This window comes from Gracilibacillus oryzae, from assembly GCF_009498735.1.
GTDB lineage: Bacteria > Bacillota > Bacilli > Bacillales > Amphibacillaceae > Gracilibacillus > Gracilibacillus oryzae.
Genome location: NZ_ML762425.1, coordinates 199,024 through 256,694, shown reverse-complemented (window position 1 = coordinate 256,694; position 57,671 = coordinate 199,024). Strand labels below are relative to the sequence as shown.

At 36.2% G+C, this 57,671-nt stretch carries 56 protein-coding genes and 2 pseudogenes (2 of these 58 only partly in view); all 58 read right to left on the bottom strand.

The window, feature by feature from the left end:
- A protein-coding gene (gene pgsA, locus F9U64_RS04020) for a CDP-diacylglycerol--glycerol-3-phosphate 3-phosphatidyltransferase (protein WP_153401730.1) crosses the window boundary here: on the bottom strand, positions 1 to 455 show its 5' portion. 124 nt of this gene lie to the left of the window's left edge; the window shows 455 of its 579 coding nt (coding positions 1-455); the start codon lies at positions 453 to 455; the stop codon falls past the left edge of the window.
- Positions 456 to 542: 87 nt separating this feature from the next.
- Positions 543 to 1,448, bottom strand: a complete 906-nt coding sequence (locus tag F9U64_RS04015) for a helix-turn-helix domain-containing protein (RefSeq protein WP_153401729.1) — start codon at positions 1,446 to 1,448, stop codon at positions 543 to 545.
- A 303-nt stretch (positions 1,449 to 1,751) separates the two neighbouring features.
- Positions 1,752 to 2,009 (bottom strand): DUF3243 domain-containing protein, encoded by a 258-nt coding sequence (locus F9U64_RS04010; RefSeq protein WP_153401728.1) that lies wholly within the window; start codon positions 2,007 to 2,009, stop codon positions 1,752 to 1,754.
- Positions 2,010 to 2,094: 85 nt separating this feature from the next.
- Positions 2,095 to 2,820 carry an elongation factor P 5-aminopentanone reductase gene (gene ymfI, locus F9U64_RS04005; RefSeq protein WP_153401963.1) on the bottom strand — a complete coding sequence of 242 codons (726 nt, stop codon included), beginning with the start codon at positions 2,818 to 2,820 and terminating at the stop codon, positions 2,095 to 2,097.
- A gap of 8 nt (positions 2,821 to 2,828) precedes the next feature.
- Positions 2,829 to 4,115, bottom strand: coding sequence for an EF-P 5-aminopentanol modification-associated protein YfmH (gene yfmH, locus F9U64_RS04000; RefSeq protein WP_153401727.1), 1,287 nt, complete (start codon positions 4,113 to 4,115; stop codon positions 2,829 to 2,831).
- Between the two features lie 4 nt (positions 4,116 to 4,119).
- Positions 4,120 to 5,379 carry an EF-P 5-aminopentanol modification-associated protein YfmF gene (gene yfmF / locus F9U64_RS03995; RefSeq protein ID WP_323125817.1) on the bottom strand — a complete coding sequence of 420 codons (1,260 nt, stop codon included), beginning with the start codon at positions 5,377 to 5,379 and terminating at the stop codon, positions 4,120 to 4,122.
- Positions 5,380 to 5,662: 283 nt separating this feature from the next.
- Positions 5,663 to 6,385, bottom strand: coding sequence for a GntR family transcriptional regulator (locus F9U64_RS03990; RefSeq protein WP_153401725.1), 723 nt, complete (start codon positions 6,383 to 6,385; stop codon positions 5,663 to 5,665).
- A gap of 119 nt (positions 6,386 to 6,504) precedes the next feature.
- Positions 6,505 to 8,811: a DNA translocase FtsK gene (locus F9U64_RS03985; RefSeq protein ID WP_153401724.1), complete on the bottom strand. Its 2,307-nt coding sequence runs from the start codon at positions 8,809 to 8,811 to the stop codon at positions 6,505 to 6,507.
- 343 nt (positions 8,812 to 9,154) lie between these two features.
- Positions 9,155 to 9,361, bottom strand: a complete 207-nt coding sequence (locus F9U64_RS03980; RefSeq protein ID WP_153401723.1) for a YlzJ-like family protein — start codon at positions 9,359 to 9,361, stop codon at positions 9,155 to 9,157.
- Complete coding sequence (locus tag F9U64_RS03975) at positions 9,361 to 10,080, bottom strand: ClpP family protease (RefSeq protein ID WP_153401722.1); 720 nt, start codon at positions 10,078 to 10,080, stop codon at positions 9,361 to 9,363. The genes F9U64_RS03980 and F9U64_RS03975 overlap by 1 nt, the downstream gene beginning before the upstream one ends.
- A gap of 61 nt (positions 10,081 to 10,141) precedes the next feature.
- On the bottom strand, positions 10,142 to 11,020 hold the full coding sequence (dapA, locus tag F9U64_RS03970; RefSeq protein WP_153401721.1) for a 4-hydroxy-tetrahydrodipicolinate synthase: 879 nt from the start codon (positions 11,018 to 11,020) through the stop codon (positions 10,142 to 10,144).
- Between the two features lie 57 nt (positions 11,021 to 11,077).
- Positions 11,078 to 12,295, bottom strand: coding sequence for an aspartate kinase (dapG, locus tag F9U64_RS03965; protein WP_153401720.1), 1,218 nt, complete (start codon positions 12,293 to 12,295; stop codon positions 11,078 to 11,080).
- Between the two features lie 13 nt (positions 12,296 to 12,308).
- Complete coding sequence (gene asd / locus F9U64_RS03960; RefSeq protein WP_153401719.1) at positions 12,309 to 13,358, bottom strand: aspartate-semialdehyde dehydrogenase; 1,050 nt, start codon at positions 13,356 to 13,358, stop codon at positions 12,309 to 12,311.
- A 98-nt stretch (positions 13,359 to 13,456) separates the two neighbouring features.
- A complete protein-coding gene (locus F9U64_RS03955) occupies positions 13,457 to 14,047 on the bottom strand; it encodes a dipicolinate synthase subunit B (protein WP_153401718.1) in 591 nt (196 codons plus the stop codon).
- A gap of 110 nt (positions 14,048 to 14,157) precedes the next feature.
- Positions 14,158 to 15,036, bottom strand: coding sequence for a dipicolinic acid synthetase subunit A (dpaA, locus tag F9U64_RS03950; RefSeq protein ID WP_153401717.1), 879 nt, complete (start codon positions 15,034 to 15,036; stop codon positions 14,158 to 14,160).
- Between the two features lie 137 nt (positions 15,037 to 15,173).
- On the bottom strand, positions 15,174 to 15,410 hold the full coding sequence (locus tag F9U64_RS03945) for a YlmC/YmxH family sporulation protein (RefSeq protein WP_194287288.1): 237 nt from the start codon (positions 15,408 to 15,410) through the stop codon (positions 15,174 to 15,176).
- 24 nt (positions 15,411 to 15,434) lie between these two features.
- Positions 15,435 to 16,646, bottom strand: coding sequence for a M16 family metallopeptidase (locus F9U64_RS03940; RefSeq protein ID WP_153401715.1), 1,212 nt, complete (start codon positions 16,644 to 16,646; stop codon positions 15,435 to 15,437).
- A gap of 193 nt (positions 16,647 to 16,839) precedes the next feature.
- On the bottom strand, positions 16,840 to 18,945 hold the full coding sequence (pnp, locus tag F9U64_RS03935; RefSeq protein WP_153401714.1) for a polyribonucleotide nucleotidyltransferase: 2,106 nt from the start codon (positions 18,943 to 18,945) through the stop codon (positions 16,840 to 16,842).
- Between the two features lie 194 nt (positions 18,946 to 19,139).
- Positions 19,140 to 19,409, bottom strand: a complete 270-nt coding sequence (gene rpsO / locus F9U64_RS03930) for a 30S ribosomal protein S15 (RefSeq protein WP_153401713.1) — start codon at positions 19,407 to 19,409, stop codon at positions 19,140 to 19,142.
- Positions 19,410 to 19,535: 126 nt separating this feature from the next.
- On the bottom strand, positions 19,536 to 20,474 hold the full coding sequence (gene ribF, locus F9U64_RS03925; RefSeq protein ID WP_153401712.1) for a riboflavin biosynthesis protein RibF: 939 nt from the start codon (positions 20,472 to 20,474) through the stop codon (positions 19,536 to 19,538).
- 23 nt (positions 20,475 to 20,497) lie between these two features.
- Entirely contained in the window at positions 20,498 to 21,388 is an 891-nt protein-coding gene (truB, locus tag F9U64_RS03920; RefSeq protein ID WP_153401711.1) for a tRNA pseudouridine(55) synthase TruB, read from the bottom strand.
- Positions 21,389 to 21,488: 100 nt separating this feature from the next.
- The gene (gene rbfA / locus F9U64_RS03915) at positions 21,489 to 21,842 is read right to left on the bottom strand and encodes a 30S ribosome-binding factor RbfA (RefSeq protein WP_153401710.1); all 354 of its coding nucleotides are present in this window, start codon (positions 21,840 to 21,842) and stop codon (positions 21,489 to 21,491) included.
- A 45-nt stretch (positions 21,843 to 21,887) separates the two neighbouring features.
- Positions 21,888 to 22,166: a DUF503 domain-containing protein gene (locus F9U64_RS03910; RefSeq protein WP_153401709.1), complete on the bottom strand. Its 279-nt coding sequence runs from the start codon at positions 22,164 to 22,166 to the stop codon at positions 21,888 to 21,890.
- Positions 22,163 to 24,241: a translation initiation factor IF-2 gene (gene infB / locus F9U64_RS03905; RefSeq protein WP_153401708.1), complete on the bottom strand. Its 2,079-nt coding sequence runs from the start codon at positions 24,239 to 24,241 to the stop codon at positions 22,163 to 22,165. The genes F9U64_RS03910 and infB overlap by 4 nt, the downstream gene beginning before the upstream one ends.
- A 4-nt stretch (positions 24,242 to 24,245) precedes the next feature.
- On the bottom strand, positions 24,246 to 24,566 hold the full coding sequence (locus F9U64_RS03900; protein WP_153401707.1) for a L7Ae/L30e/S12e/Gadd45 family ribosomal protein: 321 nt from the start codon (positions 24,564 to 24,566) through the stop codon (positions 24,246 to 24,248).
- Positions 24,567 to 24,836, bottom strand: a complete 270-nt coding sequence (gene rnpM / locus F9U64_RS03895) for an RNase P modulator RnpM (RefSeq protein ID WP_153401706.1) — start codon at positions 24,834 to 24,836, stop codon at positions 24,567 to 24,569.
- 12 nt (positions 24,837 to 24,848) lie between these two features.
- Positions 24,849 to 25,997, bottom strand: a pseudogene (gene nusA / locus F9U64_RS03890) (transcription termination factor NusA).
- Between the two features lie 17 nt (positions 25,998 to 26,014).
- On the bottom strand, positions 26,015 to 26,485 hold the full coding sequence (gene rimP / locus F9U64_RS03885) for a ribosome maturation factor RimP (RefSeq protein ID WP_153401705.1): 471 nt from the start codon (positions 26,483 to 26,485) through the stop codon (positions 26,015 to 26,017).
- 255 nt (positions 26,486 to 26,740) lie between these two features.
- Positions 26,741 to 31,030: a PolC-type DNA polymerase III gene (locus F9U64_RS03880; protein ID WP_153401704.1), complete on the bottom strand. Its 4,290-nt coding sequence runs from the start codon at positions 31,028 to 31,030 to the stop codon at positions 26,741 to 26,743.
- 81 nt (positions 31,031 to 31,111) lie between these two features.
- On the bottom strand, positions 31,112 to 32,812 hold the full coding sequence (locus F9U64_RS03875) for a proline--tRNA ligase (protein WP_153401703.1): 1,701 nt from the start codon (positions 32,810 to 32,812) through the stop codon (positions 31,112 to 31,114).
- A gap of 83 nt (positions 32,813 to 32,895) precedes the next feature.
- Positions 32,896 to 34,152, bottom strand: a complete 1,257-nt coding sequence (gene rseP, locus F9U64_RS03870) for an RIP metalloprotease RseP (protein ID WP_153401702.1) — start codon at positions 34,150 to 34,152, stop codon at positions 32,896 to 32,898.
- A 33-nt stretch (positions 34,153 to 34,185) separates the two neighbouring features.
- Positions 34,186 to 35,340 carry a 1-deoxy-D-xylulose-5-phosphate reductoisomerase gene (dxr, locus tag F9U64_RS03865; protein ID WP_153401701.1) on the bottom strand — a complete coding sequence of 385 codons (1,155 nt, stop codon included), beginning with the start codon at positions 35,338 to 35,340 and terminating at the stop codon, positions 34,186 to 34,188.
- Between the two features lie 25 nt (positions 35,341 to 35,365).
- Positions 35,366 to 36,148 carry a phosphatidate cytidylyltransferase gene (locus tag F9U64_RS03860; RefSeq protein WP_153401700.1) on the bottom strand — a complete coding sequence of 261 codons (783 nt, stop codon included), beginning with the start codon at positions 36,146 to 36,148 and terminating at the stop codon, positions 35,366 to 35,368.
- 14 nt (positions 36,149 to 36,162) lie between these two features.
- Positions 36,163 to 36,921, bottom strand: coding sequence for an isoprenyl transferase (locus F9U64_RS03855; RefSeq protein ID WP_153401699.1), 759 nt, complete (start codon positions 36,919 to 36,921; stop codon positions 36,163 to 36,165).
- A 174-nt stretch (positions 36,922 to 37,095) separates the two neighbouring features.
- Positions 37,096 to 37,653, bottom strand: a complete 558-nt coding sequence (gene frr / locus F9U64_RS03850; RefSeq protein ID WP_153401698.1) for a ribosome recycling factor — start codon at positions 37,651 to 37,653, stop codon at positions 37,096 to 37,098.
- Positions 37,654 to 37,655: 2 nt separating this feature from the next.
- Positions 37,656 to 38,378, bottom strand: coding sequence for a UMP kinase (gene pyrH, locus F9U64_RS03845; RefSeq protein WP_153401697.1), 723 nt, complete (start codon positions 38,376 to 38,378; stop codon positions 37,656 to 37,658).
- Positions 38,379 to 38,658: 280 nt separating this feature from the next.
- Positions 38,659 to 39,546, bottom strand: coding sequence for a translation elongation factor Ts (gene tsf / locus F9U64_RS03840; protein ID WP_153401696.1), 888 nt, complete (start codon positions 39,544 to 39,546; stop codon positions 38,659 to 38,661).
- A gap of 78 nt (positions 39,547 to 39,624) precedes the next feature.
- Positions 39,625 to 40,374 carry a 30S ribosomal protein S2 gene (gene rpsB, locus F9U64_RS03835; protein WP_153401695.1) on the bottom strand — a complete coding sequence of 250 codons (750 nt, stop codon included), beginning with the start codon at positions 40,372 to 40,374 and terminating at the stop codon, positions 39,625 to 39,627.
- 150 nt (positions 40,375 to 40,524) lie between these two features.
- A complete protein-coding gene (locus F9U64_RS03830; RefSeq protein WP_153401694.1) occupies positions 40,525 to 41,007 on the bottom strand; it encodes a DUF6115 domain-containing protein in 483 nt (160 codons plus the stop codon).
- A gap of 12 nt (positions 41,008 to 41,019) precedes the next feature.
- Positions 41,020 to 41,331, bottom strand: coding sequence for a hypothetical protein (locus tag F9U64_RS03825; protein WP_153401693.1), 312 nt, complete (start codon positions 41,329 to 41,331; stop codon positions 41,020 to 41,022).
- 25 nt (positions 41,332 to 41,356) lie between these two features.
- Positions 41,357 to 42,718 (bottom strand): DUF342 domain-containing protein, encoded by a 1,362-nt coding sequence (locus F9U64_RS03820; RefSeq protein ID WP_194287274.1) that lies wholly within the window; start codon positions 42,716 to 42,718, stop codon positions 41,357 to 41,359.
- A 31-nt stretch (positions 42,719 to 42,749) separates the two neighbouring features.
- On the bottom strand, positions 42,750 to 43,505 hold the full coding sequence (locus F9U64_RS03815; RefSeq protein ID WP_153401691.1) for a FliA/WhiG family RNA polymerase sigma factor: 756 nt from the start codon (positions 43,503 to 43,505) through the stop codon (positions 42,750 to 42,752).
- A 33-nt stretch (positions 43,506 to 43,538) separates the two neighbouring features.
- The gene (locus F9U64_RS03810; RefSeq protein WP_153401690.1) at positions 43,539 to 44,036 is read right to left on the bottom strand and encodes a chemotaxis protein CheD; all 498 of its coding nucleotides are present in this window, start codon (positions 44,034 to 44,036) and stop codon (positions 43,539 to 43,541) included.
- On the bottom strand, positions 44,033 to 44,668 hold the full coding sequence (locus F9U64_RS03805) for a chemotaxis protein CheC (protein WP_153401689.1): 636 nt from the start codon (positions 44,666 to 44,668) through the stop codon (positions 44,033 to 44,035). The genes F9U64_RS03810 and F9U64_RS03805 overlap by 4 nt, the downstream gene beginning before the upstream one ends.
- Positions 44,669 to 45,136, bottom strand: a complete 468-nt coding sequence (locus F9U64_RS03800) for a chemotaxis protein CheW (RefSeq protein WP_153401688.1) — start codon at positions 45,134 to 45,136, stop codon at positions 44,669 to 44,671.
- An 11-nt stretch (positions 45,137 to 45,147) separates the two neighbouring features.
- A complete protein-coding gene (locus F9U64_RS03795) occupies positions 45,148 to 47,196 on the bottom strand; it encodes a chemotaxis protein CheA (protein WP_153401687.1) in 2,049 nt (682 codons plus the stop codon).
- A gap of 18 nt (positions 47,197 to 47,214) precedes the next feature.
- A complete protein-coding gene (locus tag F9U64_RS03790; RefSeq protein ID WP_153401686.1) occupies positions 47,215 to 48,303 on the bottom strand; it encodes a protein-glutamate methylesterase/protein-glutamine glutaminase in 1,089 nt (362 codons plus the stop codon).
- 5 nt (positions 48,304 to 48,308) lie between these two features.
- On the bottom strand, positions 48,309 to 49,163 hold the full coding sequence (locus F9U64_RS03785) for a MinD/ParA family protein (protein WP_153401685.1): 855 nt from the start codon (positions 49,161 to 49,163) through the stop codon (positions 48,309 to 48,311).
- The gene (gene flhF / locus F9U64_RS03780; protein WP_153401684.1) at positions 49,164 to 50,264 is read right to left on the bottom strand and encodes a flagellar biosynthesis GTPase FlhF; all 1,101 of its coding nucleotides are present in this window, start codon (positions 50,262 to 50,264) and stop codon (positions 49,164 to 49,166) included.
- A complete protein-coding gene (flhA, locus tag F9U64_RS03775) occupies positions 50,261 to 52,294 on the bottom strand; it encodes a flagellar biosynthesis protein FlhA (RefSeq protein WP_153401683.1) in 2,034 nt (677 codons plus the stop codon). The genes flhF and flhA overlap by 4 nt, the downstream gene beginning before the upstream one ends.
- A gap of 31 nt (positions 52,295 to 52,325) precedes the next feature.
- Complete coding sequence (flhB, locus tag F9U64_RS03770) at positions 52,326 to 53,408, bottom strand: flagellar biosynthesis protein FlhB (protein WP_153401682.1); 1,083 nt, start codon at positions 53,406 to 53,408, stop codon at positions 52,326 to 52,328.
- 2 nt (positions 53,409 to 53,410) lie between these two features.
- The gene (gene fliR / locus F9U64_RS03765) at positions 53,411 to 54,181 is read right to left on the bottom strand and encodes a flagellar biosynthetic protein FliR (protein ID WP_153401681.1); all 771 of its coding nucleotides are present in this window, start codon (positions 54,179 to 54,181) and stop codon (positions 53,411 to 53,413) included.
- A 3-nt stretch (positions 54,182 to 54,184) separates the two neighbouring features.
- Positions 54,185 to 54,454: a flagellar biosynthesis protein FliQ gene (gene fliQ, locus F9U64_RS03760; protein WP_153401680.1), complete on the bottom strand. Its 270-nt coding sequence runs from the start codon at positions 54,452 to 54,454 to the stop codon at positions 54,185 to 54,187.
- A gap of 26 nt (positions 54,455 to 54,480) precedes the next feature.
- Positions 54,481 to 55,121, bottom strand: a pseudogene (fliP, locus tag F9U64_RS03755) (flagellar type III secretion system pore protein FliP).
- Complete coding sequence (locus tag F9U64_RS03750; protein WP_153401679.1) at positions 55,111 to 55,779, bottom strand: flagellar biosynthetic protein FliO; 669 nt, start codon at positions 55,777 to 55,779, stop codon at positions 55,111 to 55,113. The pseudogene fliP and the gene F9U64_RS03750 overlap by 11 nt, the downstream one beginning before the upstream one ends.
- A gap of 4 nt (positions 55,780 to 55,783) precedes the next feature.
- Complete coding sequence (locus F9U64_RS03745) at positions 55,784 to 56,146, bottom strand: response regulator (RefSeq protein ID WP_153401678.1); 363 nt, start codon at positions 56,144 to 56,146, stop codon at positions 55,784 to 55,786.
- 19 nt (positions 56,147 to 56,165) lie between these two features.
- Positions 56,166 to 57,347, bottom strand: a complete 1,182-nt coding sequence (gene fliY / locus F9U64_RS03740) for a flagellar motor switch phosphatase FliY (protein ID WP_153401677.1) — start codon at positions 57,345 to 57,347, stop codon at positions 56,166 to 56,168.
- On the bottom strand, positions 57,337 to 57,671 hold the end of the coding sequence (fliM, locus tag F9U64_RS03735; RefSeq protein ID WP_153401676.1) for a flagellar motor switch protein FliM. The gene runs 667 nt beyond the window's last position; 335 of the gene's 1,002 nt are visible here — the last part of the coding sequence; the start codon falls outside the window, past its right edge; the stop codon is at positions 57,337 to 57,339. Before fliM ends, fliY begins: the two co-directional genes overlap by 11 nt.

The window sequence follows — 57,671 nt, the reverse complement described above, 5'->3', positions numbered from 1 at the left end:
AAATTATGTAACAATAAAATGATGATAGCCAAAATCTGGATGACGGTTTTAAGCTTGCCCATTTGACCCGCAGCAAGTACAATTCCTTCCCCAGCGGCGACAAGTCTTAATCCCGTTACGGCAAATTCTCTGCTGATAATAACAATAACAACCCATGCAGGTGCCAATCCTAATTCGATCAACAAAATAAAAGCAGCCGATACTAATAACTTATCAGCCATTGGATCAAGAAATTTCCCTAAATTTGTTACTAGATTGTATTTTCTTGCATAATACCCATCTAACCAGTCCGTAGCTGAAGCAATAGCAAAAATAATTACAGCAATAAAATGAGCTAATGGTAAATCTGTTGCTCCAATGGAGATAGTTCCCCAATCAAAAGGGAATGAGAGTACTATTATGAAGATTGGTATCAACATAATTCTAGAGATAGTAATTTTATTTGGTATATTCATTTGTCAATCACCTCGTAAATAAATAATATTAATTATTTGTATAAAAACACCCTCTTTATTCTCTAAACAAAGAGGGTGAATCATGCTTTATTTTACAATATTAATCCACATTTCATGAGGATCTGAACTATTGCTGAGTTCTGCAGGTAATTCAATCGGTTTGTCATTAACTTTCATATTAATGGAATGTGGATTCCCGAATTTCACATAAACTTCGGTGAATTCCGTAATGTCTACTTCAATAGGCATGTTTTCTGTTGTTAATGTTTCGTATACGAATCGCTCACCATTTGCATTTTCTACATTCAGCCAGTTTTGACCTGTTGTTTCAAATGAAAGTGTTAATGTTTCTTCATTCGTTTCCAAAGAGTAGGTTAGGTCATTTCCTGTAAATTCGTCTAAAGTAATAGTGGTTTCTGTTTCAGGTTCAGTTTCCGTTTCTTCATTACCGTCTGTTACAGTCCCATTACTATTTGTCTCTTCCTCTGAATCCTGAGTTTGCTGGTCCTCACCTGCATTCTCTGGAGGCATCGATACCTCATCACCAGGACCTTCACTTGTTTGTTCAGTTGGTTGGTCTGCCGAATTATCATTCCCGTCAAATGGTCTCTGTTGGAATAACCAGACAACAACAACGATCCCTATAACGAGTAAAACGACAACAAGTGACGGCAGAAAAGAAAAGAAGGCAGGAGTTGTTGTCACTGCTTTATTTTTTTTACTGCTGTTTACACGTGAAAGAACCACTTTCTCTTCTTTATCGAACGGTAAGTCCTTTTCATATTCACTCATTAATGCATCAGCATCCAAATCCAATACTGTTGCATATTCTTTTATAAATGCACGGACATAGAAAGATCCTGGCATTACATTAAAATTTTCTTCTTCAATTGCATTTAAATAACGTGTTTGAATTTTTGTCTGTTTCTGAATATCATTCAGTGTGAGGTTTTTCGCTTCACGTTCTTGTTTCAGCCTTTCTCCAATTCCCATAAATAACACCATCCATCAATCTATTATCTTAAATTCGTTTTCTGAATTTAATCCCTTATTTTATAAAATTAAATGTGACACTTTATCACTATTCATCTAATTATGCTTGACGCAGTTATACAAAATTTACTGTTAATTTATCACATATGACAATCATATCTTAAATTGCTTCACATGAAAAGAGAAATACTATGAGAATTTAATTAAATTTAATATTTGTTTATATATGTACACGGTATAGAAAAAGCCCTAAAAACACAAAAACAAAGCTGTGTCATTTAGGGCTTATACCTTTACTTCTTCCTACTTAGATCCTTCATTCTGAACAAGTTTCACCATAATACTCGCAATAGCACGTTGCTCTTTATCATCAGCAGCGTTCCACAGATCACGAAGAATTCGTTCTTGGTCATTTTTAGCCTGAACTTCTGTTGATAAATAGTTACCAATATCATATGCTAATTCGGATATTGCTCTGTTGCTGATTCCATTACCCTGAGCTTCGTGTAATCTGTCGCCTAAAAAGTCTTTCCATGATTCAAAATTATCAATCACAGACATCTTCATACCTCCTTTTTTAGATACAACTATATTTTCCGTTAATTGAAAGAAAATATTCGTCAAAAAAAGAGGAATAATTACATTCTTATATCCAGCCGCCATTAACACGCAAAATTTCACCTGTTATATATTGAGCTCTCTTACTTATTAAAAAAGAAACAGCTTCAGCAATATCTTCTGGAAAACCGCTTTTTTGCAAGGAAATTTCTGACACTAAATCCATTCTCTCTGCATCTGTTAAATGTTGATTCATTTTCGTTTCAATATATCCAGGGCTTACACCATTTACACGTATCCCGCTTGGTCCCACTTCTTTAGATAATGCTTTTACAAACGAATTCTGGGCTCCTTTTACAGTAGAATACGCCACTTCATAACTTGCCCCGACTTCCCCCCATATGGATGTAATGAGAACAAATTGACCTTTTTTCCTTGAAATCATTGCTGGAAGAACATGCTGGGTCAGTTGCCAAACTGACTTTACATGTAAATGGAACAGACTGTCCATTTCCTCATTTGTCAGGTCTTGCATTAATCCATAAAGTGAAGACCCGCTCGCGAAAACAAGCTGATCAATATCATGGTGTAATTGAGATAAAAAGTCCTCTGTTCCTTCAGGTTGACTCAAATCCGCACAGATAATTCCAGTAATTTGCCTGCTGCCTATTTTATTTTTCAATTGTAGAACAGCATCTTCATTCTTGTTGTAATGCAAAATTAAATTATAACCGTCAGCCGCTAGTTTTAAGGCAATAGCCGCTCCAATTTCACCGCTGGCACCGACAATTAAGCAAGTATTCCCCAAGCCCATCACCTTTACTATTCTTCATTCTTTACAAAGCAAAATGAAATTCTTTCTTCATCAATCCATGAGGAAAGGAAGTTTTGTAAATCTTTGTAACTTAACTGTTCTAACCATTGAATGCTTTCAAATAAATCAATTCCTAATAGTTGATAATGAGTATACTGATTTGCGATAAACTCTAAAGAATTTAATGATCTAAGTAAATGACCAAGTTTTTTTCGTTTTATTCGCTCAAATGTAGATTGATCCAATTTAGTCTCATTTAATTGAAGTAACTCTTGTTTGATGGATTCAGCCAATTTCTCTGGCTCACTTGTATTTCCGCCGATAATGGAGAAGCCAAAGTCTTTGTCCAAGTGCGTCTCAGCACTGAAAGATTGATCTATCAGACCCTCTTCATAAAGTTTTTCATAACTGGCACCACTTCTGGAAAACAATGCATCCATCACTATATCCATTAAATATTCTTTTTCCATAAAAGCTTTAGGATCTTCTGGAATATCAACTTCTTTTACACCAACCAGTGCTTTAGGAACGTTTACAGGCATGGTAACATTTAATTGTTTCTGGGCTACATTTGCCGGTTCATTAGGGAACTTCCTTGTAATAGGTTCCGGGGTCTCAAATGTTTTTCCAGCTTGATTTGTTTTAATCATTTCCATTGTTTCATTCACATCTATGTTCCCTGCAACAAATAGCACCATATTACTTGGATGATAGAATGTGTGGTAACATGTATACAAATCATCTTTAGTAATATGACTGATTGATTCAACTGTTCCAGCAATATCAATATGGACGGGATGATGCTGATACATGCTTTTGATTGTACCAAAAAATGCACGCCAATCTGGCTGGTCATCATACATTTTAATTTCCTGCCCGATAATACCTTTTTCTTTTTCTACTGATTGTTCAGAAAAATATGGGTCCTGGACAAAATCAATCAGGATTTTCAAATTATCCATAATCCGGGATGTTGCTGAAAATAAATAGGCAGTCTTTGTAAAAGAAGTAAATGCGTTTGCTGAAGCACCAAGCTTCGAGAAATCATGGAAAACGTCTCGATCTTCCTTCTCGAATAATTTATGTTCAAGAAAATGGGCAATTCCATCAGGCACTGTAATGAAATCTTCCTTACCTAAAGGTACAAAGCTTTGATCAATGGATCCATAATTTGTTGTAAAGATTGCAAATGTTTTGGCCATTTCCTGTTTCGGCAGGATAAACACTCGTAATCCATTGGAAAGTGTTTCTGTATATATTTTCTCATTAATTTGGTCATAATATAATTCTTTCATTTTCCTATACCTCCTCACTTGTCAGTAAATAAATCATGTCCAGTTTTATTTTTTGTGCTACTTTCACTATTTCTTCTTTTTCTACCTGTTTCACTTCTTTTAGCAGTTGTTCAGGTGATTTATCGGATTTAGCTAATATACGCTGATAATTCAATTCGATCATACCTTGCGGGTTATCAAGGGTTTCTTTTAATTGATTGATTGTCATCTCTTTTGTTTCCGTTACTTGTTGATCTGTAAATTCCCCTGCTACCATCTGTTCCATTTGCTCTAATATAATTTGCCTTGCTTTCTCATATTGTTCTGGTGCTATTCCGCTAAACACAAACAATAATCCTTTATGGCTCTCAATCCTCGAGGCAGCATAATAAGCTAAACTGTGCTTCTCTCTTACATTCATAAATAATTTGGAACTTGGGAAACCTCCAAATAATCCATTAAATACATGAAGTGCGGCATAATCACTATCATCATAAGTGATATTAGTCCGGTAACCAAAATGAAGTTTTGCTTGTTGAATTTTATCCTTCTCAATTAAAGTTGCTGCTTGTTTTTCTTTTGTTGTATGTTTCGTTTTTTCTATAGCTGTTTGCTCATTTCGAGCAATAATAGTATCTATTTGACTTTCCAACGGTGTATTTTCGATATCTCCAACAACAAAAATATCTAAATGGTCATCTTGTAACAGTTGCTGGTAATATTCATACAGCTGAACGGCTGAAATAGAAGCTATGTCTTCTTCATAACCATGGACTCTTAATTGATACGCTTCATCAGCACACATTTCTTCAATCATTCTTGTATTGGCAAGATTCATTTTATCTTCTTTTAATGCATCTATTTTATTTTTCAGTGTTTTCTTTTCTCGTTCTAAGATTTTCGGATCAAACCCGCCATCAACTGTTTTTGGTGAATAGATAACCTCTTGTAATAAGGCCAGACCATCTTCAATTAGTGAATCCTGGTTAGCTAAATAACGGTCGTTTGCTAATTCTAACCGGATTGTTGTAATATTTTTTTCACCCTTCTTACTGCTATCAATATGTAAAATAGCACCATATAGCTCATCCAGTTTTTGTCGTAACTTAGTTGCTGTCGGATAGTTTGTTGTCCCTTGTTGTAAGACATATGGCAAGAGCGCCCTATTTGTTACTGTTTCTCTGCTTAGATTTGTCGTAAACTTAAATGAGAAGTTGATTGTTTTAAACTTTTTCGTATGCAGCAAATGCAAATCATAACCTTGTTTTTGAATAAGCTTTTCCATCACCATGCTCCTTTTTACTTGTTCTATTAAAATAACTTATCTTATTGTATCATCTTATCATGTATATTATGCTCAAGCGACGAATACAACTTACAAAAAAAGAAAAGGACAGAGTGCCATATGCTGAGTAGGAGCTATCGCCCAGTAGATCGTTATACAAATGTGCGGTGACGCCATTCATTATTTATTGGGTGAAAGTTTTATAATTAAAAATTGCCAAATAAAAACCCCAAAGGTTAGTTTAAACATCAAACCTTTGGGGTTTTATATAATGGGACCATCTTTACATTCTTTTTCTCAAAACATAAAAGCTAAAAACATCGGCACGAAAAAAATTAGCTGAATATAAGACAGGTTCATTGTCTTTCGTGTAATGCATTTGCCTTAGCAGCAATAATGCCTGGTCTGGTTCGCAATGGAGTAAAGGAGAAATTCTTTCATGATAACCAATTGGTTCAATATAGGCAACAGCATAGTCAATTTCTTTCTTTGCATATGATTTAATAGCTGCAAATATTGATTCCTGTGAGTGAATTAATTCAATAGGCAATAATCGTTGATCAACCCGGTCAATGCAATAGACAACTGGATCTCCGTCAGCAGTTCTTATTCTTTCTATTTGGGCAAATTTATCAATTTCCAATGGAGCAAATCTTTTTCTGTCTTCATCTGTTGGTTCTGTTAAATCTGCTGAAATGTATTGGACTCCTGGTTTTTTACCTGATTGTTTAATCATTTCTGTAACACTGCCAAGCTGTTCAATACCTGAAGAAAATATTGGTTTGGCATTGACAAAGTTTCCAACACCTGGCCGGCGAACAATGAAATTATCTCTTTCTAAAATGGTAATTGCTTCTTGTACTTCTTTTTTGGTTACACCAAAAGTTTGAGCCAATTCATATTCTGTAGGTAATTTTTCTTTTTCTTTGTAATAGCCTTCTTCTATTAATGATTTGATTTGATTCAAAACAAACCTGGATGACCCATTATTTGTATTAGACAGCATAGCTTCCCCCAACCATTTCTAATCCAATTAAATTTTATTATTACAAACAAATATAACATTTTTAATTGGATTAATAAAGAAAAAACTAGTTAAAACGACATGATTCTTAATATTTAAAACTAGTCTGCAGACTGTTGAGAAGTTTCTGTATTACTTTGTAAAACAGTTCTTGGTTTGGAACCTTCATATGGACCGACTATTCCTCTTTGCTCCATCGCATCAATTAATCTGGCAGCTCGTGTATATCCCACACGAAATCTTCTTTGCAACATTGAGACACTAGCACTTTGCATTTCTAAAACAAGTGCCACAGCTTCAGGATACAACTCATCATCCACTTCCTCTGTTACTTCATTTTCTTCTTCTGGAATCATCTCCTCTTGGTATTGCGCTTTTTGTTGTTCTATACAATGATCGACAACACGCTCTACTTCATCATCTGATAAAAATGCTCCCTGAATTCTTAATGGTTTCGACAAACCAACAGGTATAAACAGCATATCCCCTCTACCTAACAACTTCTCAGCACCGCCTGAATCTAAAATTGTTCTGGAATCTGTTTGTGAAGACACACTAAAGGCTATTCTTGAAGGAATATTTGCCTTAATGACCCCTGTTATAACATCCACTGAAGGTCTTTGTGTGGCAATAACTAAATGAATTCCTGCTGCCCTTGCCATTTGTGCTAATCTAGTAATCGCATCTTCCACATCATTTGATGCAACCATCATTAAATCAGCTAATTCGTCTACAATTACCACAATATAAGGAAGGAGTGGCTGCTGATCCTCATTTTCTTTATTGTGTCTGGAAATATATTCATTGTAACCTTCCATATTTCTTGTACCAGTATCAGAAAATAAATCATATCTTCTTTCCATTTCCGCAACAATTTTCTTTAATGCGCGGGACGCTTTCTTCGGATCTGTAACAACTGGTGAAAGAAGATGCGGGATTCCATTGTAGACATTTAACTCCACTTTTTTCGGATCAATCATCATCATTTTGACTTCGTGCGGTTTAGCATACATTAATATACTTGTTATGATTCCATTAATGCATACACTTTTTCCGCTTCCTGTAGCACCAGCTACAAGAAGATGGGGCATTTTATTAAGCTCGGCCACTACAGCTTCTCCGGAAATATCTTTGCCAAGAGCAAAAGCAAGTTTATTTTGTGATAATTGCTTCTTTGATTCTAATACTTCTCGTAATGTCACCATTGCTGTTTCTTCATTTGGCACTTCAATACCTACAGCTGATTTCCCCGGAATGGGGGCCTCAATCCTGATATCTTTTGCCGCCAATGCTAAAGCTAGGTCGTCATGCAAGTTGACAATCTTACTTACTTTCACACCTGCTTCCGGATATACTTCATATTTCGTTACAGAAGGACCAACATGGACTTTTGTCACCCTTGCTTTTACACCAAAACTTTGAAAAGTTTTCTCTAATTTCCGCACAACCCTTTGAATATAAGACTTCTCTTGTTGTTTACCCTGATGTTTTGGCGCTTCCAATATCTGTATCGGTGGTAATTGGTAATCTTCATTTTCAAAGTTTGAAATAGTAAGAGGTTTTTCAACTGCTGGTTCCTCTTCAGCCACTACTTCTTTTTCCTTTTTTACATCTTCTCCATGCGAAGATTGCTCTTCTTCGATCACGTAAGAGGTTTCTTCCTGAGGCTGATCTTCTAAGTTACTGCTGTTTGCATAAGCAATGGCTGGATATGTTTCCAACTCTGCATCTGTATTTTCTTCCACATTTGCTTTTTCCCGTTTCTCTTGTTTTTTGGCATGGATATTCTTTTTCCAGTCTTCCCATTTGTTTAGTCCGCCTGCCCGAATCTTTTTTGATAACTTAATCAATAAATCACCAATTGATATATTGACAAACAAAATAATCCCTATAATGATTAAGAAAAATGCCACGATTTTGGCCCCGATATTAGAGAATAAAAAGAACGAAACGGCAAATAATAAACTGCCAATTAATCCTCCACCTAGATAATAAGCAGTTTTTTCACCACTGGCGAAATCAAAAAAGCTCGTAAAGGTTGCCCCGGTAATAGATGGGTAGTTTTCAGGCGATGAGTATACCCCCTCAAACAATTGAATATGGGTCATTAATAATAATCCAGCAAAAATAATATAAGTACTATACCAGCGTCTTGTTGTAATTGTCGGCCATTTTCGCTTTATCATAAGATATACACCGGTAAAAAGCAGCAGACCAGAAGCAACAAAATACCAGTTTCCTAGAAAAAACCGGAAAAAATTTGCTAATAGTTTTGATATAGCGCCATTTTGAATGATGGTAGCACCACTCCCAAAAATCGCCAGGAAAATAAAGAGCAGCCCAATCAATTCGATTTTTATATTATTTTTTAATTTTTGCTTTTTTCTCGACTTTTTTTTTCGAGCCAATTCCTTCACTCCTAAAACAAGATTAATAGAAAGTCTTTATGTAGTTTTTGCATGCTTAGATTTATGATCTTACGCTGTTTTCCATAAGCATTCAATATTTATGTCCAATAAAAAATTCGCTCATCGCCATAAATTTATGGCGAGAGCTGAAATTTTTCAATTATTAATAAATTGGCAGAACTTCTAGACTAAATTTATTATACCACATAAAGTGAGACTTTGATCAGTGGGGGTTTTTCTGTCTCCCACTGATCATTAGCGAACTTACCAGGATGCTTCGCGTCTTTAGCGCTGTGATAAAGCGAACGGAGAACGAACATTCTATTTCTAAGAAATAGTGTTGTTACATTTTTATAATGGTGCCAGGTAAATAATCATCTATAAGAAAATCATTTGGGTTTGTTGAAAGCAGTTGCGCAATTCGCCAATCACCATTTTCGGTTTTCTCCACAATGCCTTGCTTATTATTATAGGTAACATGTTGATAATTCTCCCAAGCTTCTTGACTTTCCGGTAAGATATCATGATTCGATAATGGAGTATAAAACATTATTGAATCAGCTCCTCAGATGTTTTCGTCTGATCAATAAACTCGTTTAATTTAGCCATTGCTCCGCTAATACCGCCAACTTCATTAATCAGTCCATATTGTACTGCATCCTGGCCAACTACATTTGTTCCAATATCTCTTGTCAGGTTGCCTTTTTCAAACATAAGTTCTTTAAATTTTTCTTCTTTAATATTCGAATGGCTTGTCACAAAATGAATGACTCGTTCCTGCATTTTGTCAATATATTCAAATGTTTGAGGCACACCAATAACCAAGCCAGTTAATCTGACAGGATGGATAGTCATTGTTGCAGATGGTGCAATAAATGAATAATCTGTTGCCACAGCAATTGGAACTCCAATGGAATGTCCTCCCCCTAATACAATCGACACTGTCGGCTTTGACAGCGATGCTATCATTTCAGCAAGGGCCAGACCTGCTTCCACATCACCACCAACAGTATTAAGGACAACGACCAACCCTTCTATCTTAGGGTTCTGCTCGACAGCAATAATTTGTGGAATCAGATGTTCATATTTTGTTGTTTTATTTTGGGGAGGCAGTTGAATATGACCTTCTACTTGTCCAATGATAGACAGCACATGAATATTAGAATCTGGTGCCTGAGGGACATTCGCCTGACCTAATTGCTGAATTTTTTCCACTAAAGAAGAGGATGTTGTATCTTTTTCTTTTGTTTCTTGTTTATTTGAATTCATAATAAAAACCCCTTTCACCTCACTATTTCTAGTATGGTCAAGGGGAATTGTTTCATACACATCAATCCTGGTTAAAATTCTCTAACACACGATATAAATTCTGCTCTTCGAATGGAGATAATGGAACTAATGGTAATCTTACATTGCCGGTATCTATATGTTTGTACTTAAGTGCTGCTTTCACAGGTGATGGAGAAGGAGCCATGAACAATGTTCTCATAATTGGTAACAATTGGCGATGAAGCTGTGCAGCTTCTTTCACTTTACCTTCTTCAAAAAGACTCATCATTTCTTTCATTTCTTTCCCGATTACGTGGGAAGAGACTGATACAACTCCAGATCCGCCAATTGACTGTATTGGTAATGTCATACTGTCATCACCGCTGTAAACAGTAAAGCTATTATCTGTTTGATCAATAATGCTGGCAATCGCATCTAAATCGCCAGTAGAGTCCTTTAATGAAACAATATTTTCTATTTGTGACAATGCAACAACTGTTTCCACATTTAATTTCACAACCGCGCGAGACGGTATGTTATAAAGCATCACAGGTAAACTTGTTTCATCTGCAATTGCTTTATAATGGTGAAAGAGGCCATCCTGGTTCGGTTTATTATAATATGGAGTAACGAGCAAAACTGCATCTGCCCCGAGCTTTTCAGCTTCTTTGGTCAGCTCGATTGATGCACTTGTATTATTACTGCCAGTACCTGCTATAATGGGAACCCTCTTATTCACAATTTTAATTACATGTTCAAATAGGGTTAATTTCTCATTTAATGATAATGTTGGTGATTCCCCGGTTGTTCCCGCTACTACGAGCCCTTCTGTACCGTTTCTAAGTAAATATTCAATTAACTCTGTTGTTTTTTCTAAATCCACTTGATTATTTTGGTCAAATGGTGTAACCATGGCAGTAAGCAAACGGCCAAAATCCATGTTACAATCAGCTCCTTTCCGAACAACTTATGATGATCATTGTTTATCCCAATTCTATTAACTATTCTCTAATTGAAATGCTAAGTGTAATGCGTTGACTGCTGTTTGCAAGTGTTCACTCTTTATTAATACCCAGATGGTCCGGTGACTGTCCGCTGATTGATAAATAGGAATATTATGACTCGACAATGTTTGAACAATCTTAGATGTAGCCCCTGGAATTCCTGACATTCCCGCACCAACTAAAGATATCTTAGCACAATTTTGATTTAAAATTGGTGTAATGTTCAGATTGTTTAATACTTGAAGTGCTTTTTCTTCATACTTATCTAAAATGGTATACATCATACCGCCTGGTGATATGTTAATAAAATCAACTGAGATTCCGGCTTCTGCCATTGCTTTAAAAACATCCACTTGGATTAGTTCTGATTCCATTTTATTATCTATTTTTATTTGAGTTAAATGATCAACATAAGCAATCCCTGTGACGAGACGGTCTATTACTGTGTTCGATTGTTTATCCCCATCAAGAGAAGTAATCAATGTTCCTGGGTCCTGTTCATGTGTGGAACGAACTCTTATTGGTATATTTGCTTTCATAGCAATTTCCACTGCTCGTGGATGGATGACTTTCGCTCCCTGGTATGCAAGATTACACACTTCGGTATAGCTAATCTGTTCAAGTTTTCTTGCTGTTGATACCATTCTTGGATCTGCTGTCATTATTCCATTTACATCTGTAAAAATATCGACATATTCTGCCCCTGTTGCGGCAGCCAAAGCAGTGGCAGAGGTATCGCTGCCGCCTCTGCCAATGGTTGTTACTTCATAATGATCATTTCTTCCCTGAAAGCCTGCAACTACCACTACTTGATATTCATATAATAAAGAAGAAACAAGTTCTGTATCCATTGTCTTAATTTGAGCATTGGTAAATTCACTTGTTGTTATAATTCCCGCTTGAGCGCCGGTAATGGCAATTGATTCAATATTTTGGTGCAAGAGTTCATTAGAAAATACTACTGCAGAAATTGTCTCTCCACAGGATATTAATAAATCTTTCTCCTTTGCTGACAGCATTGTTGTATTCTCTCCGACAAGCTGTAATAGCGAATCTGTTGCATAAGGTTCAGGGTATCGCCCCATTGCAGAAACAACAACAATCACTTTAAATCCTTCATTTAAAGCATTTTTCACATGCTCTATTGCCTTTTGCCGTATTTTTTCATCTCTTACAGAAGTTCCACCAAATTTTTGAACCAATACCTTCATAGGCTCACCTCAATTATTTTTGTAGCCAGTTGTTTTTAATTAAAGATTCAGCAATTTGAACAGAATTCCATGCAGCTCCTTTTAATAAGTTGTCTGAAACAACCCATAAGTGGAATCCTTTGCTGTTATCTAAATCCTTGCGTACACGTCCTACGAACACATCTGGCTTGCCTGCTGCTGAAAGTGGGGTAGGATATACTTGATTCTCAGTATCATCTTCTAAAACTACACCAGCAGCATTTTTGATCGCTTCTTGAATTTGCTCCACTGTAACATTGTCATTGTTTACTTCAACATAAACACTCTCTGCATGTGATGTAAAGAAAGGTAATCTTACACATGTTGCTGCTACCTTAATAGAGGAATCATGCATAATTTTCTTCGTTTCATTAATCATTTTCATTTCTTCAAATGTATAACCATTCTCCTGGAATACATCAATTTGCGGTAATGCATTAAACGCAATTGGATAATGTTTTTTCTCACCGCTAACTGGCAAAATTTCAGGTTCAAGTTCTTCACCATCTAAAAATGCTTTGGATTGTTCTTGTAGTTCATTAACAGCTTTGGTTCCCGCTCCTGAAACTGCTTGATAGGTGGAAACAATCACACGAGATAATCCGAATTGTTCTTGAATTGGTTTAAGTGCTGCAACCATTTGAATAGTTGAACAGTTTGGATTAGCAATGATTCCATTATGTTTTGCGATATCTTCCTCATTTACTTCAGGTACAACTAATGGCACTTCAGGGTCCATTCGAAAAGCACTTGTGTTATCAACTACAACTGCCCCTCTTTTGACTGCTTCATGAGCAAGTGCTTTGGAAACAGAACCACCAGCAGAAAACAAGGCAATTTGAATATTCTCAAAACTTTCTGGAGTCGCTTCCTTAACTGTATATGCCGTTCCTTTGAATGTAATTTCCTTCCCCGCAGAACGCTTCGATGACAGTAAATGCAATTCATTTATCGGAAAGTTCTTTTTTTCTAAAGTCTCTAGCATTTTTTCTCCTACAGCTCCAGTAGCACCTACTACTGCTACATTATATCCTTGTGTTGTCATTATTATTTTGTCCCCTTCCCTTATTCCATACATTTTTTATTTGATTATCTCTTCTATATTAACATAGATTATTGCATACTTTAATTATTTCATCATATTTATGAGTTTCTTGCAATAAGAACTGGTTGAATTTGTTTATTTTCTATTGCTAATTTAATTGTATCTGGAATATATGTCATATCTGCTACTAATGAATTTGGTTTCTTGACAGGATCATCTTGACCATATGGAACGAAATACATTAATTTCGTTGCCATAAGACGCATTAAATTGACACCATTTAATCCTAGTGCGTCATTTGTGGAGACTGCTATAACCACAGGATTTCCATTTCTTATCGTCGCTTTGGCGGCCATCAGAACAGGAGAATCAGTAATAGCGTTCGCCAGTCTGCTCATGGAATTCCCGGTAAGTGGTGCTAATACCATACAATCTAATGGTTCGATCGGGCCGAGCGGCTCTGCATCTACAATTGTTGTAATCGGTTCTCTACCGGTAATCTCTCTTAATTTGTCCATATGATCACTTGCAGTGCCGAATTTTGAATCCGTTGATTGAAAAGTATAGGAAACAACAGGAACAATTTCTGCACCCATTTCAATTAATCGTTCAATTTGAGGAAAAACAGCGGCATACGTACAGTGGGATCCAGTTAAACCAAAACCTATTTTCTTACCTTCTAAATCCATCTTAAAACCTCCCAGTATGTCAATCATTTGTTCTGTGCTAATGCCCATTATATGTGTTGTTTATGATATTGTGACACACTGTGGAAGGATTAAATGGCGATACGGTCAAACTAATCTTCTTGCAATCTGTTAACAATAATATTTCCAAGGATTTCTCCAGCCGTCTTAGGTGCAACTAATCCAGGCAAGCCAAGAGCATGAATGGTTTGTATACCACGTTCTTTCGCAAAATCGAAATCTATTCCTCCTGGTTTAGATGCTAAATCGATAATAAGTTTATTGCTCTCCATATTATTTAAGACAGACTCTGTTATTACTATGGCAGGAATTGTATTGATAAGGATCTCGCATTGATCGATATATTTTGAACTGTCTTTTAAAAGAATGCCACGATAGCCTTGTTCAAATGCCCGGGAAAGATCCACTTCACTCTTCGATACAATGGTTATGTTTGCTCCAAGCCCTGCGAACTTATTTGCCGTTGTCTGTCCAACCCTTCCAAAACCGTAGATAAAAATATTTGCCTGATGGATCGTAATGTCAGTATGCTGAATTGCTAACATTATCGCACCTTCTGCAGTTGGGATAGAATTATATATTGCTATGTCATCTCTTTCCATTAATTCTTCTAGTATATAATCATATTGTGTAACCCATTTTTCCAATGTGCTGCTAGTTATCCCTGTAAAGATAACACAATGTCCCGGTAATCTCTTAAACCAGTCTTCTGTTATTTTCCATTCTTTATTAGAAAATACTGTTTCCACTTTACCGTCATCATGGATACCAGTAATTGGTAAAATTATGGCATCTAACTCTTCTGGTATTAATTCTTCAAGGGATGATTGTTTTACTCCAGTATAGCTTTGTTCCACTTTATCAAAACCAATTAATACAACATCAAGCCAGTTGATTCGCTGCAAAGAATGAATTAATCGTAAATAACGTGCATCTCCACCAATAATAGCGATTTTCTTATGTTTTTGCATTCTTTCACCTCACAAGTCACCATTAAATTATGATCTTAACCATCATATGTTCACTGTTTAGTAAAGTGATTGATTCAATAGTTTATGCTGAACAATAAGGAAAACACCTAATGAAGGCATTAGGTGCGGCTGTATTATTATTTATTTGTTTCCACAATTATCATATCATCACCGATTTTTTTTATTTGTTTCCATTCAATTCTCGAGTACGTTTCTGTTTTTTTCAAGCCGAACATGCGGTATTGCGGAATAGTAAAGCTGATGATCTGGCCTGTCTTTTCATTAATTTCAAGATCTGTCTGACCAAGAACGCCAAGACGAGTCCCTGTAGATAAATCAATTAACTCTTTATTGCTTAGATCATGAAACCGCAACATATTCACCTCAATTCTTTTATTTTAAGATGTAATAACTGTACTTGCGACTTGATCTAGTGACAATTGTTCAATAACATTGCCTGCCTGGTTTATTGTAATTTGATCGATTTCTTTAACAATCTCATCAATAGTCGGATGTCTCTCCAGAATCAGTTCATTTCTGGCATTTCGACTCATTTTACTATTTGTACTCTCTAAACTTAATAAGTACAATCCTTTCATTTGTTCCTTGCTATTATGAAATTCTTTCTTGGTAATCCCGTTCTTTTTCATATCATCTAAACTTTGATTGATTAAATGCTGAACTTCTTCTAATTGATTTGGAGATGTACCTGCATAGATTGTCAACATTCCTGTATCTTTAAAGGAACTATGATGGGAGAAAATGGAGTAAGCCATCCCTCGGTTCTCGCGTATCTCCTGGAATAATCGGGAACTCATACTTCCGCCAAGAATATTATTAACAATCATATATGGATAAATATCTTTGTCAGTTATGCCGACACCTTCAAATCCAAGACATAAGTGGCCTTGCTCCGTCTCTTTTGATTTTTTTAAGCTGCCTGAGTAAAATTTTGGTTTCTGTAAGCTGCCTTTCTTATTGCCTTTGCGGATATCTTGGAATCGTTCGGTTAAGTGATCCATAAACGAGTCTGCTATATTTCCCGCAATCGATACAACTATATTCTCTGCTGTATAGTTTTTCTGATAATAATGAAGTAAATCATCACGCGATAATAGTTGTATATTTTCTTTACTGCCAAGTATAGGATATGCTAAAGGATGAGATTTGTATGCAACTTCTGCCAAATAGTCATGGATAATATCATCAGGAGTATCCTCCGTCATATTGATTTCCTCAATAATCACTTTCTTCTCACGCTCTAATTCACTTTGATCGAAAGTTGAGTTTAGAAGCATATCAGTTAATATATCCAAAGCAAAATTCACATGATTGTCCAGTACCTTTGCATATAGACAAGTATACTCTTTTGATGTAAATGCATTGATTTCACCACCGATGGAATCAAAGGCTTCCGCTATTTGTTTTGGGCTATACTTACTGGTTCCTTTAAACAACATATGTTCAATAAAATGAGATATACCATTTATTTGATTATTTTCATCTCTGGATCCTGTTTTTATCCATATACCAATCGTTACAGATCTTACCGTTGTGATTGGTTCCATTACAATCCTTAAACCATTCCCTAATGTTTTTCTTTGTATCAACTAACTTCCTCCTACTTCATGTCTTCTATCGATTCACTGGTATAGTGAAGAAAATTATTACTTTCTTTGCTGGGTTTTCTTAAACTTTGTACTCCAAAATTTCTACTGCGTCGATGAATATACTTCCTTGCAGAAATTTTATACTATTCTTACCTGTAAAAAAAGAAACTGGTTTTTCCAGCTTCTTTTTGGTTTATTCCTTCTCTTTTTGTTCTGCTAAGACTGCTTTTCTTGATAAATTCACACGGCCTTGTCGATCAATTTCTTTTACTTTCACCATAATTTGATCACCAATTGCCACAACATCTTCTACTTTTCCTACTCGCTCCTCTGCTAATTCAGAAATATGAACAAGTCCTTCTTTTCCTTTAAACAGTTCAACAAATGCACCAAATTTCTCGATACGTTTTACTGTCCCAAGGTACATTTGTCCGACTTCCACTTCACGAACAATATCCTCTATAATCTTCTTCGCTTTTTGATTCATTTCATTATCAGTTGAAGAGATGAAAATATGACCATCTTGCTCAATATCAATTTTTACACCAGTTTCTTCGATAATTTTATTAATTTGTTTCCCGCTTGGTCCGATTACATCACGGATTTTATCTGGATTAATATCCATTGTTAAAATTTTCGGTGCATAGTTAGAAAGCTCATTTTTCGGTTCTCTAATAGTTTCTAACATATGGGAAAGAATGTGCATACGGCCTTTCTTCGCCTGGATCAATGCTTCCTCCAAAATTTCTCTTGATAATCCTTCAATCTTAATATCCATTTGCAATGCAGTTACACCATTTTCAGTACCTGCCACTTTAAAGTCCATATCACCTAAAAAGTCTTCCATTCCTTGAATATCTGTTAAAATCGTATAATCTTCACCTGATTTAACCAGACCCATGGCAATCCCGGCTACTGGTGCTTTAATTGGAACACCTGCATCCATCATTGCTAATGTACTTGCACAAATACTTGCTTGTGATGTTGAACCATTCGATTCAAGGACTTCGGAAACAAGACGGATCGTATATGGAAATTCTTTTTCTTCCGGAATAACTACTTCTAATGCACGTTCACCTAAGGCACCATGTCCAATCTCACGACGACCTGGTCCACGGATTGGTCCTGTTTCTCCAACACTGAATGATGGGAAATTGTAATGATGCATAAATCGTTTCGATTCTTCTGCATCTAATCCATCAAGAATTTGCACATCACCTAATGCACCTAATGTACAAACACTTAAAGCCTGTGTCTGACCCCGTGTGAATAAACCAGAACCATGTGTTCTTGGCAATACACCGATTCTTGAAGAAAGTGGACGAATTTCGTCAATTTTTCTTCCATCTGGACGTACTTTTTCTTTCGTAATTAGACGGCGCACTTCTTCTTTGACAATCTTGTCCAATACGTTGGCTGCTTGTTTTAATACATCTGCTTCTGCTTCATTTTCTTCATAACTTGCCATAACTTGCTCTTTAACAGCATTTATCGCAGCTTCTCGTGCATGCTTTTCCTGAACCTGGATTGCTTCCACAAGTGATCGTTTTGCTTTTCCTTCTACTTCTGACACAATTGCCTGATCAAGTTCAAACAATTTCACTTCCATTTTTTCAACATGTAATGCTTCAATAATTTCTTCCTGGAATGCAACTAATCGTTTAATCTCTTCATGACCAAACATAATTGCTTCAAGCATTACTTCTTCAGGTACTTCATTTGCCCCTGCTTCCACCATATTAATGGCATCTTTTGTACCAGCAACTGTTAAGTCAATATCACTTTTTTCCCGTTCTTCTAACGTAGGGTTAATGATAAACTTACCATCAACTCGTCCAATAACCACACCAGCAATTGGTCCACTGAATGGGATATCAGAAACACTAAGAGCAATAGAGGAACCTATCATTGCAGCAATTTCTGAAGGTAAATTTTGATCAACACTCATAACCGTACTGATAACTTGTACTTCATTTCTAAAACCATCCGGAAACAATGGTCGGATCGGACGATCAATTAATCGGGAAGTCAAAATAGCTTTTTCACTAGGTCTTCCTTCTCTCTTAATAAATCCACCTGGAATCTTTCCAACCGCATATAAACGCTCTTCGTAGTTTACTGTTAGCGGGAAGAAAGGTAAGTCTTTTGGTTCTTTTGAAGCAGTTGCTGTTGCTAACACAGCAGTATCACCATAATGAACCATACAAGCACCATTTGCCTGTTTTGCCAATTCACCTATTTCCACACGGAAAGTTTGTCCTGCTATTTCCGTTGAAAATACTTTTTTTTCATCTGCCATTTCAAATCTTACTCCTCTCAAAAAAGCAACTGAGGCTTTCATAAACTATTTCCTATTTTACCATGTTGTTCTTGCATATGTAACTAATTCTATCAATTCATTGGTATATGTCATAGTATTAACAACATTTAGTCTTTTTATCATTTATTTTTTACATACAGAAAAAGCGGGATGACTCCCGCTTTTCAAGTGGCTTATCGACGTAAGCCTAATTTTTTGATTAAATCACGATAACGTGAAACATCTTTGTTACGTAGGTAGTTTAACAAGTTACGGCGTTTCCCTACCATTTTCAATAGACCACGACGTGAGTGGTGATCTTTCTTATGAATACGCAAGTGATTATTCAAATTATTGATTTCCTCAGTAAGGACAGCAATTTGAACCTCTGGTGATCCAGTGTCACTCTCATGTGTCTTATATTCATTGATAAGTTCGTTTTTACGTTCTTGTGTGATAGCCATCCTATTCACCTCCTGTAAATATAATAGAAACCCCATTCCCCTAGCAATCGTCGGAGACTCGAATTGCCAAGTGGAAGGTTCCGTATTATAGATTACAACTTTTTCGCTAAGATTGCAAGTATTTTATCATTTTTCATGAAAATATTGACGAATATTTTGTTCATCTTGCTTTAACTGATGAATAAGTTGATCAATTCCTGCAAACTTAACTTCTTCTCTTATAAATTTTTTCCATATAATCTTTATATTCTGACCATATAAATTTTCATCAAAGTCAAAAATATGAACCTCAATCTTCGGATCCATTCTTTGCTCAGAGAATGTTGGCTTATAACCCAAATTAGCCATACCAAAATAAGTATTATCATCAATAACTGTTTCTACTGCATAGACGCCTATTTTAGGCAGGAAATATGGTTTATCTAACATCAGATTTGCTGTAGGAAAGCCAATTGTTCGTCCTCTTTTATCACCATGAATGACTTCACCAGTTAACTGTAATGGTCTGCCAAGTAAAGTTTCCGCTTCCTCTACATTTCCTTCATGCAGAGCCTCCCGAATTCTTGAAGAACTGATTTTTTGATCATTATAATTCAATTTATCAATCACCGTAATTTCAAGAGGAGCAGACAGTAATTCCTGAATGTTACTCATATTCCCAGCACCTTTAAAGCCAAATGTATAATCAAAACCTGCAACCAGATGGTCAACATTTAAGCCTGTAATAAAATGAGTTAAAAAGTCTTCTGGTGCAAGTTGTGATAATTTGCGATCAAATCTTATAATATACAAGCGATCTACGCCCAAAGATTCTATCAGTGCTGTTTTTTCTTCTAAGGGTGTTAAGTATTGGACATCCTCCTTTCCTTTTAAAACAACAGATGGATGTGGATCAAATGTTATAACTGCTGTCTCTTTATGGCTGTTTTGGGCTATATTTAACGCTTGATTGATAACTTTTTGGTGTCCTTTATGGATACCATCAAAAAAACCAATTGCAGCCACTGTTGATGGTAAATTCTCTTTAGTTAATTCATGAGGAAATGATAATGGGATTATTTCCATTTGATTTCACCTACTTTTCTATATTACTTCACAAATACTCGTGCAGGTTTAATTTGCTGTTGGTTATCATGAAGATGATAGACCGCTAAAAGCTCATCATGATATTCCATTCGGAAAAATTCCGTTTTAGGCAAATTATCAGGAAGAGGCAGTTTTTGACCATTGAGTATTTTCTGTCTTTCTTCTTCCTTTACATTAATAACATCTAAATGTACGACACCTTCACGTATAGGAAGTAATTTAATATTTTCCAATTGTTCTTCTAATTGATCGAACGTGATACTGTCATCTGTGGAGAAATGTCCACTTCTTGTTCTTACAAGGCTGGCCATATGTCCTGGATAACCTAGTTGCCTGGCTATATCAACACATAATGTTCTTACATATGTACCCTTTGAGCAAGTTACTTCAAAAGAGATTTCCTGTGTACCGTCCTGTTCAGAATAAGTTGTTTCAAGAAAGTTCAACTGATGAATCCTGACCTTTCTTTTCGGCCGCTCTACTGGTTCATTACTCCTTGCATATTCGTATAATTTTTTTCCATTTACTTTAACTGCAGAATATAATGGGACTTGCTGCACAATTTCTCCATTAAAATTGGCTAATACACGGAAAATTTCCTGATCTGTAAATCTTTTTGTAACTTTTTGATTTTCCGTTATTTGGCCTGTCTGGTCCTCAGTATCTGTAGCTGTCCCGATAGCAGCAGTTGCGATATATGTTTTATTAGTGTCGGTTAGAAAAGGTACAATTTTCGTTGCTTCTCCAACACAAATTGGTAACATCCCTTCCACTTCAGGATCCAGTGTCCCGGTATGACCAACCTTTCTTGTTTTCAATAGTTTGCGGATTTTTATCACACAATCATGTGATGTCATCCCTTTAGGTTTCCATAATGGCAAAATTCCGTTCATAATTACCCCCTAATTTCCCATATAAGTATATAATGTATTGGTAAAAATATCGAAAGAAAACCCTTGTTTGAACACAGACAAGGGTTTTCACATATATTCATTATGGTGTATCTGTATCATTGATTTGACGCAAGAGATCTTCGATTCTGTTTCCTCGCTCCATTGCATCATCGAAATCGAAAGATAATTCAGGCGTCTTGCGCAATCTTATTCGTTTTCCGATTTCTGAACGAATAAATCCTTTCGCTTTTGCAAGTCCAATTAATGTATCCTGGCGTTTCTTTTCATCACCTAAGACAGAAATATAAATTTTCGCCTGTTGCAAATCACCTGTAACGTCTACATCTGTAATTGTTACGAAACCAACTCGAGGATCTTTAATCTTTCTTGAAATAATATCCCCTAATTCCTTCTTCATTTGTTCCGCTACTCTACTTGCACGTAATTCATTCACATCAGTCACCTCTTTCTACCAAGTGAAACAAAAATTCTTACTATATTACCGTTCTTCTAATACGGTTGTTGTTCTTTCCAATTCAGTAAAGCTATCAATGATTGCAAGAGCTTGCTGCAACACTTTTTCATTCATAACTTTAGATTCAGATACTGTAACAACAGCAAGTTTTGCTCTTTGCCACAGATCTTGAAAATCCACTTCAGAAATAGCTATATTTAAATCTTTACGAAGACGATTTTTCACTTTTAATAAAATGGATCGCTTATCTTTCAATGAATGACAATCATAAAGAAACAATTCTATTTCTGCATAATAGATCATTTAACTTTGATTTCCTCCATGACGTATGCTTCAATAACATCGCCCTCTTTAATATCGTTATAATTCTGGATGGTTATCCCACATTCATAATTTTGGGCAACTTCTTTCACATCATCTTTGAAACGTTTTAATGTATCGATTTCACCTTCATAAATGACCACACCATCGCGGATTAAACGAACACCGGAATCCCTTGTAATTTTACCATCTGTAACATAACCACCGGCAATTGTACCAATTTTTGATACTTTAAAGATTTCACGAACCTCAACCTGGCCAATAACTTTTTCTTCAAACTCAGGATCTAACATACCTTTCATTGCAGCTTCCACTTCTTCAATTGCCTTATAAATAACACGGTGAAGACGAATTTCGATATTTTCTGATTCAGCCGCTTTTTTGGCATTATTGTCTGGGCGGACGTTAAACCCAATTACAATGGCATTCGATGCCGATGCTAAATTAATATCTGTTTCTTTTATAGCACCAACGCCAGTGTGAATAATATTAACTTTCACACCTTCCACATCTATTTTCTGTAAGGATGCTGCAAGTGCTTCTACAGAACCTTGAACATCTGCTTTCAGGATTACATTAATATCTTTAATCTCGCCCTGTTTGATTCGCTCAAATAAGTCATCTAAGCTAACTTTAGCTTTATCGCCACGTTTTTCTTCAATTTCTCTTTGCTGTCTCATCTCACCAATTTGGCGAGCCTGTTTTTCATCCTTGAAGACAACAAATCGGTCACCAGCTAAAGGAACTTCATTTAGACCTGTGATTTCAACAGGAGTAGATGGTCCAACCTGTTTTACTCGTTTGCCAAGATCATTAACCATTGCACGAACACGGCCATAAGTGTTCCCTACAACTACAGGATCACCTACTTTTAGTGTTCCATTTTGTACAAGTAATGATGCAACAGATCCGCGTCCTTTATCTAATTGTGCTTCTATTACCGTACCATTAGCCAGACGGTCAGCATTTGCTTTTAGCTCTTCTACCTCAGCAACAAGAAGAATCATTTCAAGTAAGTCGTCAATTCCCTCACCTTTCAGGGCAGATAATTGAACAAAAATAGTTTCCCCGCCCCAGTCTTCCGGAATTAATTGATATTCTGTTAATTCCTGCATCACACGATCTGGATTTGCGCCTTCTTTGTCCATCTTATTCACTGCAACAATAATTGGTACCTCTGCAGCTTTGGCGTGATTGATTGCTTCAACCGTTTGCGGCATAACTCCATCATCTGCTGCAACGACCAGGATTGCAATGTCAGTAATTTGTGCTCCTCTTGAACGCATACTAGTGAAAGCAGCATGACCTGGTGTATCCAGGAACGTAATCTTTTTATCGTTTGCTTTAATTTGGTATGCACCAATATGTTGTGTAATTCCACCAGCTTCACCAGCTGTAACCTTCGTGTTTCGGATAGAATCAAGCAACGTAGTTTTACCATGGTCAACATGTCCCATAATCGTAACAACTGGCGGACGTTCGCTTAATTGTTCTTCATCGTCTTCTTCGATGTATGTTGCAAGGTCAGTCTGATCTATTTCAATTTCCTGTTCAACCTCGACACCATACTCGCCGCTAATTAATTCGATAGTATCTCCATCTAAATCCTGATTTTTTGTAGCCATAACGCCTAAGAACATTAACTTCTTAATAATCTCATTCGTCTCTTTGTTCAGCTTCTCAGCTAGCTCTCCTACCGTTAACGTTCCTGAATAAGTAATCTTTGTAACCGGTTCTGGTTCTTTTGCTTGCTTAGGAGCAGTTTGATTAGTATTTTGATTAGTATTTGTTTGCTTTTTATTTTTAGGCTTTTTATTGTTATTGGACTTTTGATTTGAATTTGGCTGGTTTTGTTTTGCTTGTTTTTGCTGTTGAGAATTCTGCTTTTTCTCTTGGCTTTTTGGTTGAAAAGTTGCATCTAATTTTCCAATAATGTCATCAGCAATTGTTGACATATGGTTGGTAACTGGCTGATTTAATTCTTTCAGCTTTTCTATTACTTCTTTACTTGATTTATTCACTTTTTTTGCATATTCGTATACCCGTACTTTTGACATACGTTCACCCCCGATTATTGTTGGAGAGTAACTCGATTAATTTCTTTGCAAATCCTTGCTCATTTACCGATACAGCTACTCTTCCGATCTTGCCTATTGCTTGTGATAATACTTCACGGTCATCTATAAAATAAAATGGCACATGGTAATATTTACATTTATCTGTCAACTTTTTTTTGGTTTGGTCACCTGTATCGCTTGCGATTAAAACAATCTTGGACCTTTTTGCCTGTATTTCTTTAATAATTTGCTCTTCTCCAAATGTACATTTACCTGCTCTTCGTGCTAAACCTAATATATTTAAATATTTTTTTGTATTATCCATTTATTTTCCTTCAACTTCCGCAATTAATTGCTGATAAATCTCACTGGGAACAGCAATATCTAACTGCCTGTCTAGAGCTCTAGATAATTCTGCCTTTTTGATGACATCAACATCTCTCGTTACATAAGCTCCCCGGCCATTTTTCTTTCCAGTAGGATCAACGAAGACTTCGCCTTCCTTTGTTTTCACTACTCGAATTAGAGATTTTTTCGCTACCATTTCTTGAGTTACAACACATTTTCTTAATGGAACTTTTCTTTGCTTAGACATGTGTAACCCTCCTTATTTAAACAAATCTTCATCCATTTCTTCAAAGGATTCTTCATAGTCCACTGATTCATCATACTCTAATGTATCTAATTCTTCATTGGCATCTTCTTCTGTTAACAAACCTTCTTCTCTTGCTTCTGATTCACTTTTAATATCAATTTTCCAGCCAGTTAATTTAGCGGCTAATCTTGCATTTTGGCCTCTCTTACCAATAGCAAGTGATAATTGATAATCAGGGACAATAACAACCGTTGCTTTGTTCTCTTCATCCACTATTACTCGCTCAACTTTAGAAGGACTAAGTGCATTGGAAACGTAGACAACCGGGTCTTCTGACCATTCTACAATATCAATTTTTTCACCTTTCAGTTCATCAACAATTGTCTGTACACGTTGCCCTTTTTGACCGACACAAGAACCGACTGGATCAACTTCTTTATCTCTTGCATATACCGAAATTTTCGAACGGTCACCAGCTTCCCTTGCAACTGATTTTACTTCTACTGTACCATCATAAATTTCTGGTACTTCCATTTCAAACAAACGTTTCAGCAATCCAGGATGAGTTCTGGAAACGAAAATATTAGGCCCCTTGCTTGTATTCTCAACCTTTGTTACGTAAACTTTAATCCTATCGTGAATATTATAGGTTTCAGAAGGTATACATTCTGCTTCTGGCAATTTTGCCTCCACTTTCCCTAAGTTAACATAAATGAAACGACCATCCATTCTTTGAATAGTCCCATTCATAATATCATCTTCTCTGTCGATATATTAATTGTATATAATACCACGCTCAGCTTCCCGAACACGTTGTGTGACAACTTGTTTTGCAGCTTGTGCAGCAATCCGCCCAAAGTCCCTTGGGGTTACTTCAATTTCCACGACATCCCCAACTTCATACGTGGGACTTAGTTGGCGAGCTTCATCCAGGGATAATTCTTGCTGTGGATCAAATACCTCATCAACGATTTCCTTTTGCGCAAAGACAGCCATTTTACCAGCCTCTTCATTCAAGTCAACTCTCACATTTGTTGCAGATTTAAAATTCTTTTTATAAGCAGAAATAAGTGCAGCTTCTAATGCTTCAATTAATACTGTTTTATTTATCCCTTTTTCTTTCTCTAAAAAATTTATCGCTTCAAACAATTCCTTGTTCACAATTTCTCCCCCTTTTATTAAAAAATAACAGCTAAATGGGCTTTAGCTATTTTTTCGAAAGGTATTTCTACCTCTTTCGTTCTGGTTTTGTCTTTATAGGAAATTTTCGCAACATTATTATCAAATGCAACTAATTCACCAATAAATTCCTTTTCGCCATTAATTGGTTCGTATAGTTTCACATAAACATTTTCCCCTGTATATTTAATGAAGTCAGCTTCTTTTTTCAACGGACGTTCAACACCCGGTGATGATACTTCAAGAAAGTAAGCTCCTTCAATAGGGTCTTCTTCATCTAGTCTGGCACTCAATCTTTCCGAGACAATTCCACACTCTTCGATATCTATTCCGCCATCCTTGTCAATATAAACCCTTAAAAACCAGTTTTTCCCTTCTTTTTCATAGACAACATCTACTAAATCTAAGGAAAGTTCCTGTAATATAGGTTGCAGTATATCTTCTGTTTGTTTTGCTATATTTTGACTCATTGCTAAGCCTCCTTTGTTTCCTTACTGGTAATCGTGTATGTATTTTTCCCTGAATGTTTCTTGCTTACACATAGTTGTTTACACAAGACTAAACATAAATCCCTTGCCAATAATGGCAAGGGACTGTATTAAACCCTATAGTGCAGCTGTACCTACGAAGAAAGAGTGGGGGTTTTCCCACTCTTTGTAAGACAAATCAAATGAAATCTCTATAAAATATAACATGAATGGGGAAAAGATGCAAGAAATTTTCATCTAGAATAAAGAAAGCTGGTTTTTTTCTTCCATACCTTCCAAACATCCATGCTGGTCTAGATATTCCAAAACAGTTTTTGAAATTCTGCTTCTTTCACGCAAATCTTCTTTTGACAGGAATTCTCCATCTTCCCTTGATTTTGCGATATTAATGGCAGCATTTGTACCCAATCCATCAACAGCATTAAACGGTGGTATTAATGAATTTCCCTCAACAAGGAATTCGGTAGCTGTAGACCTGTAAAGATCTACTTTTTGAAAATGGAATCCTCTTTCATTCATTTCCAATGCTAGTTCTAACACTGTTAGCAAACTTTTCTCTTTTGGCGAAACATCATTTCCCTTTACATTTATCTCTTTAATTCGATTTCTTATCGATTCGGAACCTTTCACCATTGTATCCAATTCGAAATCATCTGCTCTTACAGTAAAATAAGCAGCATAGAAAAAGATTGGATAATGCACCTTAAAATAGGCGATTCTAATTGCCATCAGTACATAGGCCGCAGCGTGCGCTTTTGGGAACATGTACTTGATTTTCTTACAGGAATCAATGTACCAGTCTGGCACATCATGTTTTTTCATTTCTTCAATCCATTCATCTTGCAGTCCTTTTCCTTTACGGACAAATTCCATAATTTTAAATGCCAGTGATGCATCCAGACCTTTATGCATTAAATAGACCATAATATCATCACGACAACCAATTACATCAGGTAATTCACAAATCCCGTTATTAATTAGTTCCTGTGCATTACCAAGCCACACATCAGTACCGTGACTTAAACCAGAGATGATCACAAGCTCTGCAAACGTTTTGGGCTTGGTATCTTCAAGCATTTGCCGTACAAAACGCGTTCCGAATTCAGGCACCCCTAAGGTTCCTGTCTTGCACATAATCTGATCAGCAGTTACACCTAAAACATCAGGGCCCGAGAAGATTTTCATTGTTTCCTGGTCATCAGTTGGTATCGTTTGAGGATCGATACCACTAAGATCTTGCAGCATCCTGATAACCGTTGGATCATCGTGCCCCAGTATGTCTAATTTGAGTAAATTATCGTGGATGGAATGAAAATCAAAATGGGTAGTCTTCCACTCTGAATTTCGGTCATCAGCCGGAAATTGAATTGGTGTAAAGTCATAGATCTCCATATCATCTGGCACTACAATGATACCACCAGGGTGCTGACCTGTTGTTCGTTTTGCACCGGTACATCCTTTTACTAATCGGTCAACCTCGGCATTCTTAATAATCATCCCATTGTCACCTGCGTAGCCTTTTACATATCCATATGCCGTTTTTTCAGCAACCGTACCAATTGTTCCAGCACGATATACATTGTCTTCACCGAACAGCACTTTTGTATAATTGTGGGCTCTTGGCTGATATTCCCCAGAGAAGTTCAAGTCAATATCAGGTACTTTATCTCCTTTAAAACCAAGGAAGGTTTCAAACGGGATGTCTTGTCCATCTTTTTTAAATGCTGTATGACAGTTTGGGCAGTCTTTGTCAGGCAAATCAAACCCGCTGCCGACAGAACCATCATTGAAAAATTCGCTATGCTTACAATTTGGGCAAACATAATGTGGCGGCAGTGGATTCACTTCCGTAATTTCCGTAAATGTTGCAATAAATGAAGAACCAACAGATCCACGTGACCCAACAAGATAGCCATCATCAAGCGATTTTTTTACTAATTTATGAGAAATTAGATAGATAACGGCAAAACCGTGGCCGATAATACTTTTTAATTCTTTTTCAATCCTTTGCTCGACAATTTCCGGCAACGAATCGCCATAAATGGATCTTGCGAAATTATAGCTCAAATCACGAATTTCCTGTTCTGCCCCATCAATATTAGGTGTATATAAATCATCTTTAATCGGTTTTACCTCATCGATTTGATCTGCTAGCAAATTCGGATTGTTTATGACAATTTCCGTTGCTTTTTCTTGACCTAAAAAGCGAAAAGCATCTAACATTTCAACAGTTGTTCGAAAATACGTATTTGGCAGAGTCTGACGGTTTAACGGGTTACCACTTTGGGATGCAATGAGTATTTTCCGATAAATCTGGTCATTTTCATTTAAATGGTGTACATTTCCGGTTGCCACGCATACTTTACCTAACCGGTCCGACATTTCGACTATCTTTCTTAAAATATCTAAGAGCTGTGCTTCATTTTGTACTAACTCTTTATCAAGTAAGTGAACATAGTTTTCTGGTGGTTGCACCTCTATATAATCGTAAAACTTTGCTGCTTTTTCTGCTTGATCAGCAGATTTCTGCATCATTGTTTCAAATACTTCTCCTTTATCACAAGCGGTTCCTACTAGTATTCCTTCCCTCCATTGCTGAAGTTTGGAACGCGGAATTCTTGGAACACGGTAAAAGTAATCGATATGTGCCATGGATACAAGCTTGAAAAGGTTTTTTAATCCCGCTTCATTTTTTGCTAATAATGTTGCATGAAATGGGCGGGAACGCTGATAGGCATTTCCTTCACCCATATGCTGATTAAACTGCTGGTGGTTTGTAATTCCCTTTTCATCAGATAATTTAATGAACTTCCATAATAAATAACTGGTTGCTTCCGTATCATAAATCGCTCTATGGTGCTGTGTTAATTCGATATCCAGTTTTTTACACATCGTATTTAACCTGTGATTTTTCATTTCTGGAAATAGAAAACGTGCCAGTTCCAATGTATCAATTACAGGATTTGAAGCTTCCTCTAAGCCAACCTTCTTAAATCCTGTATTAATAAATCCCATATCAAAATCTGCATTATGGGCAACGAGAATATGATTCCCCATCCATTGATGGAAGTCTGTTAAAACTTCTTCCACTTCTGGAGCATCTTGCAGCATATCATCTGTGATATTGGTTAAATTGATAATCGTTTCTGATAAAGGCTGGTGTGGATTTGCGAAAGATTCGAACCGGTCAATAATTTCCCCGTTTTTAATTTTTACTCCAGCAAGTTCAATAATCGTATCATATACAGCTGACAGTCCTGTTGTTTCCACATCAAAAACGACATAGGTTTCATCCATTAATTGTCGGTCTGCAGCATTGTAAGCAATTGGCACACCATCATCGACAATATTAGCTTCTAACCCGTAAATCACTTTTACTCCATGTTTTTTTCCTGCACTATAAGCTTCCGGAAAGGCTTGGGCAACAGCATGATCAGTTATGGCAATGGCTTTGTGTCCCCAATTTGCAGCCTGCTCGACTAACTTCGAAGCAGATACGACAGAATCCATTTGGCTCATTAATGTATGGGCATGTAATTCCACACGTCTTTCCCCATCTACGCCATGATCCTCTCTAGTCTTCGCCTTAACTTCCTGTATATCCTTTGCCATCATTGTCAGCTCATTAGAGAAAGTATCTGTTTGTATCATACCTTTTGTTTTCAGCCACATTCCTGGTTTTAATTGTTTAAACTTTTCTACATCCTGATCACCTTTTGAGAACATCTTTATTTGAAAAGAATCAGTATAATCTGTCATCTTTAACATAAGTAGATGTCGCCCAGATCGTAATTCTCGAATTTCTGCATCAAATAAATACCCTTGGAAAATGACATTTTTCTCTTCTTCGATAATTTCGCTCATCTGAACAGGCTCATCTTTAATTGGATATCCAATCATCACAGGACCAGTGCTCGGTTCGTCATTATTTTCTTTTGCTCGCTGCTCTTGCTGTTTAAAAGCTTCTTCGACTCGTTTCTTATCCTCTAATGCTTTTTCTTGTTGGAATTTCTCAATTTCATCTTGCTGTGCAAGCACATCAATTTTAATCATCCTTTTTTCCAGACCTGCATGATGGGAAAATTGATCAAACCTTTTTTGTATTTCTTGAAGCAATGATTGCCTTTCTACGTCATTGCTTGTAGTTAACATAATATGATTACCGTCAAATAAAGGTTTTTTGTTTTCTAGTGCTTTGTATTTTGGCGATTCATTAATTAGTTCAGACAGAAAGATAAACCAATATTTTGTCCACTCATTTTCATCCAGTGTCCTTTTTTCAGCAGTGAATTGCCATGAAACCTTCGCAATGGATGAAAAGGCATCTGTCAATTTCAGTGCGAATAACTGATAAATATCAGCGGGAAGTAACTGCTCCAAACGAAAGGAGAATTTCCAGACTTTGGTTTGACGAAAGACCTCTAGCTTCTCTATCACACCATTTTGCAAGTATTTATTTTTCATATCATCAGGAATGCCGATTTGTTGCATAAGCAAATCGAACCTTTCCCTATTTGTACTATCCATTCGGTTTCACCCCTTTATGAAACGGTAATTCCCTTGTCGTAATTGTTGCCGACAAGGGAATTGTTTTGTATGTGATATAAACTATTCTGATAATAATTGGTTAATTTTTTCAAGTAATTCTGATTCATGCACATCAAATTGTTCACCTGATGCACGTAGCTTGCATTCTAAATAACCTTCATTTGCTCGTTTACCTGCCGTAATTCTAATTGGTAACCCAATTAAATCACTATCAGCAAATTTGACTCCAGGTCTTTCCTTACGATCATCAAATAAAACGGACATACCGTTCGATTGCAGTTTCTGATAGACTGATTCAGACAGGCTCATCTGTTCCTCGTTTTTAGGATTAACTGCGATTAAGTGCACATGATAAGGAGAAATTTCTTTGGGCCATGTAATGCCATTCTCATCATGAAATTGTTCAACAATTGCAGCTATTGTTCTGGAAACTCCAATACCGTAACAACCCATTATCATAATGTCCTGCTTACCCTGTTCATTCAAATAAGCAGCACCTAGTTTTTCAGCATAAATGTTACCTAATTTAAAGACATGTCCAACTTCAATTCCTTTAGCAAATTTTATTTTTCCATGTCCATCAGGTGAAGGATCACCTTCCTGGATAAATCGAAGGTCTTCATAGCGAGATACCTTGAAGTCTCTCTCTGGATTAACATTCATAAAATGTTTACCAGTTTCATTTGCACCACAATATCCATTAACTACAGCAGCTACCCCATGATCTGCAATGATTTCCAATGAATCAACATTAATTGGACCTAATGAGCCGATTTCTGCTCCTAATATTTCTCTAGCTTCTTCTTCTGATGCTAACTCAATATTAGCAGCGTCAAGTACATGCTTTAATTTAATATCATTAATTTCGTGGTCACCACGAGATAAGACTAAAACAAATTGTTCATCAACTTTAAAAAGCAAGGATTTTATTCCTTTTTCAACAGGCAATTGCAGGAATTCAGAAACTTCTTGCATTGTCTTTACATTTGGTGTGTCTACTTTTTCTAATTCTGCTACAGCTTCATCGCTTTTTTCAATTGGTACATTGACAGGAGCCATTTCAATGTTCGCTGCAAAATTAGATGTATCAGAGTATGCAATTATATCTTCACCAATCTCAGAAAGCACCATAAATTCATGCGTATCTTTCCCACCAATTGCACCAGAATCGGCGATGACCGCACGAAAATTCAATCCACATCTCTCAAAAATATTCGAATAGGCTGTAAACATTTTATCGTAAACTTCATTCAGACTTTCCTGTGAATCATGAAAAGAATAAGCATCTTTCATCATAAATTCACGGCCGCGAAGCAATCCGAATCTTGGCCGTTTTTCATCACGGAATTTGTTTTGAATCTGGTAAAGTGTTAATGGAAGTTTTTTATAACTTTTGACTTCATCTCTTACCAGGCTTGTAATTACTTCTTCATGTGTAGCACCTAGTGCAAATTCACGATCATGTCGATCATTTAATCGCATCAACTCTGCACCGTAACTGTACCAGCGACCAGTCTCTTTCCATAAATCGGCCGGCTGCAGTGCTGGCATTAACATTTCTACAGCTCCTGCTTTCTCCATTTCTTCCCGGACAATTTTTTCTACATTTTTTAATACCTTATTTCCTAATGGTAGGAAACTGTAGACTCCTGATGCTGTCTGTCTGATATATCCTGCTCTGACTAACAGTTGATGACTTTTAATCTCAGCATCTGCAGGTACTTCTTTTAATGTTGGGATTAGTGTTTGACTATGCTTCATTTCTGCATTCACCTCTACGAATTTAATTTAGAAAATTAGAATAAGAAAATGCCTTTTTCTATTCTAGTTTCAGCTTTCTGATTTTATAGAAACAGTCGCTGTATATCGTTCCATGTTACAACAATCATTAATAAAAATAGTAAGGCAAAACCTACAAAGTGCACAATACCTTCTTTTTGTGGATCAATTGGTTTGCCTCTAACAGCTTCAATACCTACAAACAGTAATCTTCCACCATCCAGTGCAGGTAATGGAACTAAATTCATGATCCCCAGGTTTACACTTAGTATTGCTGTCCACATCATGAAGTTAAGAAATCCTGTCTGAACAACCTGATCTGTTGCATCATAAATACCGACAGGTCCTGATAACATATCAATAGAAAATTGTCCTGTAATCAGTTTTACCAAGTTAGAAATAATTAAAGTTGACCATTCATATGTCTCTTGCAGGCTGTACGGTATTGTACGTAAAAGAGATTTCTCCAAAGCTAAAGTTACCCCGACTTGTCCTATTTCGCCTTGTTCTGATTCTATTGATGCCGGGATAACCTCTAATGGTACTTCTTCCCCGTCTCTCAATACTACCATTTCGACTGGTTGATTGGGACTTGATTGGACAAAACTCTCGAAATCGCTCCAGTCGTCCACACTCTGCCCATTGATTTCTATAACCGTATCATTCGCCTCAAAACCAGCTTCTTCTGCAGGACTGTTTTCAACGACAGAACCAATCCTAATCTCATCGGCTGGGACACCTTGAATAAATCCTAAGATTAAAAATAAGACAATCGACAATAAAAAGTTCATCATTGGTCCAGCAAATAACTGCATACCGCGCTGACCAATTGATTTTGATGCAAACTGTCGGTCATATGGCGCAATTTGCGTTGCTCTTTCATCCATAATAAAGTGTGCTTTATTATCAACTTGGAAGGTATATGACCGCTCTTCTCCTGCTTCATATCCTTCTATTACCAGTTTATGATCGAGATCAATGTTTTCTATTTCTAATACGAGACAATCCGGATGTTTGTCTTTGTTATTTACGATGATTTGATTAACTTTGCCAACCTCATTGAAAGTGACACCAATATGCTGCCCTGGTTTTAAGTCAATAATTTCTGGATCATCACCTGCAACCCTTACATAACCTCCCATTGGAAGCAATCTGATTGTATATAGTGTCTCATTTTTAGTTGTCGAGAAAATTTTTGGGCCAAACCCAATTGCGAACTCCCGAACTAACATACCTGCCCTTTTAGCAAAAATGTAGTGACCAAACTCATGGACAAAAACAAGCAGGCCAAACATTAAAATAAATGCAATTATTGTATTCAAATAAGTACACTCCTCACAATTTTACTTGATTGTTTAAAATTCACGCTTAAAACCAGCAGCTTTTATTCTTGTCTCAGTGTCTACAGACTGAATTGTTTGTAAATCTGGATTTGCCACTACTTGATGGTTGTTCATTAATGACTCAATTATTTGCTCAATTTCTAAAAACTTTATTTTTCCTTTTAAAAATAAATCTACCGCTACTTCATTTGCTGCATTCATAACTGTTGGCATCGTGCCGCCAATCTCGCCTGCATCAAAGGCAAATTTTAAACAAGGAAACCTGTTAAAATCCATTTCTTTAAAATGAAGTTTACTGATACTTACTAAATCGAGGCTCTCAGATTTAGGCAGATTAATCCGTTCAGGATAGGTTAAGGCATATTGAATCGGTACACGCATATCTGGTGTGCCTAACTGGGCAATAACACTGTGATCAATGTATTCTACCATTGAATGAATAATACTTTCCTGATGTTGAATAACTTCAATTTTACTGTATGGGACTTGAAACAGCCAATGTGCTTCAATTACTTCTAATCCTTTATTCATCATTGTCGCTGAGTCAATTGTAATCTTTGATCCCATACTCCAGTTTGGATGATTCAGTGCGTCTCTCACCGTAACATTTTGAAGCTCGTCCCTTGACTTATCACGAAAACTACCGCCAGATGCTGTTAAGATAATTTTCTTGATTTGATTAGAAGATTCACCATTTAAAGCTTGGAAAATTGCAGAATGCTCACTATCGATTGGTAAGAGATTCACATTATATTTGTCTGCTTTCTCCATTACCAGATGTCCTGCTGTCACTAATGTTTCTTTATTTGCTATTGCGATTTGCTTTCTATGCTCAATTGCTGCTAATGTAGCTTCTAAACCTACACTGCCCATCACGGCATTTACTAGCACATCCGTTTTAGGATGTACACTGATTTCCTCTAATGCTTCCAAGCCGGAAATAATGTGATAGTTACCATTCAGAACGGAAGTTAATTTATTCTTTACTGCATTGTTTTTCACTACAATCCATTCTGGCTTGAATCTTTTGATGATCGGTATTGCCTTTTCCACATTTTCTCCAAATGAGATTGCAAATAAACGGAATTGGTCTGGATGTGCTTCTATCACATCTAAGGTCTGTAAACCAATAGATCCAGTAGCACCTAATAAAGTAATATTCTTCATACGTTAACGCTCCAATATAAATAGTCTATGAGATAAATTGTATAAAATGCAATAATGGAAAAACAAATAACCAACTGTCAAAACGATCTAAAATTCCTCCATGCCCCGGAAGAATTTTACCAGAATCTTTTATATTGTAATATCTCTTAATAGCTGATTCCACTAAATCTCCAATTTGCCCAAAAATAGACGCTATGATTGTTACTATTACAACAAGGATCAATGACTCATGGACTGGATAAAAGAACTGATAAACGATCGCAACAGCACAAGCAACGACAATTCCTCCAATTGCCCCTTCAATTGTTTTATTAGGACTGATTTCAGGCCATAATTTATGCTTTCCAAATGCTCTGCCGAAGAAATATGCTCCTGTATCTGTAGCAAGTATAATAAGAATAGCATAAAAAATATAAACTAATCCATTGTCCACTGCCCTTGTTTCCATAAAATAATAAAAACCCAGTCCTACATAAATAGAGGATAAAATTAAAAATCCTGCGTCTTCAAAAGTGAATTTATTCTTAACTAATACTGTGTATGCTAATAATAAAAGCACGAAAAACATAATAAACTCTAATCTTTCAGAAAAAAAGATATACTCGCCTTGATAAAGCAATCCCCATAACAAAAAGACCGTAAGAATTGTCGGGATAGGATAAGACGTTGTTTCTCGCATATGTAATAATTCAACTAATCCAATCGTAGCAATCAGATACATGACTACTTGGAACGGCCAATCCCCAATAAATACAACCGGAAAGAAAATTATTATGGAAAGAAATGCTGTAATTGTTCTTAGTTTCAAATTTATTCACAACCTTAAATTCCGCCATAACGACGTTTTCGTCCCTGATAATCGTTAATAGCTTTCTCAAATTCCTCTTCATCAAAATCTGGCCACAATGTGTCTGTAAACCATAATTCTGAATACGCTGACTGCCAAAGTAAAAAATTACTTAAACGTAATTCTCCACTCGTTCTAATTAATAAATCTGGATCTGATAATTCAGATGTGTAGAGATGTTCTGTTATTTTTTCTTCCGAAATATCATCAATAGAGTAATTACCTTGAATAATGTCTTGGCAAATTAACTTCATTGATTGTACGATTTCATATTTACTGCCATAATTAATTGCGATATTAAGGATTAGACCTGTATTATCTGAAGTTTGCTCGATTGCCCGCATAATAGCATTTCTCGTATTAGCCGGTAAATCATTAACTTCTCCAATTGTTTGTATTCTAACATTTTCATCAATTAATTCAGGTAAATAATGCTGAAGAAAATCAATCGGCAATTTCATTAAAAAATCTATTTCAGTAGAAGGTCTTTTCCAATTTTCTGTTGAAAATGCATAAAGAGTTAATATTTTTACACTGCGCTTATTAGCAATTTTGACAATCTTTTTAATATTATCCATACCTTCACGATGACCAGCAATCCTGGGCAAACCTTTTTTTTGGGCCCAACGTCCATTTCCATCCATAATAATGGCAATATGTTCCGGCACTTTCCCTGTCAAATTATGTATTGTTTTCGTTTCTTTTTTTGCGAAAGGAAGTTTAAACAAAGACATATGATTTCCTCCAATATCCCCTATAATATAGAGAGTCTTTCCTATAATTATTCCTGGAATTCAATCTGCGATAATATATATTACAGATAACCCATTTTAATCATGGAAAAAGTGGAAAAACCCTCTTCTTAAAGAGGGTCTGTTTCACTCTATTTCATTCTACATGTTTTTTGCTTAAACTTCCATAATTTCTTGTTCTTTTTCTTTAGTTAATTGATCAATTTTTTTAATATGCTCATCAGTTAATGACTGAACATCATCTTGAAAACCTCTAAATTCATCTTCTGTAATGTCACCATTTTTTTCTGCCTTTTTTAATTGATCATTTGCATCTCTGCGATTATTACGAATTTGAACTTTTGATTCTTCCGCATATTTACCGACAATTTTAACAAGGTCTTTTCTTCTCTCTTCAGTTAAAGGAGGTATATTAAGACGGATAACATTTCCATCACTTGAAGGAGAAAGGCCAAGATCCGCTTTTTGAATTGCCTTTTCAATCTCACCGACTGATGATTTATCAAAAGGCGTTATTAAAAGTAATCTTGCTTCAGGAACAGTAATGGATGATAGTTGGTTAAGTGGTGTAAATGCACCATAATATTCAACCTGTACACTGTCTAAAAGGGCAGGATTTGCTCTACCTGCTCTAACTGTTGCCAGGTTTTTCGAATACGCTTTTACAGCTTGATTCATTTTTTCTTTCGCTTCATTTAATATAGCTTGTGACATAATTATTTCCCCCTAATGATTGTTCCAATATTTTCACCTGTTACAGCTTTTTTAATGTTACCTTCTTCAGAAATTGAAAAAACTAATAATGGGATATCATTATCCATACATAATGTGGAAGCAGTTGAATCCATTACTTCTAAGCCTTCATTTAATATATCCAGGTATGATAATTGATCATACTTTGTCGCAGTCTTATCTTTTTTCGGATCAGCCGTATAAACACCATCAACATTATTTTTTGCCATTAAAATGACATCAGCCTCAATTTCAGCTGCTCTTAATGCTGCGGTAGTATCTGTAGAGAAATATGGATTACCAGTTCCGGCAGCAAAAATGACCACACGTTTCTTCTCCAGATGTCTGATTGCCTTCCGGCGTATATAAGGTTCTGCAACTTGGCGCATCTCAATAGAAGTCTGGACTCTTGTTGGAATACCTTGATTCTCTAAACTATCCTGTAGTGCTAAAGAGTTCATGACTGTAGCTAACATTCCCATATAATCAGCATTGGCACGGTCCATACCCATCTCGCTGCCGACTTTTCCGCGCCAAATGTTGCCACCACCAACAACAACAGCAACTTCTACACCTAATTCCACAACGTCTTTTACCTGGTTGGCGACTGATTGAATAATTGATGGTTCAATACCAAAGCCTTGTTCACCACTCAAAGCTTCACCACTTAATTTCAAAACAATTCTTCTGTAGTTAGCAGTAGTCATAATTACCTCCAAATATGTATTAATTATAATAAAAATTATCTTTATCTGTCTATTAAAAACTATAAGAGGTTGTTCAAAAGTCCGGTAAAAATGACATATCATATTTTTTCATTGGCTTGGTTCTCCGCTTTTTACGCATGAAAAGCATACGTTCCACTTCTCAAACCTGTGCCTTGAACTCCTCGGTCCTTTTTATCCTCTGTTTTGATTATTAAAGACAAATAGAACTATATTTTTTCAAAGAAAAGGGACACAATGTGTCCCTTTCAGAAAAACTTCATTACTTTTGATTTACTTGGCTCATTACTTCTTCTGCAAAGTTATCTTCACGTTTCTCGATACCTTCACCTACTTCGTAACGAACGAAAGTTGTTACTTCTGCATTATGCTTTTTAACAATTTGTTTTACTTTTTGATCAGGATCTTTAACAAAGCTTTGTTCTAATAAACAAATCTCTTCAAAGAACTTATTTAAACGGCCTTCAACCATTTTTTCAACAATATTAGCTGGTTTACCTTCATTTAATGCCTGAGTTTTAAGTACTTCACGTTCTTTTTCTATATCTTCTGCAGATACCGCATCACGTGAAAGATATCTAGGGTTTACTGCAGCTGCATGCATCGCAATATCTTTTGCAACTTGCTCGTCAGTTGTACCTTCAAGAACTGTCACTACACCGATTCTTCCTCCCATGTGAAGGTAAGCACCAAATGCACCTTGGTCTGATTTTGTAAATGTTGTAAAACGACGAAGAGAAAGTTTTTCACCAATTTTAGCAATATTGCTGTTGATAAATTCTTCCACTGATTCACCTTCACCATTAAGAGGTTGTTTTAAAGCTTCTTCAACATTTTCAGGTTTTTGGCTTAGGATATGTTGTGCTAATTGTTTTAATAATGTCTGGAATTGTTCATTCTTTGTTACAAAGTCTGTTTCACAGTTTACTTCAAGAAGTACAGCTGTATTCCCTTCTACTTCTACATATGCAGAACCTTCAGCTGCAATACGATCTGCTTTTTTAGCAGCTTTGGCGATACCTTTTTCACGAAGGTAGTCAATTGCTTGATCGATGTCACCATCTGTTTCTTGTAATGCTTTTTTACAATCCATCATTCCAGCACCAGTTTTTTCTCTTAGTTCTTTTACTAATTTTGCAGAGATTGCCATGTTAATTTCCTCCTTGATTATCATATATTCCTTAAAAAAAGGTGATAAAAGGTCCCCCTCTTATCACCCAAAACCTTCTTACTCTTCTACCGCTTCAGCTTCTGCTTCTTCAGCAACTTGTTCTTCAGCTGCTTCTTCCGTAACTTCGCCTTGTTTTACTTCTAAGATAGCATCTGCCATTTTAGCAGTCAACAATTTAACAGCACGAATAGCATCGTCATTAGCAGGGATTACATAATCAATTTCATCTGGATCACAGTTCGTATCAACAATTCCTACGATAGGAATGTTAAGCTTGTGTGCTTCCGCCACTGCAATTCGCTCTTTTCTTGGATCGATGATAAATAGAGCATCAGGAATTTTATTCATTTCTTTGATACCGCCTAAGAATTTAACAAGTCTTTCTTTTTCTTTTAAAAGACCTACTACTTCTTTCTTAGGAAGTACTTCGAAAGTTCCGTCTTCTTCCATTCTTTCGATATCTTTCAAACGGTTAATACGTTTGCGAATTGTTTCGAAGTTTGTTAATGTACCACCTAACCAGCGTTGGTTAACGAAGTACATTCCTGAACGGATCGCTTCTTCTTTAACAGATTCTTGTGCTTGTTTTTTCGTACCTACAAATAATACAGTTCCATCGTTTTGAGCAATTTCTTTAATGAAATTATATGCTTCTTCCACTTTCTTCACTGTTTTTTGCAAGTCAATAATGTAAATGCCGTTACGCTCTGTAAAGATGTATTTCTTCATCTTTGGATTCCAACGGCGTGTTTGGTGTCCGAAATGTACACCAGCTTCTAGTAGTTGTTTCATTGAAATAACTGCCATGTTTCTTTTCCTCCTAAAAATGGTTTTTTTATCCTCCATTTACATCATTAGATAAAAGGACTAATAATAGCACCACTCGTATCTTTAGTAAACGTGTGTATTTAACACCGTTAACAAATATAACATAATGCATGTACGCAATCAAGCAATTTATTCATTTTTTTGTTGAAATTTCAGTAAAAGCTCGATTTCTGTTTTACCCTTATCCAGCTTTTTCGCAATTTCCTCTATAGACTCACCATTATTATATAAATGGAGAATTTTTGCTGTTTCTGATTGTTCGACAATATCTTGCTGATCTGTTTCTGTTAACGGGACAAACTTGGAATAATTGTCTTCACTGCTCTCCGCTTGCTCCTTATGCTCTACATGCAGATTCATTCTCTTCTCCGCTGTCCCAGGTTCCCTTTGTCTCTGTTTCTTTTGAATCAAGTCTAATTCTTTTGTAAAGTTTTCATTTTCTTCTCGCATTTCAACTAAATAAAGAGCTAGTGTATTCTCCATTTTGTCAATTTGTTCATTTACATTCTGTTCGATTTCTAACAGTCTCTGCTTTTCCGTTTTCATTTGTCGTATGATGACAAATGTGACAATATGAATGATAAAACTGAATAGTAGTAATAAATAGACCATAAATAACCTTCTTTACCCTGAAAAATCGATTTTCTTACCTAAGTATGGATGCTGAATAACTTCTTTTTCTGTTAGTTCCTCTGGACTCTTCTCCATCGATTTTGATAAGTGTGATAAGCTTTTATCTTCTTTTTCATCATTTTTTAATTTACCACTGGCTTGCTGTTCCTGAACCGTTTGTCGCTTTCGTAATTCTTCCGCAGTCAAGGTTTGGGCTAATTGTTCCTGAGTAACACGGCCTTGTTGTTGTAATAAGTCTTGGAGTTTTCCAGCATCTTGGGTTCTTGGCAATGCAACCTGCATTTCTATTGATTTCCAGCTCATATAGATGCCCCCTCAATGAGACAATTTAAATTGTATCGATAACAATCTCCATATCTTTCATACAAGATTTAAAATACTGGTGTTCACGATCTAATTTGCGCGAATATTTTCCAAACATAATTTCCACATTCGCAAATGCCTTTCCATTTACTACTACTTCCATATCAGAATAATTTCCAATACTCTCCTGCAGATTAGCCATTTCTTCCTGAATTTCGCTTATTTCTTCCACTGTTTTTTCCAGCATATTTCTTTGTTTTAACAATATAATACGCTCTTTCGTATTTAAGCTTCCCAGCTTTTCTTGTTTCACCCGTAATTGATTTCCTAAATTTTCTAATTTTTTCTTGTTATCATGTAATGCAGCTAATTGCTGGGAGAGATATTCTGACTGTTCCCGCTTCTGTTTATTTATCCCTAAAGCTAATTCGGTTTTTGTGTTAGCGAAATTACCGACATTTTTAACTATAATCTGCTTCCCGGCAGAACTAGTTCCCCCAATGATGCTCCCATTTTCACATAAAATAGATTCCTGAGCCACACATTGGCTGTGCAGAATCGATTTGGAAACAATCAAGTCATTTCCCGCTTCCACACTTGCCTGGTTTATGTAACTTGTTTTTATATCTCCTGCAGCTTGAATTACTGCTTTGTCCATTCCAGAAACGCCACCATTTATCCAAATGTTCCCACCAGCTTTAAGATAAGCAGCTTCTACAATTCCTGACACATGCAGATCGCCTTGGGCCTTGACAGTATACCCTGTTGGCACGTTTCCACGAATATATACAGAACCGACAAAATCAATATTACCTGTCTTAAGTGAGACATCTTCACTTAGTTCATACATATCAAAAACTTGCAGAAGTTTATCAGTAATGGATAATTTGCCATCTGCTGTCGCAATAAATGTAAAATTATCCTCGTTAAACTCAACATTTTGCCCTGCTCTAGTCATAACTTTTTTACCTTTTCGCTGCTTGATTAAGCCGCCATACACATCAATCCCTGCCGATCCCTCTGTAGGCTGGATCACTTGAGCCAAAGGTGTTCCGGTTAACACACTTGGAATCCTTTTCACATCACGAAAAGTTTCTTTCTCCTGTTCACTTATTTCGGAATTTAATGAAAGTTTCCATTCAAGATAGCCATCCAGCCCATCTTCTGGTGGTTTTCCCTCCGCCACTTGTAATACTTGCTGTTTAATCAGCAACTGTTTCCACTTTGCTTCATCAAAATGAATAAGGTCTGATTGGATTTTTTCTTTGACCAACAATTCTATAAGTTCCGCTGTTGACATCTCTTCAAGATGTTTGGAATCAATCAATTCAACCCAAGCTTTTAAACGATTATTTGCCACTTTTACAGTAATCGCTTTGTTTCCCATAATACCAATCCCCATTTATCCTAATATAATATTAATTAGAAATCATTTGCCGCAATTTAAAAATAGCTTGTTTGTGGATTTGAGAGATTCGTGATGTAGTTAATTGTAAAACTTTACCTATTTCTGTGAAAGTTAATTCCTTATCATAAAATAAACTTAACACATATTGTTCATTTTCACTAAGCTGTTCCATTGCTTTATATACTTGTTGTATATTCTCTTGTTTTATAATATTTTCCTCTGGTGTTAATTCTTTATCTTCGGGAATAGTGTAACCTATCCCCTCTTTAAAATCATCACCTTGACCTTTTTCTTCCATTGATAATAGATTTGAAAAAAAGCTGTCTTTAATTACTTCTTCCACTTCGTCTTTTTTCATCTCAAGGTGACTTGCAATATCATCAGCGCTTATCACCCGCTGTAATTTCTGCTCAAGCAGTTCTGTTGCCTGGTCTATTTTTTTCACTTTTTCTCTAATAGTCCTTGGTAACCAGTCCTCTTTTCGCAAACCATCAATGATAGCACCTTTAATTCTAATGGATGCATAGGTATCAAATTTCAAATCTCTGGATGGATCGAATTTCATCAGTGCATCATATAAACCATATAATCCTAAGCTCTTAATATCTTCTTTATTGACACTCTTCGGGAGGTTTGATGCGATTCGCTGGACATGATATTGGACTAGATACATATAGTTTTCAATTAAGAGATTTGTGTTTTCATCATTTTTGTTCTTTTCCCAATTATTCCACAGGTACTGCTCACTTGTTGTACCTCTTCCCATCGAATCACCTCTTTCCATCATAATATCATGTCACTAAATAATCGTCGTACCTGCATTAACTGTTCTTATCTCCAACATACTTGTTTCGATATTAAATTCTATTGTTCTGCCTTTATTGCCGCCAACATCCTCCGCTAGGATAGGGATACTGTATCTGGCTAAGATATTACGAACAGCTTCCACATTTCGGTCGCCAATTCGCAGCATCTTATTATCGGATCGGAATGAAAACATATGGGCACCACCAGCCATCTTGGCTCTTAGTGCATATTTTTTGGCACCATGTTCTTGTAATTCTTTTAATAATATATCCAATGCAGTATCTGCATATTTCATTGCATTATTTGTCTCTCGTTTAGAGACAGTGGAATCTGGCAGCATAACATGAGCAAGGCCTGCAATTTTTTGTGATGTTTCGTATACTACAACACCTACACAGGACCCTAGCCCGGAAGTTTTTAACATGTTCGGTGCTTTCGCTGTCTTCAAATCTGCAATTCCCACTTTTATCATGGTTGTTGTAATGGTCATTTGTCCAGAACTCCTAATGCTGAAAATATTTTGTCGAAAGAGTCAGGATCTGGCAATAAGAAAAAGTGGCCTTTTACCGAGCTCGTAGAACCCTCTCCATCTTCTATCATTGTATCAATTATAATTGCATGGTCACTTTCTTGAGAGACTTCGACTAAGCCCTCCATTAAAATCGCTGCCGCCATATCTAATACTAATGTTGGTACAGTCGGCTGCATATTAATAGAAGTAAAATCTGATAGTGCAGACAAATAAGAACCTGAAAGAATATTGCCAATCTCCGAAATTGCGGAATAAGCCATTTCTTTTTCCATCAGTTCTTCTGCTTTAAATTCCGTGTCGCCTAGTAACCTTTTAACAAGCGCATTTGTTTCTTCTGGTGTTAAAACAAAAAACATGCTGCCAGGTGCTTCGCCTTGGATTCTTAAGAACACGGAAACAATTAATGTTTCTGGCCCGCCTACATAGTCCATTAACTCATTAAAATCTACTATATTAATTGATGGGATAGTCATATCAATCTTCTTGTTCAGAAGGCTGGATAATGCTGTCGCAGCATTTCCCGCTCCAATATTCCCAACTTCTTTCAACACATCCAAATGAGTTTGTGTTAACTGGTCTATTCTTACCATTTAAGAATGAGACCTTTCTTTAGCATTCTGGTAAGATTCAATTGACAGTACATTTTCTAGTTGCAACAACATGATTAATCGCTTATCCACTTTTGCTACACCATCAATGTAATCTGCATCTACCGTTCCGATTACTTTAGGTGCTGGTTCTATTAATTCTTGCGGTATGTCCAGTACATCATATGCGGCATCAACGATAAACCCCACATCTAGCGTATCCATGTGAACGATAATGATTCTTGTACTGTCTGTATACTCGATTGGCTTCATTCCAAAACGTTCTCTGAGATCGATAATAGGTGTTACTACTCCACGTAAATTAATTACTCCTTTTACAAACTCTGCTGTTCTGGGAACTCTTGTAATATGCTGCATTCGTTCAATTCCGCCAATTCGCTCTACAGGAAGAGCATATTCTTCTTTATCTAGCTCGATAATAATGGATTGCTGATTTTTAACCTCATCCATATTTGGACCTCCTAATTAATTAATGTGTTTGTATCAAGAATCAATGCTACTTGACCATCACCCAGTATGGTTGCACCAGAAATTCCAAATACATCGCCTAAATAGTCTCCTAATGATTTGAGGACGATTTCCTGTTGACCTACAAATTTATTAACAATTAATCCTGCCATCTTATCGCCTTTTCTAATAATCACAACAGAAAAATAATCATCTTCTTCCTCTGCCTGAGGTACTTCGAATACTTCTTTTAATGAAATTAGGGGGACAACCTTACCTCTGAAGTCAATAACTTTCTTATTATGTGCATTCAGTATCTCACTTTTATGAATAATTGCTGTTTCAATAATAGAAGATAATGGGACAGCATATTTTTCTTTTTCCACCTCTACTAAAAGAACAGAAATGATGGATAAAGTTAGTGGTAATTGAATGGAGAACAATGAACCTTCTCCTTCTTTAGATTCAATCATTATGGTGCCGCCTAAAGACTCAATTGTGTTCTTAACAACATCCAGACCAACACCACGGCCTGAGACATCAGATATTTTATCAGCTGTGGAAAAGCCGCTTGACATAATTAATTGAAATACTTGCTCGTCCGTTAAGGTGCTTGCTTCTTCTGACGTAATCACCTGGTTTGAGATTGCCTTATCAACTACTTTCTGTCGATTGATTCCTGCACCATTATCGGAAATTTCAATAAATACATGATTCCCGCTATGATATGCTTTAAGAACAAGGTCCCCTTCTTCCGATTTACCACGTTGCAGACGAACATCAGGTGTTTCAATGCCGTGATCTAATGAATTTCGTATTAAATGAACTAAAGGATCACCAATTTCATCAATCACTGTACGGTCAAGTTCTGTTTCTGCACCGATAATCTCAAGATTTACTTTTTTACCTAGATCTTTGGACAATTGCCGAACCATTCTTGGAAAACGATTGAATACTTGTTCAACAGGTACCATCCGCATATTCAATATAATACTTTGCAAGTCTCCGGAGATTCTTGTCATTCTTTCTACTGTTTCTTGCAATTCTGCATGTTTTAGATTAGCTGAGATCTGCTCTAGTCTGCCCCGGTCAATGACCAGTTCTTCAAATAAATTCATTAAACCGTCTAATCGTTCAATGTTCACTCGAATTGTTTTACTAGCAACACTTTTCGCATTATTTGTGTTGCTTGTCTTTTTTGTTTCCTGCTGGCTTGTACTGTCAGCCAGTTTCTCTGCAGTTTCAGGCAAATTCTCTTCATTGTCATTTTCTTCTCTTTTATTTATGTCAAAAGGTGAGATTATTACTTCTTCAATTTCAGAGATTTTTAAGATTCTTTGTTTTACTTCCTCATCATTAAGCTTTGTCACTAAAAGAACATTAAAGTCTAAGTCAAAATTTTCTTCTTCTAATTCCTGAACTGTTGGTGCTGATTTAATTACTTCTCCTACCTGTTCTAACACTTCAAAGACCATATAAACCCTTGCAGCTTTTAACAGACAGTTTTCATTCAGTCGTATGATTAATTCATAATTAATAAACCCTTTTTCATTTGATTGATTCAGTATAGCCATTTCAAATTCATCCAAATCAGCAAAATAATTATGGTTAGACTTTTGCTGACTTTGTTGATTCGATTTTTCTTCAATTTTGTTATTGGAAACTGTCATGGTATCTATTTGTTCATTATTTTCAATTGCTTGTAGCTTATGTACCAACTCTTTTACATCTGAAGAACCATCTCCACCACTTGCAATATCAACAACCATGCCCTCTAATTGATCTACTGCTTGAAAAATGACATCGATTATATCAGAGTTTATGGAGAGTTTACTATTTCGGACTGCATCTAATACATTCTCCATCTTATGTGTGAGGTCTGCCAAATCTTGAAATCCCATCGTCGCAGCCATTCCTTTTAACGTATGTGCTGACCGAAAGATTTCCCCAACCGTATCCATATTTGCTGGCTCATTTTCCAGAATTAAAAGCTGGTCATTTAATGACTGAATATTTTCCTTGCTTTCTTCAATAAACACTTCTAAGTATTCACTGTTCTCCATACTACTCACCTCTACTTATCAGATTTTTTTTTGGAGCATTCCACTTATATCCTGAATATCTAAAACATAATCTACCAAACTGGTTTTCTCAGCAGCTTGGGGCATGCCATAAACCACACAAGTCTGTTTAGACTGAGATATAATAACCGTTCTCGGTTTACTGCGTTTTAGTGATTCTATTCCTCGCGCGCCATCACTGCCCATTCCGGTTAATACAACAGAAACGGGCTGATAGTTTGATAATTTAGCAACAGATGAAAAAAGCACATCAACAGCTGGCTGATGACCATTGACAGGCTTATCTGCCTTTACTTTTGCTGATAATTTATTTCCTCTCTGTTCCACTTCGAACTGCTTTCCACCCTGTGCTATGTATACTTTTCCCTGTTCGATAATGTCACCATCTTCTACTTCTTTTACCTCAAGCTTAGAAAGTTTATTTAATCGGTCTGCTAAGGATTTAGTAAAGCCTTTAGGCATATGCTGAACAATAACAACAGGTGCCTGAAATGTTTCAGGTAAATTTGTAATAACTTCCTGTAAAGCTCGCGGACCGCCAGTAGATGAACCAATGGCAACAATAGACTTCATGTTAATCGCATTTTGAGCAAATGTGGTTGTAAATCTACCAGGTGAAGGAAAAACTGTCTGCTCTTCTTTCACTGTGTTTGTTTGATTACTGATAGCAGATAAATGGTGCCTCACATTCGATTGCACCGCCTGTTCCACTTTGCCAATAATTTCTTTTTCGATTTCTTTTATATTCAGCGAAATAGATCCTGAAGGTTTTGCAATAAAGTCGACTGCTCCCAGGGCCATTGCTTCAATCGTTTTATCTGCGCCAGTTTTGGTTAAACTTGATAACATGACAACAGGTAAAGGAGATTGCGCCATTATCTCCTTTAGTGTCGCAATCCCATCCATTACTGGCATTTCTACATCTAAGGTAATTATGTCAGGTTTCAGTTGATCAATTTTCTTCAGTGCATCTTCACCATTTCTTGCTGTACTAATTACTTCAAGCTTATCTGATTGATTAATAATATCTGAGACCATTTTCCGCATAAATGCTGAATCATCAACTACTAGAACAGTATGTTTTCCCATGTTTGTTACTCCTCTGCGAAAAAATTCATTAATTTATTTAAAAAGCCAGACCCCATTTTCTTCCCAGGTATCTCCCCTAAAAATTTATTAGAAATTTTCACTATAGCTTCAGAAGCTTTTGACTTAGGATTATCTATCAGGAAAGGCTTCTGATTAATTACAGCATCAACTACTGCTCTGTCATCCGGCACTATACCTAATGGATGAATATTGTAATGTAAAAAGCGACTGACAACTTCACTAAAGCGAGTGATCGTTTCCTCTCCCTGTTTTTGTTTGATTGCCCGATTAATGATTAAGTGAATGGATGTTTCTTGGTGGCTCAAAATATGTTTTACCATTGAATAAGCATCCGTTAATGATGTTGGTTCTGGCGTTGTAATGACAATAGACTCATCTGCTGCCAGGATAAAATGAATGTTTTCCCTTGTTATACCAGCACCCATATCAAATATAATATAATCATAATCTCTTAAAAGTAGTTCTAATTGCTCAATAAAGTATTCCAATCTCGTTTGATCCAGAAAGAAAATTTCATGACCAGCAGTACCACCAGCTATATACGAAATGTCATTAGGACCTGATTCAATAATATCATAAATTGACAAATTTTTCTCGAACATTTGGATTATAGAACTATTAGAAGTTTTGCCTAGTAAAATATCAATATTTCCCATTCCAACATCAAGATCGAAAAGTAGTACTTTCTTCCTTTTTGCAGCCAGACTTAAGCCAAAGTTCAGTGCAATATTTGATTTACCTACACCACCTTTGCCACTAACAACTGCAATTGTTTTGGCATGGTATTTGCCATGAACACTTTTAATCTTAGAACGCAATTTTGCCGCTTGATCTTTCATCTAATCACCAACTACTAATTTTGCAATGTTGTCAATTGAGGCAACTTCAATATCATCTGGAACGTCTTGGCCATTTGTAATAAAAGCAATTCCGATGTTATGATCCAAACACATATTAAGGATAGAGCCGTAAACGGCTGTCTCATCTTTCTTTGTGAAAATGAGCTGTTTCAATGGCACTGTCTCAAATTGTTGGTATATATCTTCCATATCTCTCGTTCTGGATGTTAGTGACAACACGAGATAAGTATCTACTTCTTTATGAAGATCAATCACTTTGCTTAACTCTTTAACATATTTTTCATCCCTGAAGTTTCTTCCTGCTGTATCAACTAAAATTACATCATATTCTTTAAACTTCTCTCTGGCTTGATTATAATCATCTAAACTGTAAGCAACTTCAATTGGTATATCCAGAATTTTGGAATAGGTTTTTAACTGCTCAATAGCTGCAATCCGATACGTGTCAGTTGTAATAAGTGCAACACGCTGTTGTTCATTTAATACACAATGTGCAGCTAATTTAGCTATTGTGGTTGTCTTTCCTACACCAGTTGGTCCGACAAGCTGTACAATTTGCTTGTCGAATAAGTTATTGCCAAATTGCCCTTTGTTTGCGAGCCTGTGTTTCATTTCAAAAGCTAACTCTACTTTTAATTTATCGACATTCATTTCTGTGTCCGCAGATTTTCTTTTTTGAATATTTCCGATAAATTCCTTTGCTACATCTGGCTTTACTTCCTGATCAAGTAAATGATCCAGCATAAGCTGATACGGGTAGGGCAGTTCTGATTCATTACCTGTGTTTTTTTGCATCCAGCGTTTCATTTCCTTTAATTCTTTTAGAACAGCATCATTATTATGACGACTCTCCTCTGTCTTAGCGAGAGGCTTTGCTGGGACCGAGTGTTTCTGTGACACAGTCGTACGCTGTTGATCTATTGCAGCCAGTACTTCAATTTTCTTTTTTTTAAAAAGTCCTAAAAAGCCTCCTTCATAGATCTCTTTAGAATTTAAAATAACAGCATCTTGTCCCAATTCTCGTCTGACGATTTGCATCACTTCCGGCATTGTTGTACCCTTTATCTTTTTTACTTTCATGCTACCTTAACAACTCCAAGGCTCTGTATTTCGATTGTTGGTTCAATCTCATTGTATGAAAGAACAACAACGTGTGGAAAGAATCGATCTAACAATTGTTTTAAATACATTCTAATTGTTGGTGAGCAAAGCAGGATAGGTATCTCTTCTTGCAGAGACATAATTTCGACATTTTCTGCAACAGATTGAATCACTCGCTGCTGTGAATCAGGATCCATCGCTAAATAACTGCCATGCTCTGTTTGCTGAATATGTTCAGCAATTAGTTTCTCTACTTCACCAGAGATTGTAATCACTTTAAGTTTATCTCTGTTTTGAATAATATCCTTGGTTATTTGTGCTGATAACGATTGCCTTACATACTCTGTAAGTAAATCAGTATCCGTGGTCATCTTGCCAAAATCTGCCAGCGTTTCAAAAATCACCGGTAAGTTTTTTACAGATACATTTTCTCTTAATAATTTAGCGAGTACTTTTTGTACATCACCAATCGATAATGGTTCTGGTGTCACTTCCTCGACTAAGATTGGATAATTTTCTTTCAGATGATCAATTAATTGTTGTGTTTCCTGTCTTCCTAATAATTGATGTGCATATCGTTTTATCACTTCTGTTATATGTGTGGATACGACTGACGGCGGATCAACAACCGTATATCCAGACAATTCCGCATCATCCTTCGTTTCGTCAGTAATCCATTTTGCCGGCAACCCAAACGCAGGTTCTGTTGTGTCAATACCTTCTAATTCATCATCTTCTATGCCTGGACTCATTGCCAGAAAATGATCTAACAGCAACTCACCCTTGGCTACTTCATTCCCTTTAATTTTCAGTCTATATTCATTAGGATTCAACTGAATATTATCACGAATACGAACAACAGGAATAACAAGTCCTAACTCAATAGCTAACTGTCTTCTAATCATTACAATTCTGTCTAATAAGTCTCCTCCCTGGTTTGAATCAGCAAGCGGAATTAAGCCATAGCCGAATTCAAACTCGATCGGATCCATATTAATAAGGCCCACAACATTTTCAGGTGCTTTCATTTCTTCAGATTCTGATTCATCCACTTCAGACTCTGTAGGCATTGTATCCACTTTCGCTTGACGGGAGAGCATAAAAGCACCTCCTGCTAGTAATAATGCAATGAAACTTGTAAGAAAAAAGTTAATCGGTGTAAGGCCTAATAAAAATATCGTCCCTGCTGCGATATAGAGGAGTGCAGGAAAACGAAGCAGCTGTTTTGTAATATCCGAGCTTAAATTTCCTTCAGAAGCAACCCTTGTTACAACAATACCTGTTGCTGTTGAGATTAACAATGCCGGAATCTGACTTACAAGTCCATCCCCAACAGTCAAGCGCATATATGTATCTATCGCTTCATTAAAAGGTAACCCAAGTTGTGTCATACCAATAATTAAACCGAAAATAATATTGATAAGGACAATGATAATTCCAGCAATGGCATCACCTTTTACAAATTTACTAGCTCCATCCATCGCCCCGTAAAAGTCTGCTTCATTTTCAATTTTTTCCCTACGTTCCTTTGCCTGTTGTTCATTTATCATTCCTGCATTTAAATCTGCATCAATACTCATTTGTTTCCCTGGCATAGCATCTAAAGTAAAACGTGCAGCAACCTCTGATACACGCTCACTACCTTTGGTAATAACAAGAAATTGGATAATAATAAGAATAACGAAAACAACAAATCCAACTAGTGGACTATTTCCGGTTACAAACGTACCGAATGTTTCAACAACTCCACCTGCATCAGCTTCCGATAAAATCGATCTTGTTGTAGAAACATTTAACCCTAATCGAAATAAGGTTAATAGTAATAACAATGAAGGAAAAACCGAGAATTGCAAGGCATCCGTTGAATTCATTGAAACCAGTATAACGATTAATGCTAGAGAAATGTTGATTAAGATAAGAAAACTTAACAACCACCCTGGTAATGGGATAACTAACATAACGATAATTAAAATAACACCGAATAAAACTGAAAAATCTCTAGCTTTCATTCACGTACAACTCCTTTAACTTGCTTCAACACTATTTAATCTTTTTTTGTACACGATAAACATAAGCTAATATTTCGGCAACAGCCTGGAAGAATTCTTCACCAATTATCTCACCGATTTCTGTTTGATCGTATAATGCTCTTGCTAAAGGTCGATTTTCCACCATCATTACGTTATGATGCTTAGCTATCTCCTTTATTTTCACTGCAACAAAATCTACACCTTTTGCAACAACATAAGGGGCACCTGCCTTATTTTCATCATATTTAAGCGCAATGGCATAGTGAGTTGGATTCGTTATAATGACATCTGCCTCTGGTACTTGGCTCATCATTCGCTGCATTGCCATTTGACGTTGTCTTTCTTTTATTTTTGATTTAATAAGTGGATCCCCTTCAATATTCTTATGCTCATCCTTAATATCGTTTTTAGACATTCTGTTTTGTTTTTCAAAATCATATCGCTGGTATGCATAATCAATAACCGATATAATTAATAATGCAATTGCAGAAGCAATTCCCATTTGAATTGTCATAGAACCGAAAAATGCTAAAGCTCCTGTTACATCTTTGTCATAGAGCATTAACATTTCGTCCTTATTCATCCAAATAATCGAAAATGTTATCACCCCAACAACAACGATTTTAAGCAATGATTTGACTAATTCCACAAGCGCCCGAGCGGAGAAGATCCGCTTCGCTCCCTGAATAGGATCAATCTTGTTTAATTTCATCTTTAATGGTTCTGTTGTAAACAGAAAGCCTATTTGCAGGAAATTAGAAGCAATTCCCGCCACAATAGCGATTAACATAATTGGCGCTATTGCAATAGCAATCTGAATAGTAAAATCTAGAAAAACTTCGAAAATCTGCTCTTCCGTTACAGCCAAATGAATGTATTCTGTAAAAGATTTACGATACATCCCTGTCATTGTATTACCTAATGAATGTCCAATTACTAATAAAATAATAAAAACCAAAAAGAGTAATATTGCCGTATTGACATCCTGGCTTTTGGCAACTTGACCCTTTTTACGTGCATCCTGCCTTTTTTTAGGTGTTGCTTTTTCCGTTTTCTCACCAGCAAAATATTGTAAATCTAATTTTAAAAACATGATCAGGCACCGCCTAAAATTTGAATAAGAGATTGCATCGCTTCTAATGCAAACGAAAATAACTTCTGGACAATAGCAATATAAAATGGAACAAACATAAATAATACAACGAAAGAAACCAATATCTTTAATGGTAAACCTACAACAAACACATTTAACTGTGGAACCGTCCTTGCCATAATCCCAAGTGCCACATCAACTAAAAATAGACATCCTACAATTGGTATGGACAGTTGGAAGGCAATAACAAACATTTGGCTGAAAGTTCGTAACACAAAATCAATGTTATTTAATGAAATAAGACTATCCAGTGGAATAATTTCAAAACTGTAAAATAACCCATTGATTAAAAGATGATGACCGTCTACCATCAATAAAAAAATAATAGCTATAACATAAAAGTATTGCCCGGTAAGCGGGCTTTGTGCTCCAGTCTGCGGGTCCACAACATTTGCTATCGCAAAACCCATTTGGAAATCAATGAAACCACCTGCTATTTGAATAGCAGCCAAAATGATATATGCAATTAAACCTAACAATAATCCAATAATTGCCTCTTTAAGTAAAAGTAAAATAAACATACCATCGAATGATACTTCTGGAATTGGCAAGGTATAGAGCGTAATCCATGCCAAAAAAAAGCCTATACCAATCTTAAGCTGATTTGGAATCGTCCGGTAAGAAAAAATAGGAATCGTGACGAAAAAAGCTAAAACTCTTACTAAGATAAGGACAAATGCAGGAAACAGATTAATATTTATTAATTCCACCATAATTTAGCCTACAAACTGATTAATATTTTGAAATAGATTTGCCGCAAACTCGACCATTAATGAAAGCATCCATGGTCCAAAGATGATGATACCAAATAATACGGCAACTATCTTTGGAATAAATGCCAGTGTTTGCTCCTGAATTTGCGTTGTTGCCTGAAAAATGCTGACAAGAAGACCGACAACAAGTGCCAGTATAAGTATCGGACCAGTAACCATTAGGATGGTATAGATACCTTGTTCTGCTAATGATACGACAAATTCACCACTCAATGTTCATAACCCCTCTCTGAGAACCGTCATAACGGTAAGAAACCATCCAATAAGGAATGTGTAATTAAATACCAGCCATCAACTAAGACAAACAATAATATTTTGAAAGGCAAAGATATCATAACTGGTGGTAACATCATCATCCCCATTGACATTAATACACTCGCTACCGCCATATCAATTACAAGGAAAGGGACAAAAATCATAAAGCCCATTTGAAAAGCAGTTTTTAATTCGCTGATCGCATATGCCGGCACTAAAGTTGTTAATGGAATGTCTTCAATAGTTTCCGGCTCTTCAATAGAAGCAAAATTCATAAATAATGCTAGATCTTTCTGTCTGGTGTGTTTTGCCATAAACTCTTTAATTGGCAAGCTGGCACTATCATACGCTTCTTCTAACGTAATTTCTTCATTGAATAATGGCTGTAATGCTTGTTCATTTACCTCTTGAAAAGTTGGTGCCATAATAAAAAATGTCATAAATAATGCTAAGCCAATTAATACTTGATTTGGCGGCATTTGCTGTGTTGCAAGAGAAGTTCGGACAAACGATAAAACAATGATAATTCTGGTGATAATATTGTCAGCAATAATATTAGTCTGACAGAGGTTGAAAGATTAGCTGGATCTGTACCGGAAAAAACATCAATTAAATTAATGATCATGATCTTTCTCCATTTCCTTCATCTTTTGCAGCATTTTCTTTCGTCCCTCTTTCATTTCTTGCAGCTCCTTGTTAAATAAATGCCCAAATTCTTTTTTTGTTTCTGTTTTATCGTCATTGTCTCTCTTCTTTATTTTCGCTTTAAAAAAGTCTATTGGCTGTGTTTGGTATTCATCCGATTGTTTGATCTGATCAATCGTTTCATTATCTGTTATCTCTAACAATAATTCAATGTTTTCTGCTAATCCTACAGCAAAATACCGTTCCCCAATGCGAACAATCTGGAGGGATCTGTTCGTGCCAAGTGTGATCCCTCCATAGCTTTTCACTACTTGATTTCTGCCTAAGTATCTGTTTCGTTTTTTTACAAAATTGGCAATAAAATAGATTAACCCAACAACCACAACTAGTGCCACAATTAATTGAAATAGAGTACCTAATAAGTTTGGTGACTGAATGGAAGATATGGCTTGTTCTCCACTTTCTGTGACCGGCTCTTCCTCGACTGCTTCTGTTTCTTCTGTTTTTTCTGCTTCTTCATTTTTCCCATTATTAAAGTATTCTTCGACAGATTGAGAAGCTAATAATGGCTGATTACAGAATATAATGAAGAATAAAAATACCGCTATGGTGCCAATTACGTGTCTAGAAATTTTCATTTTATTATCCTATTACTTTGGAAATAGCCTCTATTACACGATCCGCCTGGAATGGCTTAACGATAAAATCTCTTGCACCTGCTTGAATTGCATCAATTACCATCGCCTGTTGTCCCATAGCTGAACACATAATAATGTTGGCATTATTATTTAATGCTTTAATATCCTTCAATGCTGCGATACCATCTTTTTCTGGCATTGTAATATCCATTGTAACCAAATCTGGTGATAATTCTTTATATTTCTCAACAGCTTCCGCTCCATCTTGTGCTTCACCAACTACTTCGTACCCATTCTTTGTTAATATATCTTTAATCATCATTCTCATAAATGCTGCATCATCTACAATTAATACACGTTTTGACATAAAATTCATTCCTCTCTTACTATTTGTTTAGTTGTTTTAATCTCATTTCTCTACTTACAATATCAGTTACACGTACACCAAAGTTTTCATCTATAACGACAACTTCCCCTTTGGCAACTAATTTCTGATTAACTAAAATGTCTACAGGTTCTCCGGCAAGTTTATCTAATTCAACAATAGAGCCAGAGGTTAATTCCAGGATATCTTTCACCGTACGCTTAGTTCTGCCTAATTCCACGGTCACCTGTAATGGGATATCCATTAACAGATCTAAATTTCGCTTTTCTTCTTTTTGTAATGGTATTTCCTCAAAATCAGTGAAAGATGCTGCATGCACTTCCGTATTGCTGGCAGTTTGCTGACCTAATTGACGCGGTTCTCTTGGCTGATGGCTTTCTGGCTGCTGAATTTGCTCTACTGCTGGCTGCGACGTTTCATGATAGTCTTCCTGAATTGTTGTATCCTCAATTGATTGGTCAAGCATTGCTTCTTCTTCTTCAACTGATGAGTTTAACAGATTATTTACTAGTTCCTTCGCGAAGGGAACAGGCAATAATTGCATAATTTTTGAGTCAATTAATGTTCCTATTTTTAATTGGAAAGACACTTTAATTAATACATTGTCATTTGCCTCCAATTTTTCATTTGCTTCCTCTTCCGTAACATCCATTATCGATATCGATGGTGGTGATATATCTACTCTCTTATTAAAGATTGTCGACATACTAGTCGCAGACGTCCCCATCATCTGGTTCATCGCTTCCTGCACTGCACTCAAATGGATATCAGATAAATCTGTATTATCGGGATCACCGCTGCCACCCAGCATTAAATCAGCAATTACAGCAGCATCCTTTGACTCTAATATGAATAAATTCGCTCCAGTAAAGCCTTCAGTATATTGTACTTCTACTCCTACATATGGAACAGGAAACTCATTTTCTAATAATCCTTTATCAATTACAGAAATAGTCGGTGTTGTGATTTCTACTTTTTGATTTAACAGGGTTGATAATGTTGTTGCCGAACTTCCGAACGAAATATTCCCGATCTCGCCTAATGCATCTTCTTCTAATGAAGAAAGGTATTGGTCTGCGGAAAGAGAAGTGCTGTCAGAATTGTTATCATCACCAGCTGTATTATCATTGCCGCCTAATAGTGCATCAATTTCTTCTTGTGACAACATTCCATCATTCATCATCATAATCCCCTCCCTTAATTTCATTTAAAACTTGTACAGCTATTTTGCTTTTCTTCTTTCCTGGCTGCACAAAGAATTTCGGTACTTGATCTACTTCTAATAAAAGTGGATCTTCTATTGCCTGGTCTAATAGAATAGTATCTTCCTTATCAAGGAATAACAGTTCTTCCACTGTAATAGAACTTTTTCCTAAAACAACGGACAGATTCATTGGTGCTTTTTTAATATTTCTGGAAATTGATTCATATTCTTCTGGTTTTCTTTCTTTCGGATTTTCATTTTGCATCCAATAGTGGACAGATAACTTTGGAATAATCGGTTCTA

Coding starts and splice junctions, on each gene's coding strand:
- ymfI (WP_153401963.1), bottom strand. CDS start 2,820: ATGGGCTTGGGGAATACTTGCTTAATTGTCGGTGCCAGCGGTGAAATT.
- F9U64_RS03830 (WP_153401694.1), bottom strand. CDS start 41,007: ATGGTCTATTTATTACTACTATTCAGTTTTATCATTCATATTGTCACA.
- truB (WP_153401711.1), bottom strand. CDS start 21,388: ATGAACGGAATTTTGCCATTATGGAAACCTAAAGGGATGACATCACAT.
- F9U64_RS03980 (WP_153401723.1), bottom strand. CDS start 9,361: ATGTTTTATACTCCATTATCGAATCATGATATCTTACCGGAAAGTCAA.
- F9U64_RS03800 (WP_153401688.1), bottom strand. CDS start 45,136: ATGGATGAGGTTAAAAATCAGCAATCCATTATTATCGAGCTAGATAAA.
- F9U64_RS03875 (WP_153401703.1), bottom strand. CDS start 32,812: ATGAAGCATAGTCAAACACTAATCCCAACATTAAAAGAAGTACCTGCA.
- F9U64_RS03815 (WP_153401691.1), bottom strand. CDS start 43,505: ATGGGAAGAGGTACAACAAGTGAGCAGTACCTGTGGAATAATTGGGAA.
- frr (WP_153401698.1), bottom strand. CDS start 37,653: ATGTCACAAGCTATATTAAATGAAGCGAAAGAAAAAATGAATCAAGCT.
- tsf (WP_153401696.1), bottom strand. CDS start 39,546: ATGGCAATCTCTGCAAAATTAGTAAAAGAACTAAGAGAAAAAACTGGT.
- rnpM (WP_153401706.1), bottom strand. CDS start 24,836: ATGTCTAAGCAAAGAAAAGTTCCATTAAGAAAATGTGTTGTAACTCAA.
- asd (WP_153401719.1), bottom strand. CDS start 13,358: ATGACAACACAAGGATATAATGTAGCAGTAGTAGGTGCTACTGGAGCT.
- rpsB (WP_153401695.1), bottom strand. CDS start 40,374: ATGGCAGTTATTTCAATGAAACAACTACTAGAAGCTGGTGTACATTTC.
- F9U64_RS03855 (WP_153401699.1), bottom strand. CDS start 36,921: ATGTCTTTGTTTAAACTTCCTTTCGCAAAAAAAGAAACGAAAACAATA.
- rimP (WP_153401705.1), bottom strand. CDS start 26,485: ATGAGTCAAAATATAGCAAAACAAACAGAAGATATACTGCAACCTATA.
- dapG (WP_153401720.1), bottom strand. CDS start 12,295: ATGAAGGTATTGGTTCAAAAATTTGGTGGAACTTCTGTAAGAGATGAA.
- F9U64_RS04010 (WP_153401728.1), bottom strand. CDS start 2,009: ATGTCTGTGATTGATAATTTTGAATCATGGAAAGACTTTTTAGGCGAC.
- flhA (WP_153401683.1), bottom strand. CDS start 52,294: ATGAAAGCTAGAGATTTTTCAGTTTTATTCGGTGTTATTTTAATTATC.
- F9U64_RS03825 (WP_153401693.1), bottom strand. CDS start 41,331: ATGAGCTGGAAATCAATAGAAATGCAGGTTGCATTGCCAAGAACCCAA.
- flhB (WP_153401682.1), bottom strand. CDS start 53,408: ATGTTTTTAAAATTAGATTTACAATATTTTGCTGGTGAGAAAACGGAA.
- F9U64_RS03805 (WP_153401689.1), bottom strand. CDS start 44,668: ATGGTAAGAATAGACCAGTTAACACAAACTCATTTGGATGTGTTGAAA.
- F9U64_RS03745 (WP_153401678.1), bottom strand. CDS start 56,146: ATGTCAAAACGTGTATTAATTGTAGATGATGCAGCATTTATGAGAATG.
- yfmF (WP_323125817.1), bottom strand. CDS start 5,379: ATGGAAAAGCTTATTCAAAAACAAGGTTATGATTTGCATTTGCTGCAT.
- F9U64_RS04015 (WP_153401729.1), bottom strand. CDS start 1,448: ATGGGAATTGGAGAAAGGCTGAAACAAGAACGTGAAGCGAAAAACCTC.
- F9U64_RS03795 (WP_153401687.1), bottom strand. CDS start 47,196: ATGGAGAACAGTGAATACTTAGAAGTGTTTATTGAAGAAAGCAAGGAA.
- F9U64_RS03990 (WP_153401725.1), bottom strand. CDS start 6,385: ATGCTGTCTAATACAAATAATGGGTCATCCAGGTTTGTTTTGAATCAA.
- fliR (WP_153401681.1), bottom strand. CDS start 54,181: ATGGTGGAATTAATAAATATTAATCTGTTTCCTGCATTTGTCCTTATC.
- fliY (WP_153401677.1), bottom strand. CDS start 57,347: ATGATGAATGATGGAATGTTGTCACAAGAAGAAATTGATGCACTATTA.
- dxr (WP_153401701.1), bottom strand. CDS start 35,340: ATGAAGAATATTACTTTATTAGGTGCTACTGGATCTATTGGTTTACAG.
- pnp (WP_153401714.1), bottom strand. CDS start 18,945: ATGGCAGATGAAAAAAAAGTATTTTCAACGGAAATAGCAGGACAAACT.
- F9U64_RS03820 (WP_194287274.1), bottom strand. CDS start 42,718: ATGGGAAACAAAGCGATTACTGTAAAAGTGGCAAATAATCGTTTAAAA.
- ribF (WP_153401712.1), bottom strand. CDS start 20,474: ATGGAAATAATCCCATTATCATTTCCTCATGAATTAACTAAAGAGAAT.
- flhF (WP_153401684.1), bottom strand. CDS start 50,264: ATGAAAGTAAAAAAGATAAAGGGTACAACAATGCCGGAAGTGATGCAA.
- pyrH (WP_153401697.1), bottom strand. CDS start 38,378: ATGACTACTGCTAACTACAGAAGAATTGTTTTGAAATTAAGTGGTGAA.
- dapA (WP_153401721.1), bottom strand. CDS start 11,020: ATGGATTTTGGCCGTTTGCTTACTGCCATGGTTACACCATTTGACCAA.
- F9U64_RS03975 (WP_153401722.1), bottom strand. CDS start 10,080: ATGAATTCAAATAAACAAGAAACAAAAGAAAAAGATACAACATCCTCT.
- F9U64_RS03785 (WP_153401685.1), bottom strand. CDS start 49,163: ATGAAAGATCAAGCGGCAAAATTGCGTTCTAAGATTAAAAGTGTTCAT.
- F9U64_RS03910 (WP_153401709.1), bottom strand. CDS start 22,166: ATGATCTATTATGCAGAAATAGAATTGTTTCTTTATGATTGTCATTCA.
- F9U64_RS03750 (WP_153401679.1), bottom strand. CDS start 55,779: ATGAAAATTTCTAGACACGTAATTGGCACCATAGCGGTATTTTTATTC.
- F9U64_RS03810 (WP_153401690.1), bottom strand. CDS start 44,036: ATGACCATTACAACAACCATGATAAAAGTGGGAATTGCAGATTTGAAG.
- F9U64_RS03880 (WP_153401704.1), bottom strand. CDS start 31,030: ATGGATAGTACAAATAGGGAAAGGTTCGATTTGCTTATGCAACAAATC.
- infB (WP_153401708.1), bottom strand. CDS start 24,241: ATGTCAAAAGTACGGGTATACGAATATGCAAAAAAAGTGAATAAATCA.
- dpaA (WP_153401717.1), bottom strand. CDS start 15,036: ATGCAAAAACATAAGAAAATCGCTATTATTGGTGGAGATGCACGTTAT.
- F9U64_RS03790 (WP_153401686.1), bottom strand. CDS start 48,303: ATGGGAAAACATACTGTTCTAGTAGTTGATGATTCAGCATTTATGCGG.
- rpsO (WP_153401713.1), bottom strand. CDS start 19,409: ATGGCTATCACACAAGAACGTAAAAACGAACTTATCAATGAATATAAG.
- yfmH (WP_153401727.1), bottom strand. CDS start 4,115: ATGAAAGAATTATATTATGACCAAATTAATGAGAAAATATATACAGAA.
- F9U64_RS03955 (WP_153401718.1), bottom strand. CDS start 14,047: ATGGATTTAGAAGGTAAGAAAATAGGTTTTGGTTTAACTGGATCCCAC.
- F9U64_RS03900 (WP_153401707.1), bottom strand. CDS start 24,566: ATGGATAATACAAAAAAATATTTAAATATATTAGGTTTAGCACGAAGA.